The following is a 56,839-nucleotide window of genomic DNA, read 5'->3' on the forward strand; positions in this document are numbered from 1 at the left end:
CGGATAACTTCTGGGGAATTGCCGCTGCGGTACTCTTGGTGACCGGGGCAATGCGCGCATTTGGCGGCTTTGAAAAAGGAACTTTTTATTACCTGCATCAACCGCTGTTTCATTTGAAAATGGCCGCATTCGTGGCGATTTTGATACTTGAAGTCGCGCCGATGGTTGCACTGATCAAATGGCGCAACGCGTTTAAAGTGGGTGCACCGATCGATACCCATCGCGCGTTACTGTATTCGAGAATCAGCCATATTCAGGTCGGGTTGATTATCGTCATCCTTGTCGCGGCCTCCGGTATGGCCCGTGGAATTTTTATCAGTTAGCCTTCGGCCGCAAAAGAGACGAAAATAACCGCCACTCTTTTTGCGCGGTCTTCACATGAAAATTTGTGGCATCGAAATCAAGGGCAGCGAAGCAATCTTCGCTGTCGCTACCCTGCGTAACAACGCCCTCGAACACATGCCTGTGTCGACCAAAAAAATTGCCCTTGAGGACGATGACGAGTCAGGCAACGTTAAAGCGTTCGCAGCCCTGGTCATGGCGTTTGTCCGGGACAATGGCATCGAACAACTGGCCATCAAAAAGCGCAGTAAAAAAGGCGAGTTTGCCGGTGGGCCAACGACGTTCAAGATCGAAGGTATTCTGCAGTTACTCAATGATTGCAACGTGATTCTGGTCTCGCCGCAGACCGTCAGCGCTCAGCATAAAAAACACGACTTTGCGCTGGCTACATCCTTGAACAAATACCAGCATGAAGCCTACAAAACCGCCTGTTCGGCACTGATGAAAGCATCGTAACCCTCACCTCAGCCATGACTTTCATGGGCTTGGGAAAGCGGTCGGGCTACCGACTCCAATGATTGACGCTCGGCGGCCACGCCCCAAATTGCCTGAACAATGGTCGCCATCAGCATCAGCCCGGCGCCTAACAAGTAACCGATAAAGACGTTACTGCGACTGTGGGTTTCGATCAGGTGGCCAAACAACGTCGGCCCGACAATTCCACCCAGCCCTGTGCCGAAGGCGTAAAACACTGCGATGGCCAACGCGCGAATTTCCAGGGGAAATGTTTCGGCAATGGTCAGGTACGCAGAACTCGCCGCTGCCGAGGCGAAAAAGAAGATGACCATCCAGGCGATTGCTTGCTGCATCACGCTCAGCAGCCCCTGCTGAAAAAGATAACCGCTGATGGCCAGCAATACACCGGATACCCCATACGTCAGGCTGATCATCACTCGACGGCCGACCACGTCAAACAGCCGCCCCAGCAACAATGGACCGCAGAAATTACCCAGTGCCAGCGGCAGCACATACCAACCAATACGCTCATACGGCACGCCATAAAAATCGGTCAGCACCAAGGCGTAGGTGAAAAAAATCGCGTTGTAGAAAAACGCTTGGGCGGTGAGCAACGTCAGCCCCACCAGGGCGCGACGGCGATAGGTCACGAACAAGGTATCGAAGACCTCACGCAACGGCGTGTGATCCCGGGAAAGCAGGCGTAAAGGCGGCTCGGTTGTCGGTTGCAACGTATGCCCCTGCTGACGAAATTGACCTTCGATGTTCTCGACGATTCGTTTCGCTTCTTCCGGCTGATTGTGTATCAGCAACCAACGCGGGCTCTCGGGTACCCAAAGGCGCATAAACAGGATCACCAATCCCAGTACCGCGCCGATACCAAAACACAAGCGCCAGCCCAGATCGCCGCCGACAGTTTGCGGATTGAGCAGGATGATTGAACCGCCTGCCCCCAACGCAGCACCTAACCAGAACGTACCGTTGATGGTCAGGTCAACCCAGCCACGAAACCGCGCCGGGGTGAACTCTTGGATGGTCGAATTAATGGCAGTGTATTCGCCGCCGATGCCCATTCCGGTCAAAAAGCGGAACAGCACGAAGCTCCACATACTGAAAGAAAACGCCGTCGCGGCGGTCGCACTGACATAGATGAATAGCGTGATGAAAAACAGCTTACGCCGTCCCAAACGGTCGGTCAGCCAGCCGAAAAACAGCGCACCCAGCACAGCGCCGGTCAGATAAGCGCCGCCCGCCAAGCCAATGTCGCTGTTGGATAAATGCAGCACCGGGCTGTTTTTCAGTGCCCCCGACACCGAACCCGCCAGCGTCACTTCCAGCCCATCGAGTAGCCACGTAATGCCGAGCGCAATCACCAGCAGCGTATGAAACCGCCCCCACGGCAGCCGGTCCAGCCGCGCCGGCAAGTCGGTTTCAAATACTCTGGCTTTCTGAGTGTGCTCGCTCATCGTCATGCAATCACTCCAAACACCTAACCAAATGATAGATAACAGATTGAATATAATCCGTATGAGCCCAGTTGTTGGCGAAGAGGTATCTCAGACACACCGCATGAGCCCTTCGCCAACAAGTTGGTTCTTACAGAAGTGTGAGTACCAACGGTCTGACGGAGTTCATCCCTCTGCAAAAAGCGCCCTGCCCCACTAATCGGTATAAGCTCAGCCCTCAAGAAAACTACACGTCAATCGCAAAGGAAATCACCTGCATGAAGTCTATTTTCGGCACACGCCTGCGCAATGGAGTAATGGCCTCGACACTTGTCGCGGCGACGCTCATGACCGTTGTTTCCGTCCACGCTGAAGACACTGCGCCCGCGCCACGGATTGGCGTGCGTGGCGCCATCACTGCCCTCGACGGCGACGCTCTGAAAGTCCACACCAACCGTGGCGAAGATTTGCTTATTAACCTGACCAAAGACACCCAGGTACGCGGCGTGACCCTGGCCCAAATATCCGACATCAAGCCCGGCAGCTATGTCGGCACCGCCGCTGTTCCGTTGCCAGACGGCACGTTGAAAGCGCTGGAAGTGCATGTGTTCCCGCCCGCCATGGCTGGCACCGGCGATGGCCATCGCGCCTTCGACCTGGCCAAGGACAGCACTATGACCAACGGTAGCGTGGGAGATTTGGTGACCAGCAACGGCCGGACCATGACCGTCAAATACAAAGGCGGTGAAAAAACCGTGGTCGTACCGGACGATGTACCCATCGTCAACTTGGTGCCGGGTGATCGCAACCTGCTAAAACCAGGGGTTAAAATTGTGATGTTCGCGCAGAAAGCGGCTGATAACAGCCTGAATGCGCTGTCCATTTCCGCGGGCGAAAATGGTATTACGCCGCCGATGTAAAAGGCTTTGGGTAATTGACTGCCATGTAGACGGCGAGCGCTTTGAATTTCGTTTGTGACGTTTTCATGAAAAGCTCCGTGAACAAAAGCAAAAGAGCTGCGAGAATCCCGCCAATCTTTTTGTCGTCCACGGTGGGTTCATGCTCAAGCGCGTCAGTTCTACACGGCTAGTCATCCTGTTTTCATTGGCTTTGGTGGTGTTTTACAACCTCGCTACGTGGAAGGCGCTGGTCGGGCTCACGCAACTGCAGGGCATCAAGGCGTTGTTGTTTGAACTGTCATTCGGGTTTTTCCTCTGGGCGGCCTTTACCCTGCTGCTGCTGCCGTTCTCGTTCAGGCCGACCCTCAAGCCCATCCTCAGCCTGTTTGCCCTGTGTTCGGCGTCTGCTGCCTATTTCATGAACGAATATGGCATCTCCATCGACACGGTGATGATTCAGAACGTGGTAGAAACCAACCCGGCCGAAGCCACTGCGTTGGTCAGCGCCAAACTGTTCGTGTACCTGGCCGTGCTGGGTTTATTGCCGATCATTGTGATCTGGCGGACGCCGGTTATGTACCGAAAGGTGCTGCCGGGGCTGCTAAACAAGATCCTCGCCATGATCGCTTGCGTCATCGTGATTGCCGTGTCGGTGGGCGCTTTCTATTCGACCTACGCGCCGATCTTCCGTAAGCAGGACGAACTGACCCACTTTATCAACCCCACCAACTATGTGTACGCGGTGGGTAAATTGACCAAAGACCGCTTCTCGATCAAACAGAACGTAAAAATTCAGACCGTGGGTGACGACGCGACATTAAGCACCGCCAGCCAACTGCGCAGTAAAAAGAGCCTGATGATTTTTGTGGTGGGTGAAACCGCCCGTGCCGACCACTTCTCACTGAATGGCTACGCACGTGAGACCAACCCGGAACTGGCGAAGCTGGACGTCCTCAATTTCACCCAGGTGAGCTCCTGCGGCACTTCGACGGCCGTGTCTGTGCCTTGCATGTTCTCGATGTTTCCGCGCAAGGAGTACAGCGATAAAAAAGGCAAAACCTACGAAGGCCTGCTGGACATCTTGCAGCGCGCTGGCGTCCAGGTGCTGTGGCTGGAGAACAACAGTGACTGCAAAGGAACTTGCCTGCGGGTACCGAACAAAGACATTCCGAAAAACCAGCCAAGTCCATTTTGCGATGGCAGCACCTGCCTCGACGAGTCCCTGTTGGTGGGCCTTCAGGATTACATCGACAACCTCAAGGACAACGCCATCATCGTGCTCCACTCAGATGGCAGCCACGGCCCGGAATACTACGAACGCTACCCGAAGAATATGGAGCGTTTTACGCCGGTTTGCCATACCAACCAATTAGGCAGTTGCAGCTCGGATGAACTGCTCAACGTGTACGACAATACAATCCTGTACACCGACCATTTCCTGGCCAAAGTGGTGGAACTGCTGCGTAAAAATCAGGAAAAGTACGACACGTCGATGATCTATGTATCAGACCACGGCGAATCCCTTGGCGAAAACGGCGTTTACCTGCACGCCGCCCCATACGCCATCGCCCCGGTCGCGCAAACCCACGTGCCCATGGTCATGTGGTTCGGCAGCAGCACCCTCACTGACGCCGCCGTCGACCGCAAATGCCTGGAAGGCAAACGCGACAACACTGACCTGAGCCACGATTACATGTTCAGCTCAGTGTTGGGCATGTTCGGCGTACAGACCGGCGTTTATCAACCGACACTGGATATATTCCACAGCTGCCGGCAAGGCCAGTAACTAAGAGCGAAGCGTCCTTGCGGTGAGCCGGGACCGCTTCGCGATCCATCGCGACCAAGCCCGCCTTCAATTGAATTCATGGGAATCAGAGAGTTATGCGTTATCGAGGTTTTTTGGCGCTAAGTTCCTCAGACCACCGGTAGGGCATCCACCGCTCTGCCCCTTGAGTGCTGCCCAGCGACCTTGTACTGTATATAAAACCAGTGCGCGAGCGTCCCATGCAACTCATCGAAAAGCTGAGCATCCTCGCTGACGCGGCCAAGTACGACGCTTCCTGCGCCAGCAGCGGCGCGCCCAAGCGCAGTTCTCAAGGCAAGACCGGGCTCGGCGCCACCGATGGCATGGGCATCTGCCACAGCTATACGCCAGACGGCCGTTGCGTCTCGCTGCTGAAAATACTTCTGACCAACTTCTGTTTGTACGACTGCCAATATTGCGTCAATCGGCGCTCCAGCGATGTCCCTCGTGCGCGCTTCACGCCAGAAGAAGTGGTGACCTTGACGCTGGATTTCTATCGACGCAATTGCGTCAGCGGTCTGTTCCTCAGTTCCGGCATCATTCGATCAGCCGACTACACCATGGAGCAGATAATCCGGGTAGCGAAGCTGCTGCGCGAAGAACATGAGTTCCGCGGCTACATCCACCTGAAGACAATTCCCGATGCCGACCCATTATTGATCGAAGAGGCCGGGCGCTATGCCGATCGGTTAAGCGTCAATATTGAATTGCCCACCGACCTCGGCCTCAAGACCCTGGCCCCGGAAAAGGACGTCGGCTCGATCAAGCGCGCCATGCAGACCATATTTACCGGCGAGCAAACCGTGCGTAACGAACCGCGTGCGCCACGCTTCGCCCCTGCCGGGCAGAGCACGCAAATGATCGTGGGCGCCGATGACACGGACGACAGCACGATTTTGCACAGCGCAGAATCACTGTACGGCAATTTCCGCCTGCGGCGGGTGTACTACTCAGCGTTTAGCCCGATCCCCAACAGCCCCAAAAGCGTACCGTTAGCCGCCCCGCCATTGATGCGCGAACATCGCTTGTATCAGGCTGATTTCTTGTTGCGCGCTTACGGTTTTAAAGCCGGGGAGCTGTTTCAAGGGCCCGGCGATCTGGCGCTGGATATTGACCCAAAGCTGGCATGGGCATTAGAGAACCGTGACCTGTTTCCGCTGGACCTTAACCGTGCCGAGCCAGCGATGATTGCACGCATCCCCGGCATTGGCATCCGCACCACCAAACGCCTGGTGGAACTGCGACGTCAGCGGCGCATTCGCTACGAAGACCTGACGCGGTTACGCTGCGTATTAACTAAAGCCAAACCGTTTTTCATCACGTGCGATTACCATCCCCGGCAGGCGGAGAACAGCAGCCATTCCCTGCGCCAGCAGTTGCAGGACCGGCCGCAGCCCGTACAGATGGGATTATGGGGATGATCAGCCTCGATTGTGATGAGCTATTCAGCACTTGGCGACAACAGGCGCGCTGGCTGCTCAGCCATCAGATCGACCCGGCGCGCGTCAGTTGGTCGCTGCAACGGTCGGCGGACATGTTTGCTACTGACGAGGCGATTTCCGAGCATCAAGGGCCATTCCAGGCGCGTATTCCTCTGGCGTTAATCGCGCTGCTGGAAAATGCTTCGCGCTACCGTGGCGAGCAACGCTGGAGCCTGTTGTACGAAGTACTGTGGCGAGTCAGTCACGGTGATCGCACAGCAATGCTGGCGGGGGACAAGCTCGGCAGTGAGCTGCATCGTCGAATCAAGTCGGTCCAGCGTGAAGCGCACCACCTGCATGCGTTCGTGCGCTTTGTAGCAGTCCCGCAGCTTATTGCTCACGATGAAAAGTCCGAAAACCCGCAGCATGTGCAGTCAGCCGAGCTGCCGCAATACGTCGCCTGGCATGAACCGGCCCATGACATTTTGCACAGCGCCAGCGAGCATTTCATCGGCCGAATGGGCCAACAGCGCTGGATGATCGCGACGCCACAAGACGGTGTTTATTACGACGGTGAGCAGCTCATTCATCAGCGCATCTGCCCGGCAAGCTGGAAACATCTGGCACAAAATATCGATGACCCGTGCGGCGATTTGTGGCTGACCTATTACAGCCACATCTTCAATCCCGCTCGCTTGAACCCTAAAGTGATGCAAGGGCACCTACCGGCGCGCTTCTGGAAAAACCTGCCCGAAGGCATGCTGATTCCGGCATTGATCAGCCAAGCCCGCACCGGTAAGCAGCGGGACGGCCAAGCCAGCAAAATTGCCAACAAACCGGGCAAGCGAATTACCCTTGCGCTGGATAAACCCTGCCTTCAAGACCGATAACAACGTTAAGCGCCATCCAGCATCTTGCGCACTTTATTCAACAGTTCGCTGAGCTGGAACGGCTTGATAATCATGTCCATTTTTTCGCCTAGAAAGCTCTGTCGATTAACGGCATTCTCGGCGTAACCGGTCATGAACAACACCGGCAGACTGGCGCGCCAGCCACGGGCGATATCAGCCAGCTCTCGACCATTCATATGCGGCAGACCCACATCAGTTAACAGAAGCTCAATGGAACTGTCGTTTTCCAGCATCGACAGTGCAGTCCTTATGTCGGCTGCCTGAGTACAGCGGTAACCGATATCAACTAACACTTCGTTGACAAACATCCGCACCGAGGCAGTGTCTTCGACGATCAGAATATGTTCGCCAGCACCGCGCGCTCGCTCGGTAGTGACCTCCGCGGGCGCCACGGCCATGTTGGCTGACGCCGGGATCATCAGGGTCACTTCGGTGCCGCGCCCGGCGATGCTGCGAATATTCGCATCGCCACCGGACTGCCGGGCAAAGCCGTAAATGGTCGACAGGCCTAACCCGGTCCCCTCCCCAATCGGCTTGGTGGTGAAAAACGGATCGAACACCTTATCGATTACGCTGTGGTCGATACCCACTCCGTCATCCTTGACGGTTAACGCCACGTAGGACCCATCGGCCAACTTTGGATCACCCTGAAAATGCGCGGCGAACGTGGTGACGCTAATATTGCCGCCCATGGGTAGAGCATCCCGAGCATTAATGACCAGGTTCAGCAAGGCACTTTCCAACTGACTGGCATCGGCCAGGGCGACTGCGGATTTCGCCGTGAGCTCCAAGGTCAGAGTGATGCGCTTGCCGATAGTCCGTCGCAGCAAGTCCTCAAGTGAGCGCACATGCTCATTGATATCGATGGGGCGCGTGTCCAATGGCTGCTGTCGTGCGAACGCGAGCAGGCGATGGGTCAACGCTGCAGCGCTCATCGCCGAGGTCAAGGCGGCATCGGCATAGCGCAACACCTTGTCCGGCTTGCTTTGCTCGGTGCGACTCTTGATCAGTTCCAGGCCAGTAATGATGCCAGTGAGCAGGTTATTGAAGTCATGGGCAATCCCCCCGGTCAGCTTACCGATGGCGTCCATTTTCTGTACTTGCAGCAACTGCGCTTCGGTACGTGCGCGCTCGGCAACTTCGTGAGCCAACTGAGAGTTGACCGTATCCAATTGCGCGAGGTGCGACTGTTCGCGCTGACGATGCTCGGTAACGTCTTCGACAAACACCAGACTCAGGCCCGGGGTGCGGTACGGCGAAATCTGCCACTCCGTTTCACGCACCTCGCCCTTGACCCGCATAGCCAGCGTACCCTTCCAGCGTTCGCCAGCGGCAAGGCCTTCACGAAGCTCCTGAATGATCGCGATCTGATCATCAACGAAGCATTCTAAAATGTCTTTTTTGGTCACGCTCTGCTGGATAAGTTGTGCGAACGCATGGTTGCATTCGTACACTTTCAGCTGTGCATCCAGCACCGCAATAGGCGCTGAAACATTAATGAAAATCTCACGAAAACGCGCTTCGCTTTCACGTAACGCATATTCGGTGTCACGCACCCGCAGCAAGGTTCTAACCGTCGCCAACAAGACATCCGGATCGATCGGGTGAATCAGATAGGCATCGGCGCCCGCCTCGAGGCCGGTAATGATATCGCCGGTCTGAACCGATGCCGCCGACACATGCACCACCGGCAACAGCGCGGTACGAGGCTCGGAGCGCAACTGGCGGACTATATCGAAGCCGCTCATGTCCGGCAGATTGACGTCGAGAATCAATGCATCCGGCGCCTCTGAAGCGATCAGTGCCAGTCCTTCAGTACCCGTCCCCGCCTCAAGTACCAGATAATCATGACGCTCCATGCGCCTGCGCAAGGCGTAACGGGTGGCCGCGTTATCGTCGACAATCAGCAGCTTGACTTCACGCTTCATCGCTTGGCTCCAAGGCGATCGCCAACGGGATGATCACGAAAAATGTAGAGCCGATTCCCGGCTGGCTTTCTACGCCTACCCGACCGCCCAGCAGACCAGCGAAGCGTTTGCACAGTGACAGCCCAAGCCCAGTGCCGCGCAGACGCTTCTGTAACGGTGAATCAACCTGAGAAAAATCCTCGAACAATGCGCCATGTAGTTCAGCGGGAATACCGATACCGGTATCCGTCACGGAAAACCGGATCTCTGTTGCGTTCTCCATTCGCGCCAATATCCGGACCTCACCCCGTTTGGTGAATTTGAGCGCGTTGGAGATGAAATTGCGCAAGATTTGAGCGAGCTTTTTGTCGTCGGTGTACAGCTGCGGAATGCCGACCGGCGCTTCGAAAATCATATCTACCGAGGTCATGTCGACGATGGGCCGGAACATGCCCCGCAACGCGGCGAACAAGTCGAGCATGTCGAACCACGCAGGGGAAATAGTGATACGCCCCGCTTCGATTTTAGCCAAGTCCAGCAAATCGTCGACCATGTCGCTTAGTTCACGAGCCGCCGCGCTGATAAACGCCACTTGTTTGTGTTGCTCCGGGGCGAGTGGCCCGTCGAACTCATCTGCGAGCAAGCCGGTAATGCTGAGGATCGAGCCCAGCGGCGTCCTGAATTCATGGCTCATATAAGACAGGAAGCGACTTTTGAGGTCTGACGCCTGACGCAGGTCTTCGGCCTGCACGTCCAACTCCGCATACAGCGCAAGGACCCCCTGATTGGTTTCATTCAGCTCGGAACTGAGCGCCGCCATTTCATCGCGTAACCGCAGAACCTCAAGCTGTGCTTCATTGGCGTCGACCGGCGTCGTTTCAGGCATGAGAAGTCTCCAAAGCAACTACCAATACAGTGACGTCGTCGCGGCCTCGGCTGTAATCGCGGTGCAGTAACGCCGCAATGACTGCTGGGTGACGAAGCATCAGTCCGGGATAATCCCGGAGATTCCAGCGCGACTGCAAGCCATCGCTGTACATAATCAGCAATTGCCCCTTCACGTCAGGGTATTCAAATACCTGCGCCTTACGGTATTGCAGGCCTACGATACCGGGGTGCGAGGCGAGCCCGCGAGACTTTTCCGCATCGATTATGCAGGCACCGATGTTGCCGATGCCTACGAAGCGCAATACATCGTTACCACCATCGAAATGCGCCAGGGCTAGCGCGCCGCCGCGAGTGCCTTTCATGGCGTAGTGCATGTCTTCGAGCAATAGCGTCGGCGTAGCAAAGGGGTCGAGATAGAACGCTGAAGCACCAGCCAATCCGGCACGCTCGGCGTCTTCGCCGTGGCCGAGACCATCAATGATCAACGCACTGATCCGTTGATCCTTGACCGATAACCCCCACACATCACCGCACGCCGGATCGTTATGCAGTGAATGTTGGCTAACGCCAAAGCGCTGATCCCTGGCGGTATCTGAACGCTGAAAGAAACGCACCAGAATCACCGTTCCGCGTGAGTCTGAGTAAACGTCGAATACTTGCGCCTGGCGGTACACCGCGCCCAACCCGATACCCTGAGTGCCACGGGTAGAAAAACCATCGGGCAGGCACGCATGCAGGTCGAAACCTTTGCCACGGTCCACCGCCAGCACTTCTATAGCCTGGAACTCGCCCCTTGGCAGCGTTCGTAAATGCAGCTCGCCGCGACCGGCATGCTTGAGTAGATTGCTTGCCAACTCAGTGACTACCAACGCAACTCGCCCGGCATCCGTGGCATCGAAACCAATGCGTTCAGCGAGTTTTTGCGCGACGCGGCGAGCATATCCGATTTGACTTACGTCCTCGATTAACAGAACTTCGGTCAAACTACTGCGCAGGTTCAAGTCCATCGCGTGATCGTTACCCGAGTGCCAACACCCGGTGTGGTTTCCAGGTCAAACTCTTCAACAAGGCGTTTGGCGCCTGTCAAACCCAATCCCAGGCCGCTGCCCGAGGTCCAGCCATCGGTCATCGCCAGCTTGAGGTCGGGAATTCCCGGACCGTCGTCACGAAACGTCACCCGCAGGCCAGTACGCATTCCTTCCTCGATAATTTGCCAGTCCATGTGCCCGCCGCCTCCGTAAACCATGGTGTTTCGTGCTAACTCGCTCACTGCGGTGACCATTTTGGTCAAGTCGATCAAGCGCATGCCGCATTCCTGAGCCAACTTGCGTGCCAACTGCCGCGCAACCACTATGTCCTGCTCGATAGTGATTGGCTGAGTGCCACTGGTGCGTACGGTCATTAGGCGAGCACTCGTTCACGCAGCAGTTTCATGCCGCGCTCGACGTTAAGCGCGGTGCTCACGCCGGGCAGAGTCATGCCCAGTTCAACCAGGGTAATCGCCACTGCTGGTTGCATCCCCACCAACACGGTTTCGGCGTCCATAATCCGTGACAGCCCGGAGATCGTGCCGATCATTCGGCCGATAAACGAGTCGACCATGTCCAGCGCCGAAATATCGATCAACACGCCCCTGGCCGAGGTGCGGCTGATGCGTTCGGACAGGTCGTCTTGCAACGTCAGCGCGAGCTGGTCGTGCATGTCCACTTGAATGGTGACTAGCAGGAAGTCACCCATTTGAAGAATTGGAATCCGCTCCATGGCTTATACCGCCTTGGTGACGGTCACGCCCAAACGCCGTAGCGCAAGTGCCAGCGCGTCAGCCAGATTGGCTTTGGTCACCACTCCTTGAAGATCAAGGCCCAAATGAACAATGGTCTGGGCGATTTGCGGGCGCACGCCACTGATGATGCAGTCGGCACCCATCAAGCGGATCGCGGTCACGGTTTTCAAGAGGTGTTGAGCAACCAACGTATCAACGGTTGGCACGCCAGTGATGTCGATAATGGCGATTTCCGAGCCGGTATCAACGATCCGTTGCAGTAACGACTCCATTACCACTTGGGTGCGCTGCGAATCCAGCGTGCCGATCATTGGCAACGCCAGCACGCCGTCCCACAATTTGACTACAGGCGTTGAAAGCTCCAGCAATTCTTCTTGTTGCCGCTTGATGACTGCTTCGCGTGATTTCTGGAAGGTGCGGATGGTGTGCATGCCCAACGCGTCCAGCAACTCGGAGATTTGCCACAGCTGATCCGCCAACATGGCCGGGTCGTCTTTGAATTCGCTCTGCAATACCCCGAATAGGGCACCTTTCAAAGAAAAAATGAAACTGGCGGTTTGCTGGGAATCCTGCCCGAGCAATGCCCGGCTATGGGAAAGCTTTTCAAGAAACTGACGGGTTTCATCCCAGTCGCTGCCCGCAAGGCTCTGTGTGCTGCCTTTTTCCCAAACGGCCATGTTCAAGCGCAAAAATTCGGCGACTTGTTGTTTGAGGTCGTCCTCTTTCAAGTTGCGCGTGGCGCCGCTGGCTTCCAGACCTGCAAGCCACGTGGCGGATAATTGCGATTGAGATTTTTTCATCGCATCGACGGTGCGCTGTTGCAGTGCTGCCATGTGTTTTAACTCCTGATAGAAGGCCATTGGCCGTTCCAACGACATCGGTTACAGCCGCAGTCGCGCAGCCGTTTTTTGGACAACAGGTTACGCTGGCAATTCAGAATCAAATTAAACCGGGATTTTGACTTCAATCGATAGAGGCAATCAAGGGGAGTTCAATGCTCCCCTTGATGCCCAACAGCGTTAGAGAATAGGTTTACCGCCCGTCACGCCGACTCGCGAACCGGAGATATAGCTTGATTCGTCCGAGGCCAGTAACACGTACAGTGGCGCCAGTTCTGCGGGCTGACCAGGACGGCCCAACGGAGTTTGCGAGCCAAACGAGCTGATCTCGTCGGCGGTCATGGTCGAAACGATCAGCGGTGTCCAAACGGGTCCAGGCGCCACGCTGTTGGCGCGAATACCCTTCTCGCCAAGCAGCTCAGCCAATCCGGCGGTGAAGTTGGCGATAGCACCCTTAGTCGCGGCATACGCAAGTAATGTTGGCTTGGGCATGTCCGAGTTAACTGAGCTGGTGTTGATGATCGAACTGCCTTCAGGCATGTGCTTGAGCGCCGCCTGAGTGATCCTGAACATGGCAGTAATGTTCACATCGAACGTGCGCACCCACTCCTCGTCAGGAATGTCTTCCAGACTTTGGTAGGTCATCTGAAAAGCCGCGTTATTGACCAGGATGTCGATGCGGCCGAAGCGCTCGACGGTCTGCTCGACGATGCTCAGGCATTGCGACCGTTGCGCCAGATCGCCCGGCATCAATAAGCATTGACGACCGGCCTGCTCAACCCACTGCGCGGTGGCTTTGGCGTCTTCATGTTCATCAAGATAGGAAATCGCGACATCGGCACCTTCACGGGCAAACGCGATGGCCACCGCGCGCCCAATGCCACTATCGGCACCGGTAATCAGCGCGACCTTGTTGGCCAAACGCCCGGAACCCTTGTAGCTCTCTTCGCCACAATCAGGTACTGGATTCATGTGCTTCTGTTCACCGGGAACACTTTGCTTCTGCTCGGGGAATGGCGGACGTGGGTAATTCTTCATGTATGACTCTCCGGATCGATAAGAAATCGCGTCGAGCCGAAACGTCAATTCACTGCAGGACGCTTCCGGTCGGCGTACTTATTTTGCGACCGGGCCAGTTTGTGCAGGTTCAACGCAATCGCTTATCGGTCCTGTTCGCCCGCACCGGAATTCCGGATCTATCCAAATCCGACGTCGTCCGTGGCTTGTTACAGGCGATCCGGGGCCGGTTGGCGATCCCGCGGGACTGAATTCCTGTAGGGACCGACTTGTTGGCGGAATGTACCTGTAATACCGCGGTGCTTGCTTCGCGAACAAGTTCGCTCCCACCGGGACCTCTGGATTGCCCCAGGTTTGATGCCATCCCAAAATCCGGTGGGACCGAATTTAATCGGGAATGGGACCCAGCAGCTTGGTCTACCTGACTTCAGGTGCTAATGGAATCGAGCATCACAACGGCTCTTTACCTGGCATTAGGTACTTCCTTGGAACGACGTACTAAAAGCATTTATCTGCGCGTCATCAACCGATTCACGTCACCAAAGCTGACGGCGGTGTCGGCAAAACTAAAGGTGCCGTTGTTTTTTATCTCCTCAGCGGCGCGGATGAACTCTCCTAGGGCAGCGCGTGCGAGGGAACTGCCGAGACTTATCCTTTGCACGCCTGCCTGAACAAGTTGATCGACGGTAAATTTACAACCGCTCAAACCCATTACCACGTTGACCGGTTTGTCCAAGGCGTTACAAACAAGCTGAATGGTTTCCAGGTCAGGTAAGCCAGGGGCGAATAGAACATCGGCACCGGCGTTCTGAAAGGCGATGAGCCGGCGAAGCGTGTCGTCCAGGTCAGGTCGACCATTGATGAAGTTTTCAGCGCGTGCCACAAAGGTAAACGGAAACGCCAGGCTTCGCGCGGCCTCAACACCGGCTGCTATTCGTTCTACGGCGTGATTGAAATCATAGACAGGATGCGCCAGCTTGCCGGTGGCATCCTCAATCGAACCACCCACCAGCCCGACTTTCGCAGCGGCATGGATAGTTTTTGCAACGTCTTCGGGCGAATCTCCAAAGCCGTTTTCCAAATCTGCGCTCACCGGCAAATCTGTCGCCTCAGCGATCCTTCGGGCGTTTTCGAGCACCTCGTCACGTGATAGACCACCTTCTGCATCTCGCTTGCCTAAACTAAAGGCTAAACCTGCGCTGGTTGTAGCCAACGCCTCAAACCCCAGCGCCGCAAGTATCTTGGCGCTACCTGCATCCCAAGGGTTGGGAAGAATCAACGGCTGCTTTCGGCTGTGATAACGCTGGAATATGAGTGCTTTTTCAGTAGTAGACATAGGTCACCTGACTTTGTCAGTTCTGCAACGGTCGGCTGACCATGGGTTACGCGACAATGAAAAGCAAGGGAGATCAAAGATGTTGCCCGCAGCGCACGACGTTACCGTGACATTACCACCACTGACCGATGCGATCCTTGCCTCGGTCAACGGTCCAGGCGCGTGTACGTTAGTTATTGACGAGGTGACGGCTCTGGATGGAATTGACAGTTGTCACGCCCAATAGCCCCATGTCGCGGCTTACTTCGGTCGTAATCAATTTCAAAGCATGGGCCACGCCGGCTTTACCGGCCACGGCAGCGGCATAGTTAAACGGACGCCCTATAAACGCCGCTTTAGCACCTAACGCCAAGGCCTTGAGTACGTCAGTACCGCGCCGAATTCCGCTGTCTAGCATGACGACCATATCGCCTGCGGCATCGACTATTTCAGGCAGCACGATCAATGGCGCGACACTGCCGTCCAGTTGCCTTCCGCCATGGTTTGAGACGATCACGCCGTCAATCCCCAAGCCCTGGGCACGGAGCACATCGGCCACATTCAACACACCTTTGATGACCATAACGCCTTGCCATCTGCGCCTGATTGAAGCGATATGCTCCCATGTCAAATGACCGCGATCAGAATAGTTCCTGTCCGCGCTTGAGGACAGAATCGGGGCACCACGGTCGGCATAATTATTTTCAAAATGCGGCATACCGTGCTTCAACAGCGTTTTGAAGAAGGTGCCGAACAACCAGCGCGGGTGGATGATGCCCTGATAGGCCAACGACACGCTGGGCCGCAACGGTGTAGAAAAACCGGCCCGTACATTGTTCTCTCGATTACCGGCCACCGGCGTGTCGACGGTGATGACCAGAACCTGCACTTTTGCCCTTGCTACCCGATCAATCAATCCGTCGATTTGCTCTTGTTTGCCTGGCAGATACGCCTGAAACCAAGTACCCGGTGCAGCTTCAATTACTTCTTCAAGGCGGATCAATGAAGAGCCGCTCATAATGCACGGCACATTGGCTTCAGCGGCCGCCTGGGCCATTACCAAGTCACTGCGATAGCCCGTCATCGCCGCGATCCCCATGGGTGCAATACCCACCGGGGCGCTGTACTGATGGCCGAAAAGACGCTGGCCCGTGTCGCGTTTGGAGACATCGACCAGCACATCGGGTTTAAAACCGTAACGCGTAAAGGAAGTGCGGTTGGCCGCCGCCGAGTAACCCTCCTCAACCGCCCCGGAGACATAAGCGAACAACGGCCTGGGCAGGATTTTCCTGGCCTGGGCCTCGAAGTCATGGAGCGACAGGTAATGGCGCAAGGGATCAAACACGACGGTGCTCCTGATGGGGCTTGTTATTCAAACATGGTCGTACACTGGCGACCGCGTGCCCGCACTCTACGTGGGTTTACGCGTTAATTGCAGCGTTTTCATTGACCTGATCACAACATTCCCGACGCGAACAGCGGTCTGCGGTTGATGGTTTTTCCAGCCACAACAAACACACCGTCTCCCGTGTAGTGGAGGGCTTCCGGGTGCCTGGGAGTTGGCGCGACATGGGCTTTGAGCGCTTCTGAAAACCGACTTGCGGTCTCGATGAGTTAACCCTTTCCCGTTTCTCATCTACGCTGGAACTGGTGTTAACGGCACACGCGCATTGCCTTTCAGGAGAATACCCATGGCTGACAAACCCTTTATGGCACCCAAAGGGGGCAGTGAACTGCTGGAGGTATTGATACGCGCAGGCCTGATCGTCGTGTTGGCAACGACCTGCTATGAAATCTTTCACCCTTTCCTGAACTTGATGCTTTGGTCAGTAATCTTGGCAGTCACGCTGTACCCGCTAAACCAATTACTGGCTGCGAAGTTGGGTGGACGTCCGGGCTGGGCCGCTATTATCGTGGTCGTTCTAGGCCTGGCGTGTTTGATGGTGCCGTTGAGTCTGTTGGGTGCTTCGATAGTTGAGTCAGTCCACGGCAGCATGCAGTCTTTCGAATCAGGGCGATTCGAAATACCGGCACCGCCTGCGAGTGTCGAAGCGTGGCCATTGATAGGCCCTCCCATTTACCAAGTATGGTCACACGCGTCTGAAAACCTCAGCTGGGCGTTTCAGCAACTGATGCCGCACCTCAAAGTCTGGTCCAGGGTTGTTTTGCATCAAGCAGCAGGTATAGGCGCTGGAATTGTAGTCTTCGTCTTGGCGTTGCTTGTCGCGGGCGTAGTCATGACCCATGGTGCCAGCGGCCAACGCACTGCGGTGGCGATTGCTACGCGCCTCTTCAGTCCACGTCGGGGTCCGCAAATCGCGCACCTATGCACGACCACAATTCGCGCCGTGGCGCAGGGCGTGGTCGGTATAGCGTTTATCCAAATGCTCCTGATCGGCGTCGGCCTGGTGGTCATGGGTATTCCCGCTGCGGGGGTCATTGCGTTATTGGTGCTGCTGTTGGGCATCATGCAATTGCCCGTGCTATTGGTAGCGGTGCCCGTCGTTATCTACGCGTTCGCGCACTACGGCACCGGCCCCAGCACCATCATCTTCACGGTCTGGACCCTGCTCGCCGGCGTTGCCGAACACGTACTCAAACCGCTGCTTTTAGGCCGCGGAGTGGCCGTGCCGATGCCGGTAATACTAATAGGCGCCTTGGGTGGCATGGTCACCAGCGGCATTATCGGTCTCTTTATCGGCCCGGTAATATTAGCGGTCGGTTACGAATTGTTCATGGGTTGGGTTCGTCACCCAGTGCCCGAGCCTGAGGCGCCTGTGGTGGCTGAACTGCTTCCGGCTGATTGATGAGCGCGACCATGGGCCCATTGCGGGCTTGATCGACGCTCTAGATAAAATGTCGCTGTTCCCGCAGAAGCGTTTCCAACTCATCAAGCGGCAGCGGGCGACTGAATAGATAGCCTTGCCCTTGATCACAGCCATTGGCGATCAGGAATGCCAATTGTTCCGGGGTTTCTATGCCTTCGGCGATCACTTGCAAGCTCAGGCCCCGAGCGAGCTCGATGATCGTCCGGGCGATGGCTGCATCCTGTGGGTTGCTGGTGACTTCTCGGATAAAAGCGATGTCGATCTTCAGTTTATCGATAGGAAACCGACGCAAATACGCCAGGCTCGAGTACCCCGTGCCAAAGTCGTCGATGGAAATCTTGACCCCGATAGCGCGCAATTTTTGCAGACTGGCAATGGTCAGCGCGGTGTTTTCCATCAGCGAGCCTTCCGTCAGTTCAACCTCGAGCCAGAAGGGTTCGATTCCGCTGTCACGGATCGCCTGTTGAATATCAGCGATCAAATCGCCCTCCATGATTTGCCGACCCGACACATTCACCGCCACTTGCAATGGCGCAACACCCGAGCGCTGCCAGCGCGCAATCTGGGCGCATACGTTATCAATTACCCATTTGCCCACGTCGGAGATAAGTCCGAGGTTTTCCAGAATCGGAACAAAGATTGCCGGAGGAACATTGGCATACCCTGTCCGATGCCAACGTATCAGCGCCTCCAACCCACAGACACGGCCGTCACTGAGGCTGATTTTAGGCTGATAAAACAGCTCAAACGCCTGGGTTCGCACCGCTTCACGCAGAGCCGTTTCTATCTCGAGGCGCGCCAACGCCTCGATGTTCATTTGCGAGGTATAAAAACGAAAGGTGTCCCTGCCGACCTGTTTGGCGCGATTCATCGCTGTGTTGGCATGCTTGATCAAATCATGTGCTTGCTCGCCGTCACCCGGATAAAGAGCAATGCCCATACTGGCGCTCATCAGCACGTCATGACCGTCAAGCTGGCACGGCGCGCGCAATACTTGCCGAATGTTGTCGACCAGGCGCTGGATGTCTGCCTGCCCCTCACGGATCATCAAAATCAGGGCAAATTCGTCACCGTCCATACGCCCTAGCGTGTCAGTGACATTAAGGCAGCTGGATAAACGCTGGCCGAGCTCCACCAGCATTTGATCACTGATCAAATGGCCCCAGGTTTCGTTAACCAGTTTGAAATCGTCCAGACTGACAGTCACCACCGCCAGTTGCCAACCGCTGTACACCGCTTCGGTCAGGCCCACCTGCAACGAGGTGTAAAACAAATTGCGGTTGGGCAACCCTGTCAGTGTGTCGTAGCGGGCCATCTTCAGCAGACGCAACTCCGAGTCCTTGCTGTGGGTTATGTCCCGCGCGATGCAGACAATGATCCAGTCATCACCGGTTTTGTAAGCGCGACGATGGACTTCGACGGGAACATGGCTGCCGTTCTTGCACCGGACTCGGGCTTCGATAGGCTCACGGGGGCCATCGCCGGCAATAATCAGGTCGTAGAGCTCTTCCAATTGCTCAATCGAGGAATCGCCCAATTCGGCGAGGCCTACGTGAAGCAGTTCGTCAGGGGTGTAGCCCAGCACCATACAGGCGCTCAGGTTGAACTCGATCAAGCTCATGCTACTGCGACTGATCAAAAATACCGCATCGGCCGAGGCATCCATGGCCGAACGAAACCGCTCTAAATCTAGGGTGCGTTGCAGTAATAGCTTCTCAAGCATCATGTTGTGACTTTTCAGGTAATCGCCTGACGCCTTAAGCCTCAGAAGGTTACGCACCCGCAACCATAACTCGGCGCTTTCCACCGGTTTGCTGAGGTATTCTTCCGCGCCCGCTTCCAGGCCCGTAAGCCGCGCACTGCGTTCGTCGAGGGCCGAGAGCATGATGATTGGGATGTCTGAAGTCGCTTTGTCGGTCTTCAGCGTACTGGCTACTTCGTAGCCATCCATTCCTGGCATCATGATGTCGAGCAGGATCAGATCGGGCGATTGTTGCTCGACGATGGCCAGGGCTTCCTCGCCGGAACTGGCGGTCAGTGTCCGATACCCTTGATTTTGCAACAACACCTGCAGCAGTTTGCGGACCTGAGCTTCATCATCAACGATCAATAAAGTTGCGGGTACTGTGGGCATGACAACGCTCAAATAAGTGGCTGTTGCGGCGGGTTGTTTTCCAGCAGCGTGTCGATTACCCGATAGAGCTCTTTGTAGCGCAGGGGTTTTATGATGTACGCATTGCAGCCGGCCAGGCGAGTTTTTTCCTCGTCTTCTTTCATGGCCATGGCGGTCAGGGCGATCACTGGGATAGCGGCCGTTAGCGCGTCCTGCTTGAGCAGCGAAGTCGCTGCCAAGCCGTCCATTCCCGGTAACTGAATGTCCATCAAAATCAGTTCGGGCTGGCGTTCCCGGGCCATGGTCAGGCCAGTTTCTGCATCAGCCGCACACAGCACGCTGTGGCCGGCATTGATCAACAACAAGCACGCCAGGCGCATATTGGCGTCGTTGTCTTCGACGATCAGGATATTGGCCACAGCGCCTCCTCCGAATCAGATCGACGGATGGGCAACCAGGCCACGAAGCGCGCACCAGAGCCCTTGAGACTGGCCACTGCGACACTTCCACCGTGCAATTCGGTCAATTGTTTGACCATCGCCAGACCCAGCCCCGTGCCTTCAAACTTGCGCGCCAGACTGCTGTCGATCTGGCTGAAGGCTTTGAACAACTTGCTCATGTTGTCCTGGTCAATGCCAATGCCGGTATCGCTGACACTCAGCTCCAGAAACTGCCGGTAGTCGCTGGCTGGAATCGGAAACCCATAGACCGGCCAGTCGCCTTCAATGCGCCCGACCTGGTCATGGGATACCTGACGCACGGCCATGGTCACTGAGCCTTCCCGCTGACTGAACTTCACTGCATTGGACAGCAAGTTATAGACGATTTGCTTGGTCTTGCGCAGGTCGAGTTCGAGGCTGCCGAAGTCAGTTTCGGTTTCCAGTTTTAACTGGATACGCTGCAGCGCCGCTTTCTCCCGGACAATCAGCAAGCTGTTGCTCAACAAGCTCGCCAGTTCCACAGACTCCAGCTCCAGTTCCATCATCCCGGCTTCAACTTTGGACAGATCAAGAATGTCGTTGATCAGCGAGAGCAAGTGCTGGCCGCTGGTAAAAATATCGCTGATGTATTCGCGCTGCGTCTCAGTCATATCGCCCACCATCCCGTCCTTGAGGGCCTCGGAGAAGCCGATCACGGCGTTAAGCGGGGTGCGCAGTTCATGGGACATCGTGGCAAGAAATTCGGACTTCATGTGGCTGGCATGTTCCAGCTCTATGTTTTTCTCTTCCAGGGTGCGCTCGAAGCGTTTGCGCTCGGTGACATCCCGGGCAGCGGCAAACACCCCTTGCAACTTTCGGTCACGGTCGTGAAAGGTCGCAGCGTTGTAGGAAACAACGGTTTCGGTGCCGTTATAGGCCCGCACAGTGAGTTCATAGTCACTGACTTTGTTTTCACTGAGCACTCGTTTGATCGCCGCCTCGGCACGGGCCGGGTCGGTGAAAAAGTTTTTGCACGGCGCGCCGATCAGCTCGTCCCGGGTGCGGCCGGTGAGCGCCATCATCTGTTTGTTAACGTCGGAAATGATGCCTTGGGGGTCTGTCATCATCAGCGCATCGATGTTCGATTCGATCAACGAGCGCGTATAAAACTGTTGATCCCGCAGGCGCTGATCAAGCAAAGCCTGGGTCGCTTCCTCCTGCTTGCGGGCGGTGTTGTCGGTACCAATCAGCAAGTAACCGATAATGGTCTCGGCGCTGTCTCGCAGGGATGTAACCGACACCATGGCCGACAGGCGACTGCCATCCTTGCGGATATAGGTCAGTTCATAAATATCTTCGATGCCCCGGGAAGCCTTGAATACCAGCGCTTCGAAACCCGGCGTGATAGGCGTATTCAGCTCCAGGCTCAGGGCTGCGGCCCGGGTGATCAGCTCGGTAGGGTCGGAAATATCCGCTGGGGTAATCCGGTTGACCACGTCTGCGGACTGGTAACCGAGCATGCGCTCAGCACCGACGTTGAAGATCTGGATGACCCCTTTCTCATCGGTCGCAATACTGGAGAAGTAGGCGCTGTTAAAAATCGCGTCTTGCAGCGCGCCGGTCTTGAGCAACGTCTTCTGTCGGCGAAACTCGACGATCTTTTCCGCGCGAGACTGGGGTTCGGTGGATGGACTGTCTTCTAAATGCTTGTCCATCATATTCCCGTTAACTCGCGAACCTGTGATGAGGATGCCGTGACGCACTTTCAGGGACTGTTGTATCAAGAGAACTTGTGATGGCTAGACCCTAGCAGACTCTGGTGGACTACCTGCGAATAAACTAACCCGCCAACTCAATTAACTGTTGGCGTTGTGCATCATTTAGTATCGGACCGAATCCAGCACCGGCATTTTCCGCCATGTAACGTGGATTTCCCGTGCCGGGAATAACGCAGGTCACTGCCGGATGAGCCAGTAGAAACTTCAGCGCCAGTTGCGCCCAACTGCTGGCCTCTACGTCAGCGGCCCATGCAGGCAGCGGTTTATCTTTCAACCGGGCCAGAAGACCGCCACCGCCGAAGGGCCGGTTACAGATTACCGCCACGCCGCGCTCACGACACAATGGCAGGATGCGTCTCTCGACGTCTCGGTCATCCAATGCATAGTTGATCTGTAAGAAATCCATCGGCTCGGCCTTAAGCACCCCCTCTACCTCGGCATACGCCGACGGCGTGTAATGAGTGATGCCGATGTAACGGATGCGTCCTTGTTCTTTCCACTGTCGCAGTGTCGGCAGATGGGTTTTCCAGTCCAGCAAGTTATGAATCTGCATCAGATCGATGCGCTGGGTTTGCAGTAATTTGAAGGACGCCTCCATTTGCGCGATGCCTTCCTCGCGACCACGGGTCCAGACTTTGGTGGCGAGGAAGGCAGGCCATTGAGGCTGATGAGCAGACAATAATTCCCCGGTGGTTTGTTCTGCGCGACCGTACATGGGGGAGCTGTCAATTACGCTCCCACCCTTTTCGAACAATGCAGTGAGTACGCCGGGCAGTTCTTGATAAGCGGGGCTTGAAGGCGAGACATCAAAGCCGCGATAAGTGCCCAGCCCAACCATGGGCAACGGCTCGGAGCTGGAAGGAATGGCACGAGTGAGCATTTTTTTGCCTCCTGTTTTTAGCGTCGCGGGTGGCAGCAGTGTGGATCCTGCAATGGCTGAATCCAGGGTCAAGGCTGCCGCTACACCGGCTGCCAAGGTGAGAACTTTCCTTCGGGTGAAGCCATCAGATTGAGTCATGAAATGTCCCTCACAGGGTGTTCATGTCCGCTGGCATCTGTCGTCTGGGTCTGGGTCTGGGTCTGGCGTCTGGCCAGCCACAGGCATAACCAGGCCCACAGTCCGGCAAAGGGCACGATAACCACCGCCACAAGTCCGAAGCCCGCACCCAACGCCGTCAAACCTGCCGAAAGCCAGCCGCTGGCAGCGTCTCCGCCACGATAGACCAGGGTTTCGATCACGTTCTTGGCCTTATACTTTTCTTCGCGGCTCACCACCGTCCAAAGCACTTCTCGCGCCGGACGCACGATGGCAAACTCCACAGCACGCCGCAGCCCTTGAGCCAGGGCGACGGTGGTGGGAACGGGCGCCAGCACCATGGCGGCGAATGCCACCACCGTTGCCAGCGGCAGCGTCACAAGCGCGCCACCGACACCGATCATGCGGATCAGCGGCGCGGTCAGTATGAGCTGAAAAATCAAGGTCAGCGCTGACACGATCAGATCGACCACCGCAAAAAATTGCGTCCGACTGCCCACGTCAGCGTAGCTGTTGGCGACAACCCTGGCCTGCTCGAAATAGAGCAAGGTCGCGGCACTGGTGTGCAGCAGCATGATCGACGCCAATCCCAGTAGATACCTTGATCGGAAGATCAACGTTAGCCCTGCCAGTATGCTGCCGCCCATTTTCCGGTCTTCCTGTGCAGGGCCGCCAGAACGCAGCCGGGTTCGGGGTTGAGTGCGCGTCAGCAACGCTCGGTAGCAGCGAACCGCCCCCTCCAACAACACTGCGGCCGCGAGGGTCAGTGCTACCGGACCAAGGGTCTTAGCCATGGTTGCGGCCAACAAGGGGCCGATAAACGTGCCAAGGGTTCCCCCCGCCGCGATGAAGCCAAACAGCCGTTGGCCCTGCTCGCTGGAGAACCGATCCACCAGCACGCTCCAAAAGATCGAGACGATGAACAGGTTATAGATGCTGACCCAAACGAAAAAAACTCGCCCAACGGTCACTGGCGCAATGTGATTGGCGATCAACACACCAAATGCCAGCATCGACACCGAGATCAAGCGATAGATGAACGGCACAAAACGCCTGGCAGGCAACCGCGAAACCAGCGCACCGAACAGCGGAACCATCAACAGCATCACGACGAAGGTTGCCGTGAATAGCCACTGTAATTTATCGGCTCCGCCCTCCAGACCGAGACTGTCTCGCAGCGGCCTTACCAAGTAGTAACTGGCCAACACACAGAAATGAAACGCAAAACCCAGCAACAGCGCCGCTCGCTCCGACGGCAGAGCGTTGTGCATGAACACGCGGCGGACGATCGGCATGGGCGGCCTTCTCCGGAACTGAAATAACCCCAATAACTGAAGGAAGGCTGCGATAAATCGCCAGACTGCCGAAACACTGGACACGATTTTATCGCGAGAATTCAGCCGGCAGTTGGGGTGACGGCCCTGATCGCGAGCAAGCCCGCTCCTTCAGTTTCGGTGTGTGTGCCCCCCCGGCCGCTTCATATACAAAATCGCTCTAATCAAAAAACGCCCAACTCATTGAATCGGGGTTCGTTTAAATGTATTTCCAGACGGAGGCGTTAGCCGGTTAAGGTTGCTGGGCAAGCCGCTGGCGTGATGGCTAAGTCGTGAGTCATTGCGCCGCTGCATTAGGCCCAATCGAAACGGTGTCGACCATGAGATCAACGCGTCTGTTTGTGCTTGTCGCCTGCGCTATTGTCAGTACGGTCAACGCGGGTGATCTCAAAGTACTGACGGCCGGCGCGTTCAAGCCGATTCTGCTAGAGATGGCACCCTCGCTGAAAAAGTCAGCAGGGATCGATTTGATCATCTCTAACGGAACGGCAGGCGAACTGGATAAACGCATTGCCTCTGGGGAGCCGTTTGACGTCGCGGTCGTCACGGATACATTAGCGGCGAAGCTGGAAAGTTCCGGCAAGCTGGCGCAGGGTTCCATCAAGAACGTAGCCAAGGTCGGGATTGGTGTGGCGGTGCCGCTAGGCGCGCCGAAGCCGGATATATCGACCGTCAATAGGTTTAAGCAAACCCTGCTTTCGCAGCAAAGCGTCGCTTACATCAGCCCGTCTTCCGGGGGCTCGTCGGGTGTCTATCTTGATTCATTATTTAAAAGGCTTGGGATTGCCGATGATGTCGCAAAGAAAGCGGTATTGGTTAACGGCGGTCTGGTCGGCAGCAAGCTGGTGGATGGCGAAGCGAGCATTGCCATCCACCAAATCAGCGAACTGCTCGCCGTGAAGGACACCCAATATATAGGGCCATTGCCTGCGCAGATTCAGCGTTATACGACGTACTCGGCAGGGATCGCGAAAAACTCCGGCAGCACCAAGGATGCAGCGGCTTTATTGAAAGCCTTTGCTGATCAGAAGACGTTGAAACTGCTTCAAGACAAAGGGATGGAGTCAGCTACGCCACGGTAAATCGGTTGCCATAAAATCGCAGGAGCTGCCGAAGGCTGCGATAAGGGCCGTAACAGCGCATCGCCAGCGGTGCAGCCAGCCAGGCCAGCAATGCCTCCAAACCAAGCCGTTCAATCCACCCGTTGCAGCAATTCTTGAACCACCGCGTCCAGGCTCGTTACGCCTTTTTCCGGAGTGCCCTCAAATTCAATCCAGCCCTCGTTGAACCCGTCGAGCATCTGAATACGCGGGACCGGGTTGCTCATGCCTTGGGCTACGAATGACGACTCCCAGCCCTCACGCGCAATGGCCTGGGCTTGCACGGGACGTCCCAGCAGTCGAGTAAATGCCCCTGCGACCTGCACCGGGCTGTAGCGCAGCGGCCCCTCGAGTTCGACGACTCGACTGCCACTCCAGGATTGCTGTAACAGCTCGGCGGCCAGTCGGCCAATATCTGCCGTAGCAACCATGGGAATAGTTCGATCAAGCGGCTGCAGATGGCTGGCAATCACGCCGTCGTTCCGGGCGCTGGCAACGTCCCATAGGTAATTTTCCATGAACCAGGCGGCCCGTAAAAAAGCCGAAGGCACCGGCAGTTCGCTCAGGGTGCGCTCCATCAGGCCAAGGGCGCTGAGCAGGTTAGGCTTGGCAGATTGCGCACCGATGGTGGACAGACACACCACTTTGCGTGGGCGACTCGCTTCCAATGCTTGATGCAGGGCGTTGATCGAGGCACGTGCCTCGGCCATGTCGGGCGAAGGGTCGAACACCGGCGGCAACAACACGAACACGGCCTCGGCACCGGTGAAAGCTTCAGCCAGCGCTGCGGCATCGTTCATCTCGGCCACCGCGACTGCGCAGCCCTGACGCGCCCACACCTGACCTTTTTGCGCATCGCGAACTACCGCCCGCACGTTCAGTTGCCGGGCAAGCAACTGACGTGCAACCACCCCGCCGACTTGCCCGGTGATACCGGTGACTACATACATGGAGATTTTCCTTGATTGAAAGCGATGAGTTATCGCCATGAGCCCAGTATGTTGTCGGCGTATTGGTTAATCGATAACATCAAACACAATTCATAGATGACAAAATGGCACTAATATGGCGTTCGACGAAAAGATGCTTAACGGCATGGGCGTATTTACAACCATTGTCGATACCGGCACTTTCGCTGCGGCGGCCGAAGCGCTGGACATGTCACCGCCTGGCGTCAGCCGCTCAATCTCACGGCTGGAGCGTCGCCTGGGTATTCGCCTGTTTGATCGTACTACGCGCTCGGTGACATTGACCGATGAAGGCAGACGTTTTCATCATCAGGTGATGCCCTTGCTGGCAGCACTTGAAGAAGCGTCGACCTCCGCATCGCTGGGGGGAAAAGCGGTACGCGGCCGTTTGCGGGTCAATGTCGACCCACTGTTTTCCAGCATCTTGTTGGGTCCCAGGCTGGACAGTTTTTTAACCGAGCATCCGGAGCTTGAGCTGGATCTGGTCACCCGGGACCGCCTGGGAGACATGGTCGCCGACGGTTTCGACTTGGCGATACGCTTCGGTGAACCACGCCTGGGTAGCCTGGTGGCTCGGACACTTTTTGAGACACGCATCGTTACCGTGGCCTCCCCCACCTACCTCAAACGCCAGGGTTTCCCAACAACTCCCCAGGACCTGCAACACCACGCCTGCATTCAATTTCGCGACCCTGAAACCGGCAAACCGTTCGACTGGCTGTTCCATCAAGGCCAAACGGTGGTGAAGGTTCCTACACGCGGTCAATTGACGGTCAATGATGTACGCACGATGCATGAGGTGTGTCTGAGCGGCTACGGCATTGCCCAGATCATGGCGTTCGGCTCCGAAAGCCTGCTTGCCCACGGGCAACTGGTGGAACTCTTCCCCGACTGGCCGGACGAACGTTTTACGCTGCACGCGTTGTATCCATCGCGCATCCATCCCTCCGCCAAGACCCGGCGATTTCTGGAGTTTATCCAGTCGTTGAGCGAGGCCAGCCAAGAGCGCAGCTTCGGCGGCAACTGAACGACTACTTCGCTTTACCATCACGGGGTTTGTAGAACAGGAATGTGTCAGTTTCGGTGGTCTTGATGTATTCCTTCGCCCAACTCGGGTTGACCTTTTTGTCGTGGAAATACATTGCGCCCCCGGTTCGGTCTTTGATCTGCTGGTTAAGTGCTTTTCGCGCTATATCCTTGGCGATGGTATAGCGGTCGTCTTCCTGCACTTGATCAGAACGCCCATCACACCACCATGAGAACTGACAGGCCTTCTTCTCAGCCCCTTGTTTGACCACTTCGCAGATGGTGCCGGGGAAGCCTTCATGACCGATTCGGTTCAAGATGACGTTGGCAACATCCTCCATGTCTGCCGTGGTCCCGCCTTTGGCTTCCCAGTAAATCGTGCGCGAAAGACAGGTGATCGCATCGTCCACCGGCGCGGCACCGACGGGATCGACCGCCTGCACTTCAGCCTTGGTGATCGTCGCGCTCGGGGGTAAAGGCGCCACGCTTTCCTTGTCGGCCGCTTTTTGTTCCAACACCTGCGCCTTGTCGATGGCGACTTTGGGGGTATCAGCTGCGGTCGCGTGGCCCACGAGCAGCATGGTTGTGAAGCAGACGCTTATCCAAATCCTATTGAGGTGCATGATCGGCCCTGATGACTGAAGCAGAATGTGATTCTACGTCCGCACTGCTGAAGAACTTTTCTTTCCTTTTGTCCGTTTTTTCACTGGCAGCCATCCTCCAATGCACAGAGGACTTGATGCGCCAAGCGGACCCGGGCCTCGTTGGGATAGTTCTTGTTAGCCAATATCACAATGCCGAGCTTTTTCGAGGGAATGAAAGCTACATACGCTCCAAAGCCATTGGTTGTGCCGGTCTTGTTGACCCAAACCGCTTGTTGCGGCGACAGGGGCGGGGTGAGTGCCGCGGCGGCCGTGCTTTCAGAGGTCAGTTTTCCGGCATTACCCTCAATTAACGTATCCAGGCGCACCGGGTAGCTGTACTGCTCCCAAATCAGATCCTGAGTCATTGGCCCGAGCTTGAAGTAGCCGATGTGAGTGTCATTGATCGCTCGCGCAAGTGTGGCGTCGGTCTTGACCAGATTCATGTTCACCTCGATGAAGTGAATCAGGTCTGCTGCACTGGTTTTGACTCCGTAAGCCTCGGCGGCTAACACCCCAGGATTTACTCGGGCGGGAACGTCCTGTTTGGTATAGCCCTGTGCATAGAGCGCCATCTTGCTCGAAGGCACGGTTATATAGCTGTTGTGCATGCCAAGTTTTGCAAAGAGCTGCGCCTCCATGGCTTCATCGAAAGGAGCGTCCAGACTCTTGGCAGCGATCATCCCGAGCAGCCCGACGCTGGGGTTGGCGTAAGTCCTGTAAGTGCCGGGTGCAAATTGCGGCTGCCAGGCCTTGAAATAGCCCATCAATTGCGGGGTGTTCTGCACATTGTCTGGCACCTGAAGAGGGAAGCCCCCTGCGGTGTGGGTTCCCAGGTTGATCAGCGTCACCTCATCGAGCTTGCTGCCCTGAAGCTCAGGGAAGTACTTGCCGGGATGATCAGTCAGTAAAAGTCGACCGCTGGCCTGGGCATAGGTGGCTAGCGTTGCAGTGAACGTCTTGCTGATCGAGCCGATCTCGAACAGGGTATCGCTACGCACCTTTTGTTGGGTGTCCTTCGAGGCCACGCCGTAGCTGTAGAATTTTCGCTGCCCATTCTTGGTAACGGCGATAGCCAGACCGGGAATATTGTATTGCTGCATCAGCGACTGAGCGGCGGCGGGCAGCATTCTGTCGACATCTGGCTGTGCATTGGCCATTGCGAGCGTGCCAACCAGTGTCGTACAGGTCAACAACATCCACTGGATCCAGCGGGTTTGGTTTGAACGCATAGAGACAGTCCATTGACGGTAGAATCGACACGTCAGATCCGAATCACCCAACCTCCGCCCACGGTTGAGCGTCAGATCGGCTTGACGGAAATCACCTCGAAATAGCGGAATTTTTTCTTTTTGGCCTCATTCTTTGCCTCTTGCTCGGCGACGAACGTGCTCAAGGTGTTCGCATCATAAATGAACACCTCTTCCTTGCCTTCGAACTCGGCAGTCACGTGCAACGTCACCCGAAGCTTCGGCGAAAGCGGTTTCGACACAGAGCGGGCTTTGGGCTTGGCTTTAGGCACGGGCAGTTCTATGACGATCTCTGGCTCGGGTATTTCCGCTGGTGGCTCTGGATCGGGCTGGCTCGAAGGGCCGAATAGCGCTTCGCGCATCTCTTCCTCACTCAGTTCTGCGCTCATATACGTTTCGTTCCTCAAATAAGACGCGAATCTTCAACACGTCGGGGCGAGATTACAAGCCCTCATGGTTAGGAAATGTGAAGCTGACACCATGAATTCTAGCTAATCCTTCGCTACCCGGTTGTGGCATAGTCGCCTGAAATGCCTGCAAATGAGCGCAGCGTTGCGACCTGTTGCCAATTGCTCCGGTGAACCTTATCGCCAGATACCCGGTCGATAAATGCAACTAGCTGGTTTTGCCGGTAACCGCTTAGACGGTGGTAACTTGCACGCTTCACTTCTGGAGAACGTCCCCGTGATATCCACTGTACACATCGCCAGGCTCAAAGCCTGGGGCGCCCACGGCTTTACGGCGACGGGCGTGGTCACTGCCTTTTTAGCGACTATCGCGCTATTCGACGGGCAACCACAGGCCTGTCTGTTGTGGTTGGGCGTCGCCCTGATAGTCGATGGGCTGGACGGGGCATTGGCGCGCAAGGTCAATGTTCAATCGGTTCTGCCCAATTTCGATGGGTCTACGTTGGATCTGGTTATTGATTATCTAACCTATGTATTTATTCCGGCGTTGTTCATGTACCGCTACGTGCCGTTGCCCGAGTACACGATGCTGTTAACTGTCTCGCTGATTCTGGTGTCGTCACTGTTTTGTTTCTGCAACGTGAACATGAAGAGCAAGGACAATTATTTCCAAGGATTTCCTGCTGCGTGGAATATCGTCGCGCTGTGCATTTATATCATTTCGCCACCACCTTGGTTGACCTTAGTCACGGTGATCGGATTCGCACTATTGACCGTGAGCCGGATGAAATTCCTGCACCCTTTCCGGGTGCGTCAGTTTATGCCGATCAACATCGCGGTGACATCCGTTTGGCTGCTGTGCAGCCTGTCCCTGGTGGTCAACCATCCGCACATCAACCCGATGGTGATGGGGTTGTGGCTGTTGATGTCAGCATACTTTTTGGGCATCTGCGTGTGGCGCACGCTGGCAGATTGGCTTGATCGCTCGCGGGTGTGATGGACGATGGCAAATACAAAACCTGTCGATGCCAACGTGTTGGCCAAGCGGCTTCATGCGTTGTGTCAGGTTTATTGCCTCGCCAACGCGTTGATATCTACAGATGCGGCATACGTTGGGGCTGTCCCTGTTGATATTCCCGAGGGGTACAGCCGAATTCGCGTTTGAACACCGTATGCAGGTATTGGGCGGACTTGAAGCCGCAGTCATGAGCGATGTCGGCTATGCCGCTCGTGCTTTTATCCAGGCTGGTTGCAGCGGCCGTCAGCTTGAATCGTAGAATTTCATCATGGACGCTGCGGCCCAGTTCACTGCGAAAGTGCGCTTCAAGGGACGAACGCGACACGCCAACATAATTGGCGACCTGGGCGGTCTTGATGCCTTGGCAGGCGTACTGGCGAATAAAATGCAGGGCTTGCATGACATATGGGTGCCCCAACGGCTGATGCAGGCTCGAGGTCTGTACGTTGATCGCTTCTGGCGGCACCAAAATCTGACTACCCGCCGAGGGCATGCCGTGCAGCATCTGATGCAGCAAGCGTGCGGCGGTGCGGCCCATGCTTTCGGTGCCCTGAATCACCGAACTGAGCGGCACCCTAGTCAACGTGCGGGTCAGTGGGTCATTGTCGATACCGATCAACGCAACCTGTTCCGGTACCGGAATACCGGCGGTCAGGCAGGCTTGCAGCAATTGCCGGGCGCGGGCATCGCTGACGGCGATGATGCCGACTGGCTTGGGCAAACTGTGCAGCCAGGCAATCTGCTGCTCGACAGCCGTGTCCCACAGCGGAGCACTGGTCTCCAGGCCACGATATATCTCAACCGGCACGTCATCTCGCTGCAGCAGTCGGCGAAACGCTTTTTCGCGCTCCTGAGCCCAACGATTGGTCTGGGCCTCGGGCAAGCTGAAACAGGCAAAACGAGTCAGTCCGGCTTCGATGAGGTGCTCATACGCCAGTTTGATCAGGGCGAAATTGTCGGTGGCCACGTACGGAATGCGCTTCGGATAAGCCTGCTGGTCTTCATATGAGCCGCCAACCGCCACCACCGGAACATCAATTGCGGACAACGCCTCGCCCATGGTCGGGTCGTCGAAGTCAGCGATGATGCCATCGCCATGCCAGCGTTCAATGCCTTTCAAACGGCAAAGAAAATCCTCTTCAAGGAACAAGTCCCAGGACGCCCTGGTACTGCTCAAGTAATTGCCGATCCCGCTGATAATGCCGCGGTCGTAAATTTTGCTGCCATTGAACAGCAACGCAATGCGGTGTACGGGCGGGACGGTTTTCAAAGTGTTTGCTCCGAGCCAATCGCTACAGACTATGCGCGCATACGCTCGGCCTCAATAGCTAAAATCGAACTCGGGTTTGGTGATTTTCATAATCATCAGGCACAGGGGCATTGCTACTATGAAAACAAGGCTTCTTCCTCTAAAAACAACAAGGAAATCGCAATGCCTTATTTTCCCGCTGTCGAAAAAATTCTTTATGAAGGTCCAAATAGCGACGCGCCCCTAGCCTTTCGTCATTACGATGCCAACAAAATCGTCCTCGGCAAACCCATGCGCGAACACCTGAGAATGGCCGCGTGCTACTGGCACAGCTTCGTCTGGCCGGGCAGCGACATGTTCGGCGTCGGCACCTTCAAACGGCCATGGCAGAAGCCTGCGGACCCGATGGAGATGGCCCGCAGCAAATCCGAAGCGGCGTTCGAGTTTTTCTCCAAGTTGGGCATCGACTACTACAGCTTCCACGACACCGATGTCGCCCCTGAAGGTGCGAGCCTTAAAGAGTACCGCGAGAACTTCGCGCAAATGGTCGATCAGCTCGAACGCCATCAGGAAGAGACCGGTATCCAGCTGTTGTGGGGCACCGCCAATTGCTTCAGCAACCCACGCTTTGCGGCCGGCGCAGCGAGTAACCCGAACCCGGAGGTGTTTGCCTACGCGGCGGCGCAAGTGTTCAGTGCCATGAACGCCACGCTACGCCTCAAAGGTGCCAATTACGTGTTATGGGGCGGTCGCGAAGGCTACGAGACGCTGCTTAACACTGACCTTAAACGGGAGCGCGAACAACTGGGCCGGTTTATGCGGATGGTGGTCGAACATAAATACAAAATCGGCTTCACCGGCGACTTGCTGATTGAACCCAAACCTCAAGAGCCGACCAAGCACCAATACGATTACGACAGTGCCACGGTCTTTGGCTTCCTTCATGAGTTCGGTCTGGAAAAGGAAATAAAGGTCAACATCGAGGCCAACCACGCGACCTTGGCCGGCCACAGCTTTCAGCATGAAATCGCCACCGCGGCGTCTCTTGGTATCTTTGGCAGCATCGACGCCAACCGCGGCGACCCGCAGAACGGCTGGGACACGGACCAATTTCCGAATAGCGTTGAAGAGATGACCCTGGCCACCTATGAAATTCTCAAGGCGGGCGGTTTCACTAACGGCGGCTTCAACTTCGACTCAAAGCTGCGCCGACAGAGTCTGGAGGAAATTGACCTGTTTCATGGTCACGTGGCAGCAATGGATGTACTGGCACTAGCGTTAGAGCGCGCAGCGTCTATGATCCAGAACGACTTGATCGGGCAATTCAAAACACAACGCTACGCTGGCTGGAGTCAGTCCTTCGGGCGCGCTGTACTGGCAGGTGATTTCAGTCTGGAGTCGCTGGCTCAACATGCCTTTAGCAATGGACTCGATCCGCAGCCGGTTAGCGGCCGCCAAGAGATGCTTGAAGGCCTGGTGAATCGATTTACTTATCCATGAATCAGCAGCAATAAAAGGACACCGTTTCCGATCTCGAAGTGCGTCTAAACAACAATAAGAGGACACACCATGAAAAATTTCAAAACTGTCGTGCTCGCCAGTGTTCTGGCATTGCTAGCCAACTCGGCCATGGCCGACGCGGCGCATCCCAAAATCGGTTTCTCCATCGACGACCTGCGCCTTGAGCGATGGGCTCGGGACCGTGATTACTTCACTGCGGCGGCCAAGGATTTGGGGGCAACCGTCTACGTCCAGTCGGCGGATGCCAACGAGCAACGGCAAATTTCGCAGATTGAAAACCTGATTTCCCGTGGCGTTGATGTGATCGTTATCGTGCCGTTCAACGCGACGGTACTCAATAACGTGGTCGCCGAAGCCAAGAAAGCCGGGGTCAAAGTGTTGTCCTACGACCGATTGATCCTGAATGCCGATATCGACGCCTATATTTCCTTCGATAATGAGAAAGTTGGAGAAATGCAGGCCAGTGGCGTGCTGAATGCCCAACCCAAGGGCAACTATTTCCTTCTGGGCGGCGCACCTACCGATAACAACGCGAAAATCCTCCGGGAAGGTCAGATGAAAATTCTGCAACCGGCCATCGACAAAGGCGACATCAAGATTGTCGGGCAGCAATGGGTGAAAGAATGGAACCCTACTGAAGCGCTGAGCATCATCGAAAACGCCTTGACTGCTAACAACAACAAAATCGACGGTATTGTTGCGTCCAACGACGCCACCGCCGGCGGCGCAATCCAGGCCCTGGCCGCGCAAAAACTGGACGGCAAGGTGCCAATCTCCGGCCAGGACGCCGACTTGGCTGCAATCAAACGGGTAGTCGCGGGCACCCAGACCATGACCGTCTACAAGCCGCTAAAACTACTCGCCTCGGAAGCTGCCAAGCTTTCGGTGCAATTGGTGCGCAACGAAAAACCCCAATACAACTCGCAATACGATAACGGCAGCAAAAAGGTCGACAGCATCCTGCTCAAGCCGACCCCGCTGACCAAAGACAACATCAACGTACTGATAGACGACGGGTTCTATACCAAAGCGCAGATCGCCGGAAGTTAAGCAATTCCCTCCGATCAGATCGCATTTTTTCTGTAGGAGCCAACTTGTCGGCGAAAGGTCTGACGTGGGGTTCAGATAATCCCGCTCGCCAACAAGTCGGCTCCTACAGGTTTTGTGTGGATTCACGCTTAGGAACGAACTTCCGTATGTCCAACTATCTGCTGGAAATGAATGGCATCGTTAAAGCCTTCGGTGGCGTCCGGGCGTTGAACGGGATCGACATCAAGGTCAAACCCGGCGAATGTGTGGGGCTGTGCGGCGAAAACGGGGCGGGTAAATCGACCCTGATGAAAGTGCTTTCAGCGGTCTATCCCTATGGCACGTGGGAAGGCGAAATCATTTGGGATGGCAAGCCGCTCACGGCCCACTCTATCGCTGAAACCGAAGCCGCCGGGATCGTCATTATCCACCAGGAGCTGACCCTGGTTCCTGACCTGTCTGTCGCCGAAAACATCTTTATGGGCCACGAATTGACCCTACCGGGCGGGCGCATGAACTACCCGGCGATGATGCACCGCGCCGAAGCCTTGATGCGCGAACTAAAAGTTCCGGACATAAACGTCGCCCTACCCGTCTCGCAATACGGCGGCGGCTATCAGCAACTGATAGAGATCGCCAAGGCGCTGAACAAAAAGGCCCGTTTGCTGATCCTCGACGAACCCTCTTCCTCGTTGACCCGCTCGGAAATCGATGTGCTGTTGGAGATCATCCGCGGGCTCAAAGCCAAGGGCGTCGCCTGCGTCTACATTTCCCACAAGCTTGATGAAGTGTCGGCGATTTGCGACACGGTTTCGGTGATCCGTGATGGCAAACACATCGCCACTACCGCCATGGCCGATATGGATGTCACGCGGATCATCACGCAAATGGTCGGCCGCGAAATCAGCAACCTGTACCCCACCGAAACCCATAGTGTCGGCGAGGTAGTGTTTGAAGCGCGACACTTCACCTGCTATGACGTCGATAACCCCAGACGCAAACGGGTTGACGACATTTCGTTTACCTTGCGGCGCGGCGAAATCCTCGGGATTGCCGGGCTGGTGGGCGCAGGCCGTACCGAACTGGTCTCCGCGTTATTCGGTTCCTATCCCGGTCCATTTGCCGGGGAGGTCTGGCTGGACGGCAAGCAGATCGACACCCGCACCCCGCAAAAATCCATCAAGGCGGGCCTGTGCATGGTCCCGGAAGATCGCAAACGACAGGGCATCGTGCCGGACTTGGCTGTCGGGCAAAACATTACGTTGGCGGTGCTGAATACGTTTTCCCGTCTGACCCGCATCGACGCCGAAGCCGAGTTGGGCAGCGTCCATCGGGAAATCACACGCATGCACTTGAAAACCGCAAATCCATTTCTGCCGATTACCAGCCTGTCCGGGGGCAACCAGCAGAAAGCGGTGTTGGCCAAAATGCTCCTGACCAAGCCCCGGGTGTTAATCCTCGACGAGCCTACGCGCGGGGTCGACGTGGGCGCCAAATATGAAATCTACAAATTGATGGGGGTGCTGGCCGCGCAAGGCGTGTCGATCATCATGGTCTCGTCGGAACTGGCCGAAGTGCTGGGCGTCTCTGACCGCGTGCTGGTGATCGGCGACGGTCAATTGCGCGGCGACTTCATCAATCAGCAATTGACCCAGGAACGGGTGCTCGCCGCCGCGCTCAGCCAGCCGATCGGGCATGACACTATTGATCGGAAATCCGTCTAAATGAACCAGCTCAAACAGCTGTTTACTCGCTACAAAATGCTCGCCCTGTTGATCGCCGTAGTAATTATCTGGCTATTCTTCAGTTGGCAAACCGAAGGCGGTTTCATTACGCCACGCAACCTGTCTAACCTGCTCCGGCAGATGTCCATCACCGGAATTCTCGCCTGCGGCATGGTGCTGGTGATCATCAGTGGCGAAATCGATTTGTCGGTTGGCTCGTTGCTGGGGCTGCTCGGCGGCATAGCGGCGATTCTCGACGTCGTCTACCACCTGCCGCTACCGCTCAACCTCGCCATCGTCGCGCTCTGCGGGCTGCTGATCGGCCTCTGTAATGGCTACATGACCGCGTACTTGCGCATTCCCTCGTTCATCGTCGGCCTCGGCGGCATGCTGGCGTTTCGCGGCGTACTGCTGGGCATTACAGGCGGCACTACGATTGCGCCGGTCTCGGCCGATCTGGTGTACGTCGGCCAAGGTTATTTGCCGCCGCTGGTGGGGGTGATTCTCGGCGTGTTGCTGTTCGGCCTGACCTTGTTCCTGACCTGGCGCCAACGCCACAACCGCGCCCTGCACGGGTTGTCCGTGCCCTCAATGCTGCGCGATACCCTGCGCGTGGTGCTGATCGGCGCGGTGCTGGCAGGCTTCGTCTATACCCTCAATAGCTACGATGGCATTCCCGTCCCCGTATTGCTTCTGCTGACCCTGTTGGGGGTGTTCAGCTACGTCACTAGCCAAACCGTGTTCGGTCGGCGGATTTACTCCGTCGGCAGCAACATGGAAGCCACGCGGCTGTCGGGTATCAATGTACAAGCCATCAAACTGTGGATCTTCGGAATCATGGGCGTGATGTGCGCCCTCGCCGGCCTGGTAAACACCGCCCGACTGGCCGCAGGCTCACCGTCGGCGGGTAACATGGGGGAACTGGACGCCATCGCTGCCTGCTTCATCGGTGGCACCTCCATGCGCGGCGGCTCGGGCACGGTCTACGGCGCCCTCCTCGGCGCCCTGGTGATCACCAGCCTCGATAACGGCATGTCGATGCTCGACGTCGACAGCTACTGGCAAATGATCGTCAAAGGCAGCATTTTGGTGCTGGCGGTATGGGTCGATGTGAGTACGCGGGGTAGCCGACGGTGAGGTGATACCCATCTGTAGGAGCCAACTTGTGGCGAGGGTCCCGCGCGGTGCGTTTGATACACTGCCTCGCCAACACGTTGTCTCCTACAGTGAACTATTCAACCCCTCGGTAAAACCCATTACACCCGGCAAAGCAAAATCGCGCATCATGACGGCAGTCAGCTAGAGGGAAACTTTCATGCGCGTCGTACCGTCCGTTGTCCATGTTGCCGTGTTGTCGCTGGGGTTGTTGTTTGCCGCCGCTGCTGTGGCGAGTGAAGAAACACAGTTGGTCGAGTCGATCAACGCTTACCGGAGTCAGTTGCAGCGCTGTGCCGGTGGGGTCTCCCATGAGCTACCACCGCTGGCGTCTGATCCGCGCCTGATCCTTCCCGCCACCGGGACAGGGGACTTGCAGCAAGCGATGGCGCGTGCGGCCTATCCAATGGTCAATGTGCAGGCCATCAGTTTGAACGGGCCGCGGGATGCGCAGTCGGCCATGCAGACGGTGCAGGAGAGCTTCTGCAAGGTCGTGCTGGACCCGCAATTTGTAGATATCGGCGTAAGCCGCGAAGGACGCGATTGGCGCATCGTGCTGGCGCGTCCGCTGCTAGCGGCAAAACTGGGCACGTCCCAGGCCGAAGGGCAAAAGCTGCTCGAATGGGTAAACGCTGCCCGCGCCCAACCACGCCAATGCGGCCCGCAGTCGTTTGCAGCCACCACGCCGCTGACCTGGAACGCCATACTGGCAACGGCGTCTGACGCTCACAGCCGAGACATGGCCAACAACAACTATTTTGATCACAAAGATCGCGACGACCACACGCCGGGTGACCGGGCTGAACTGGCGGGTTACATCGGTCGCGATATCGGTGAAAACATCGCCGCAGGGCAAGACACTGGACGCAAAGTCGTGGACGGATGGCTCGCCAGTCCAGGGCACTGCGCTAACCTGATGAACCCGCAGTTTCGAGAACTTGGCGCGGCGTACGCAGCCGATCCAAAAAGCGATGCGGGAATTTATTGGACCGCGATGTTTGGCACACCGTGAGGGGCAACTAGCGTGAGTACAACCGACCTTTCCACACTCTACAGAGGCTATATCGCTTGCCTGAATGAACAGAATTGGCCAACGCTGGGGACTTTTGTTCATGAAGATGTGCATTACAACGACAAGAGAATCGGGCTGTCCGGTTACCGCGAGATGCTGGAAAGAGACTTCCGTCAGATCCCGGACCTGCACTTCAACATTCAGCTTCTGGTGGCTGGCTCGCACCTTATAGCCAGCCGTTTGAACTTTGATTGCACACCTCAGGGTACGTTCCTGGACCTTCCTGTGAACGGCAAGAAGGTTCGTTTCACCGAGAATGTGTTTTATCAATGGCGAGACGGCAAGATAGAACAGGTATGGTCGGTGATAGATAAGGCGGCTGTCGAGGCTCAGCTATAGCCGCTCCATCGGACACAAAATTTCGCGCACCGGATCGCCCATTCGCCGTTGTTCATTCCGTGAATTTACGCGAGCTATGGCTTTGTTGGCTCCGTACCGCGAAAAGCATCCAACCCTTTGACCGGCGCCAGTTCTACAGCCCTGCCGGTGCGTGCCGACTCATAAATTGCCTCCATAATGCGCTGGTCCTGCAGCCCCTCCTCGCCTGGCGTCCAAGGTTGTTTGCCCCCCGCGACGCATTCGGCAAAGTGGTCCATTTCCAGTGCGAACTGATTTTTCTCTTGAGGCGTGATTTGTTCGATGCCGGGAGCCATAAACTCATCGGTGTCCTCGGCCATACGACTGCGCTTGAGTTGCAGGCCGTTGTAGCCGAACGCCGGGTCCATGTTTGCCCAGCCCTTTTCACCCAACACGCGGTACTGCCTGGAAGTGAATCCGGCGTAGCTGGCCGTACACTGCGCGCGGACACCGCCGGGAAAGCGCATCTGCCACAGTATCGCCTCCTCGACTTCAGCAAAGCGCGCGTCGCCTTCAGTGCTGTACTGAGTGGCCAACACCTCGATCGGTTCCTCGCCGAGTAAAAAGCGAGCGGTGTTCAGGCAATAAAGGCCGATGTCCGGCAGCGCCCCGCCGCCAGCCAGCGCTTTGATGTGGCGCCACTGGCGGATATTTTCCTTCGATTGGTTTTGACAGTTGGCCATGGTAATGAGCTTGATTTTGCCCAACACCGAACCCCCGCGAGCCCAGTCTTTGACCTGACGGTTTAGCGGCTCGTACTGGATGCGGTAGGCGATCATCAACAATCGCCCAGCCGCCTTGCAGGCATCAATCATCACCTGGCAATCAGCCACCGACGTGGCCATGGGTTTCTCACACAGCACATGCTTGCCGGCTTTGGCCGCCCGTTCGGTGAACGCCTTGTGCAATGCGTTGGGCAATACGATGTATACCGCCTGTACGTCAGGGTTATTGCGTATCTGGTCAAAGGTTTGGTAGTCATAGAGGCTGGTTTCGGGCACGTCATACATCGCTGCCACTTGCCGCGCTTTGGCTGGATCACCGCTGACCAACGCGGTAACCCGGCAGCGCTTGCTGTTCGCCAGCGCGGGCAGAATTTCCTCAAGACTCAACCGGCCAAGGCCAACGATGGCCAGCCCAAGGCGGCTATCCTTGCCCAGCTGCACCGGCATCCGTGACTTTTCGCTCTTGTCCTCCTGCATGGGCGGCAGGCTAATCGCCGCGGGCAAGTCCTTGGCAGGCGCAACATGGCTGTCACCCGCCGCTGGCGTCGCCCCCGCCTGAGCCCACGCCGACTGGCCGCCTAATCCGAGAATCCCGGCGGTGGCCACGGCCGAACCCGTCAGGCGCAAAAAGCGGCGGCGGTCTGGGGAGGAAGCGTCGGTGTGCATGTCCATCTAAAGCCCTCCGGGGCGAGAAGTACTTCTTAGGAAGCGCTGCGCACGGGGGGGTTCAGTGTAATTTACTAGGCGGAAGGTTCTTTAACGGGTAGGCAGGTTATTGCGCAGCTTTAAATCCATTACAGCCGCTGACCACGCCAATGCGCTCACCGTCCATTGCTGAACGGCGGCATGCACTTTTGCACTCAGCTTAGGTCCGCTGCCTGATGCCGCTCCGGCACTTGGCTCGCCTCATCGCCCCAGGTCCGGTTGACTCGCTGCCCACGGGCCACCGCAGGCCGGTTGGCAACCTCCTCTGCCCAGCGCTGTACGTGGGCATATCCTTGCACGGCGAGGAACTCCGCGGCCGAGTACAGGTTGCCCCGCACCAGTTGGCCGTACCATGGCCAGACTGCGATGTCGGCGATGGTGTAGCTGTCGCCCGCCAAATAGCGGCTCTCCCCCAGGCGACGGTCAAGGACATCCAACTGACGTTTAGCTTCCATGGTGAAGCGGTTGATCGGGTACTCGAGCTTGTCAGGCGCATAGGCGTAGAAATGCCCAAAGCCACCGCCCAGATACGGCGCCGCCCCCATTTGCCAGAACAGCCAGTTCAGGGTTTCCGTACGCCCAGCCGGATCGGTCGGCAGGAAGCGACCGAACTTCTCGGCCAGGTAAAGCAGGATCGAGCCCGACTCAAACACCCGGATAGCCGGCACCACGCTGCGGTCTAGCAGAGCGGGGATTTTCGAGTTGGGGTTGACCTCGACAAAGCCGCTGGAGAACTGATCGCCTTCGTTAATGCGGATCAGCCATGCATCGTACTCGGCGTCGGTGTGCCCCAGCGCCAGCAACTCCTCAAGCAAGATAGTGACCTTCACACCATTGGGCGTCGCCAATGAGTAGAGTTGCAGCGGGTGTTTGCCTACCGGAAGGACCTTGTCGTGGGTCGGTCCGGCGGTGGGCCGGTTGATGCTGGCGAATTGGCCACCAGACGGCGCTTCGTACTGCCAGACCGTGGGGGGAACGTAGGATGCTTCGCTCATTGGACAAGCCTCTTAATTGATCGCTGCGATCACGCGGACCGCTAAAGGACAATGCTTTCGGGTCACCATGATGAGACTGACCATCTGGGAAGGCAGTTTAGGCAACTCGCTATTCGAACTCAACGACGCAAATTGGATAGATTCTGATGCCGGCATCGCCTGGGTTGAAAGGCTGCTGCGGCTTCAATGACGCCTCTCGCGATTGAAGAAGCGCTGGACGGTGTAAACGTGGTGCGGACGGAAAAGGCGACCCTATGAACCCCCGCCCGAACTGCCCGAGCCTTTGCTTTTGTTGCCATTGGCGGTGCCATTGCTCATGGAGCCGCTGCTCGCTGCGCTGTCGGGATTCGTCGCCGTGCCGCTGACGCTAGAGTCATCGGGCACGCCCTGGCGGCCGGGATCGCTGCCTTGGGTTCTGGGGTCCGCACCATTCTGCGGTTGGGCGCTGTTTAAACTCGGACCAGCACTGGGTGTTGCAGGGTTGCTGTCTGGAGCTGTCGCCCCGGCAAAGGTCGCGAGCGACGCACCCCATAGCATTCCGGCGAGAACGAACCTGATTAATGTCGTTTTCATCGAGGATATCTCCATGATAAAAAAAGCTGCACGTCAACTTGGTCTGCTGAAGCGGCCCTGAGGTGCCCAGCGGACGACAAGCGGCGCGAAGCATTCGTATAGCTCAGGGCCACAACCTGTAACACCACCGAACCGCTCTGGTTTCAGCGAACCTGTCTCGTAACCATTGGCGTTGAACTTCCCGATTAAAGAGCCGGAATAAACCCCTTGTCTCCAAGCCCCTTCAACGCGTCAATCATCATCTTTTCGTTGTTAACGACCTCGGTGAACCCGGCCCGCCGGATCTTGTTCATGTCAGAAATCATGTCGAATTCTGTGTTGAAGATAAAATCGCCGAACGGCCAGCCAACCAGTTGTTCAAAGGGCAACGTATTCAAGTAGTGTGCAGCGGCCAGTTTTTCCCAATCTTTAGCTTTTCCGGGCATATGCCTGGCCAGTGAAAACGGCTGTGGGGAGGCGACCTGCATATCCAGCGCTTCGGCGACCTTGCTCCAGATACGCTCCCAACGGAAAGGCTCGCCTACCAGATTAAACGCCTCGTTTCGCGCATTAGGGGCCAGTGCCGCCCACAGGCTTGCCCGTGCGAGCCAATGGGCATCCGTCAGTTGAGCGACCACTTCGCGATAGGTACACATGGAACCCGGGAACCGAAGAGGTACACCCGCCTGTTTGCTCAAAGCGGCGAAAACACCAATGACCATCGCGATGTTCATGGGATTACCGGCAATGTCACCAACCACTACGTCAGGCCGCAGGATGCTCCAATCGAGGCCGTCGCTGGCTTGGCGTTCCCGGAGCAAATCCTCCTGGGCATAGTAAAAGTTTGGCGCCACGTGACGAGGGTCATTCTCGTAAAACGGCGCTACGCCAGCACCCAGATGGACGCCATACACCTTGGCGCCCTGGTAATGGACAACCCGTTGCAGGGGTGCGCCGGCGGCCTTCAAACCGTCCAGAACGTTGCGCAACATGTCGGTGTTGATCTCTGACTCACGCGCCAGATCAGGGTCAGTTTTCAGCGCGGCGTAGAAGACATGGGTGGTATCCCTGGCAGCCATGAGGCCGGCCTTGGTTGCCTCAGCGTCAAGCAAATCGCAGTCGATGGTCTCAACGCCCACCACTGATGCTTTGCGTAAAGCCCGAACTGTCCAGTCCGGCGCTGCGAACAGTGTCTCTACCAATGCGCTGCCGATAATCCCGCTGGACCCGACGACGAGTGCTACATAGTTGTGGCTCACGAATAAATCCTCGAATTAGTTGAATGAACCAAGCTCAGGCAATGCCACCGCCACCCTCTACATGAAGGACCGTATAAGAAGGAGCCTATATGAGGGACCGTAGCGTTGATGAACCCGTTCCCCATCAACGACAGCGCCGTACCAGCCAGTGGGTCGTACGCAAGGCGCCACGCTGATGGAAAGTTACGATGCGGTAATGATCCGGGCCCAAAATCAAAGCCACTTGTCGACCGGAAAGACTTTTTGCAGCTAGCTCCTGTCACTGCTCAATGTTGAGTTGGAGGGAAAGAGGCATGTCTTTAGATGCTCATGAATACGCCGATCTGTTTGATCAGCCTGAATCAGCCTCCGTTGAGGCGGGACATGTCGATCTCGATTGCCTCGTTATCGGCGCTGGCCCGGCCGGGCTGACCTCCGCTATTTATCTAAGCCGCTTCCATCGCAAGGTGCTGGTGGCGGACGGCGGACGGAGCCGCGCCAGCTTGATTCCGCTCTCCCATAATTATCCAGGCTTTCCCCCCGGCGTATCCGGTAATGACTTGCTCGCCCGGTTGCGTGAGCAAGCCCGGCGTTACGGCGCGTTGATCGAATCCGGGCGCGTCGAGGAGCTGACGACCGATCACATGGGCTTCGTAGCGCAACTCAACGGCCGGGCAGTGCGTGCCCGTCGTGTGGTTCTGGCCACCGGCATCATAGACATCCTCCCCCGGATGAACGGCGCTTACGATGCGGTTGCGCAAACCATGGTCCGCTTATGCGCGATATGCGATGGCTACGAGGTTAACGGCGATAACGTTGCGGTATACGGGGAAGCGCACTGTGCTATCAATCACGCGTTGTTTTTGCGCAGTTTCACTGATCGGGTAACCGTGCTGGTGCATGGAGACGGCCAAGCCTGTGAGGAGGCGGTTACGGTGGCACGGCATGCGGGGATAACCCTCATCAGTGACCGAGTCGAGCATATTGAAATCAGCAACGGCCAAGTGAAGTTAACAACGTGCGAAAGTGAGACTCATTGCTTCGACATTGTTTACCCTTCGTTGGGCTCGCAAGTTTGTTCTGAGATGGCGGTGGCCCTAGGCGCCGAAACGACTGAGCAAGGCGCCCTTATCGTCGACGCCCACCAAAGCACGTCTATTCCAGGCTTGTATGCGGTAGGTGATGTTGTGGATTCGCTCAAGCAAATCAGCGTTGCCACGGGGCAAGCCGCAATCTGCGCGACGGCCGTGCACAACAGCCTTGAAGTGCGGCTTTGGGAGCGTGAGCGGGATGAGGTAGCGACCTGAAAGGTGGCGCTTGCTGCCATGATTTCGTGGAACAATCAGGTCGTCCCTGGTAGCTTTTCGGCTTTAAAGATGGGTGCGATTGGCTTGAAAGATAAGACTTGGCGGTTGTCCCGCGACGTCATCCAAGGTGTCGATACGCTGCATGCCGATCTTTTCCAAAACGCGGATGGAAGCTAAATGGTTTGGCCTGACCACGGCGAAGATCTCTGGAATTTCCAGCTCTACGAAACCGAAATCCAGCGCGGCCTCGCTTAACTCAGTCGCATAACCGCGCCCCCAAGCCGGGGCAGCAAACCGGTAACCAAGGTTAAGGCGATCAACGTCGAGATACTTACGAGTATCTATTCCGCCAAAGCCGATCACGATCTCGGGGGCATCACGGGTCCTGATCGTCCATTGCCCATAACCCTTTGTAATCCAGTGTTTCATCCACGCCTCAAGTAGAGACTGGGCTTGGTTGATATCCGTCAGCGGGCCGGAAGGATTGAATTGATTTGTTGCGGGATCGCCGTAGATGGAAAAAAGGCTGACCAAGTCCTCCGATGTCGGCCGCCTTAGAATCAATCGAGTGGTCGTTCGATGCATAATTTTCTAACTTCCTGGCTGGAGACTACATGCGCATTTGGCCCAAACTATAGCGGTTTGGTGGTAATACGCTTTACGACTTCGACGCGATACGCGACAGGTCCGCCGCCAGAGTATCCAGAGTCGGCCTTGTGACCAAGGCGGCCGGGGCACCTTCTGGGGCAGCCAAGCCAATCCGGTTATGCCAGATCGTTGGCAGGCCCACCTTCTGCGTCCCGAACAGGTCGTAGGCAGAACCCGCCACAAACACCGCATTTGCCGGTGCAACGCCCAGGGTTTCCAAGGCGAGACGATAAGGCGCAGGGTCCGGCTTGTAGAACCCGGCCTTCTCTGACGTGATAACCACATCGAATGGTACCCCCATCAGGTCTGCAGCACGGCGGCCAAGCTTCTCCGAGCAGTTAGTGACAATGCCCAATTTATAGTGCGGTTTCAGTGCGGCTAGCACCGCCTTGGCTTCAACCCAAGGTTGCAGTTCGTCCCAGCGTCGTTCCAGTTCGGCAGCGGCCTGACTGCCCAGCCCTACCTCGATGGCCGCTTCTTCGACCAAGGTTTCATAAGGCCGATACGTGCCACAGCCATAGGTCGCCTTGAGGTACGCCATGCGCCATGTACGCCCCATCCGCTCAGAACCGGCCACTGAATTCCACAGCGTCCAGGAGTCCAGCAAGGCCGTCAGCAGATCGAATAGCACAAGCTCCACAGGGGCCGAAGGTTGAGTATGGAGCGGGCTTGCAGGGTTAGTTGAAGTCATTGCTGTTGGTCCTGTTCAGGGTTGTGGAATTTCAGCTACGGCCGTGATTTCCACCAATGCTCCATGGTGGAGTTCACCACAGGGAATGATCGCCCGCGACGGTCTATGCCCGCCCATCAACGCCGCGTACAGGGCGTTGACGGTCGGCCAGTGCTGAACGTCATTAATGAATATCTGCACGTTAACCACGTTTGCCAAGGACGTATGGGCGGCCTGAAGAACTGCCTCGACATTGGCCATGGCCTGAATGAACTGGGCCTCTATGCCTTCGGGAAAAGTGCTCGAAGTCAGGCTGAACGGCAACTGGCCAGACACGAACAACAAGGGCCCCGAGGCCATGCCATGGGAATAATGACCGCCCGGCGCAGGCAGTTTGTTTGAAGTGATGATTTCCATTGATGCCTTCCATTTAACGATTGGAATAGAGTTGGCCCCACATGCTTCATGACTGCGCAACAGTCTCTACAGCGTGAACGGCGTCAACATCGGTATGACCTTCCCACTGCGAGACCGAGGCCGTCGCACTGTGCGATAGATAGGCGGCAGTCATAAAAGCAATGATGTTTACCAGCCCGCAATGCGTGACCAGTAACCGAGGTGGCGTCCCTCGGTCAGGACGTGATAACCGGCATGTTGTGCCGAAGTGGCGCAAGCATGGTTGGGCAGGATGCGCAATTGAGTGCCCACGGGCAGTTCGCTGGCCGGCTCAAGATTTCCGGAGCGCGAGGAAATGATCCCGTGTTCCTGGTTGGCCGCCGTGACGATCAGGTCGCCAATAGGTTGCCCGGCCAGATCACAGACGATGCCATAGCCCTGGTCCTCGCTCTGCTTTGCGGTGCCCCGGTCCCGGGAAAGGGCCATCCAGCCGGCGTCGACAATGGTCCAGCCTTTTTCCCGCTGGTGGCCGATAACGGTAGTCAGCACCGAGACGGCAATGTCCTGCACCTGGCAAACGCCCAACCCCGCCATCACCAGATCGAAGAAGGCGAACACCCCGGCCCGGACTTCCGTAATACCAGACAAGTCCTGGGTAAACAGCGCCGTGGGCGTCGAGCCGATACTGATGATTGCCAGTTCGAACCCTGCCCCTTCAAGCAACTGCGCGGCATCGACCACGGCGGCACGTTCCTGCCGGGCATAGGCTTCGATTTCAGCGATGGAGCGGCTGTCGTAGGAGTTGCCGGCGTGGGTCATGACGCCGCTGACCGTCACACCGCTGGCACGCAGCAACCGAGCAATGTCTAGCAGCAGCGGCGACCGGGCAGGGATACCTGAACGATGACCATCACAATCGACCTCCAGCAATACCTCGAAGGTCTGCTCATGGGTGCGAGCGAAGTCGGCCAGCAACCGGGCACTTTCCAGGTTGTCCAGTACCAGCTTCAAGGCCGCGCCCTGTTCGATCAGTAGTGCGGCGTGGGCAAACTTGTTGGGGGCGATGCTGACGCCATACAGAATGTCAGTGAAGCCGGCGGCCAAAAAGAAGTCCGCTTCACGCAAAGTCGACACTGTGATCGGACCGCGCCCACCTACAAACAAGCGTTCGGTCACTTCCAGAGATTTGTTGGTTTTGACGTGGGGCCGCAATACCACATCAAACGGTGCCAGCTTGTTACGCATGCGCAGGATGTTCGCGTCCAGACGATCAATGTCCAGTAACAGCGTGGGGGTTTCGACTAGTTCTGCCATTTGTGCTCTCCAGTAATGACGCTATTCTAAGGCATCAAAACCGGCGTGAACTTTAATCTCCCTAACTCATAGATTCAGTAAAAATTAATGAACGATGCATTCGATATTCGCTTTCTACTGGTCATTCGTGAGAGCACCAGCCTGTTGGAGGCGTCGCGCAAGCTCGGCCTCACACCCTCGGCGGTCACTCAGCGATTGCAGCAGATGGAAAAGAAACTGGGCATCCGCCTGCTGGATCGATCCGCTCGGCAATTGCGCTTTACCGACGAAGGCGAGTTGCTGTGCCTGCGCGGAAGCGAGCTGGTCCAGCAATTCGACGCGCTACTGGAGGACCTCCATGAGCGGCGTAGCGGCTTCGTCGGCAAGCTGAAAATTAACGCGCCCTTCGGTTTCGGTAGGCGGTATGTGGCGCCAGCGGCCGCCGCCTTTCAACGCCAGCATCCAGAGGTCGAGATTGCCCTGACCCTGTCCGATCAACCCATGGTCGAGGTCAGCGACCGCTTTGATGTAGTGGTCCATATCGGCGAGCTGCGCGCCTCCAATCTGGTGTGCCATGCCATTGCACCCAATCGTCGTTTTATCTGCGCCTCACCGGCTTTTATCGAACGGCACGGCCTGCCCGACAGCCCCGAACACCTGGCTGCGCTGCCTTGTATCGCACTGCGCGAGAACAATGAAGACGTGACGCTGTGGCACTTCACCCGCGCGCGTAAAACCCATAGTGTGCGCATTCACCCGAGCCTGAGTTGCAATGACGGCAGCGTGATCCGGCACTGGGGCTGCGAGGGGCAAGGCATCATCCTGCGCTCCGAATGGGACGTCGCCGACGCCTTGGGCGACGGGACCCTGGTGCGGCTGCTGCCTGCCTGGAAGCTGCCAGATGCCGATGTCGTAGCCTTGACCCACCACCGTGAAGGGCTGCCTGCACGGACTCGCAATTTCATGGGATTTTTGCAGGAATCATTCCGGCCTGTGCCGCCCTGGCGCGTTTGAACCGACGGCTGTTCAGCACCTGACGGCCCCTGCTGGCCGGCGCTTGCCAACTATCTGTAACAGACGCCGGATAAAAGGGCACAGCATTTTCAGCCTACACACGCAGAAACAGCCCTGCCTGCCGCCACCCCCCTCGCGAGTGGCTATCGAAGACCGCTTTCGTGCCAACTCGTATCGGCTCAGCCGATTCAAACCCGCGATTTATCGATTTGAGCTACGGTCGATGGACAGTGAATATGGGGACACTTCCAACAATAAGAACAAGAGGCCCATCATGACTGTCCGATTTCATAACCCAGTTGATACCCGATTTGGCTGGGGCAGCCTTCAAGAGCTTGCTGCTATTACCGACAACCAGAAGGTTGCCTTGGTGACCTTTCCCGAAGCTCGTGGGCTCGGACTGGTTGATCGAATTAAGGATTTGCTGGGCGATCGTCTGGTTTATTTGATAGAGGATGTCCAACCCAATCCTGACGTGGCTCAATTGCGCAATACCTATGAGCGCTTTTGGCAAGAGGCCGGAGATTGCCACACGGTAATCGCTGTGGGCGGTGGCAGTGCGATTGATACGGCCAAGGCGCTGATCGTGGGCACCGAGTCTGGCAGCTTCGATGAGCTGCTGGCCTTACTGGCAACCGGTAAACCTTTCGTCCCGGCGCGCAGCAAATTACTGATTGCTGCGCCGACCACTGCAGGAACGGGGAGCGAAGTTACCCCTTGGGCTACCATTTGGGACACTGCGAACCATAAGAAATACTCCCTGCATCTGGACTGCACCTGGCCAACGGTCGCCATCGTCGATCCGGAGTTGATGCTGACGGTTCCGGCCGGTGTCACCGTCTCAACGGGTCTGGATGCCTTGTCTCATGCCCTGGAATCGATCTGGAACATCAATGCCAACCCGATTTCGGACACCTTCGCTATCTCAGCCATAGAGGACATTCTGGAATGCCTGCCGTTGCTGCGACGCGATTTGTCCAACAAAGAACTGCGTTCCCGGATGGCCTTGGCCGCACTCAAAGCTGGACTGGCTTTCTCCAATACCAAAACGGCGCTCGCCCACTCCATTTCCTACGAGATGACCCTGCGCCACGGCCTACCCCATGGCATCGCTTGCTCCTTTACCCTGCCACTGGTCCTGGGCCTGGCCTGGGGTCATGACGAAACGCGCGACCGGACACTGCAACGAATTTTCGGCAATGACGTGCACAAGGCCCAGGCTCAGTTGCGCGAATTCCTGCATAGCCTGGAAGTGAAGACCGAGTTTGCTGACTATGGCGTGACGGCAATAGAGGCCGAGGCGATGATCAGTTTCGCCATGCAAGGCGCCCGAGGTAAGAACTTCATTGGCTCGCAAGCCGCCTAGGGCGCCCCTGCCCTGCTAACCCGCCGTGCCAGTTTCCTGCTGCACCCTCAAAGAGTGCACCTCTACGACCCCGGTCGGAGGGGAACGAACAATAATAAGGAAAACATCATGAATCGTGCCGAAACGCTGTCCGGTCTTGCAGCCCACACTTCATCGTTCCGAGTGGCCCAGTGGCGTATGCTTCTGGCCGCCATGTTCTGTTATTTGTTCTTCTATACCGGTCGGCAGACGTTCGGATTCGCGATTCCGGGCATCCAGGCTGAGTTTGGCTTGAGCAAGGAAACCCTCGGCTGGGCATCAGCAGCCATGCTCTGGTCCTATGCCATTGGCCAAGCCATCAACGGTAACCTGGCCGACAAATTCGGTGGCCGCCGCATCATGACCCTTGGCGCCGTTCTGTCCTGTGCCGCCAACTGGGTGACGAGTTTCTCCGGCGGCTTTACCAGCCTGATCCTGCCATGGGGTATCAACGGTTACTTCCAGGCGTTGGGATGGGCACCCGGTAGCCGATTAATTTCCAATTGGTGGAGCGCTGGCGAGCGCGGCAAGGTCTACGGCTTTTACGTGTTCGCCGCAGGTTGCGCGTCTGTACTTTCTTACGTCACCTCAATCGTTGTGCTTGAAGTACTGCACCTGGAGTGGCGCTGGATCTTCCGGTTGCCAGTGTTACTGATGTTGGCGGGGGGCATTATTTTCTATCTGGTAGCCCGTGACCGCCCGCAAGACCTCGGCTTTGAGCCCCTGGGGGACACCGGCGTGGCCCACGTCGATGACAAAGACAAGGAAGTGGCACACGGTCAGATCGAAACGTCGGCGCAACGCTACAAAGCGGTACTGAAGAACGTTCGCCTGATCATCGCAGCCGTGTCACTGGGTTTTCAGAACGCCGCGCGCTACGGCCTGATTGTCTGGGTACCGGTGCACTTTCTGGGAGCCAATTGGACGAAAGGTGACAGCATGGTCGATCCGAAATGGATCACCGTTGCCCTCCCGGTTGGCATGGCAATCGGCGCCCTCAGCAACGGTTGGGTATCGGACAAACTGTTCGGCTCCAAACGCTACCTGGCCATCATGCTCTACATGGTCCTCGGCGCAGCAACCAGCCTGTGGATGTGGAGCCTTCCTCCTCACAGCACCATCGGCCTTCTGGCGTTGTTCCTCTGCGGCTTCTTTGTTTACGGCCCTGCCACCAGCTTCTGGGCACTGTGTCCCGACCTGGTCGGCTCCAAGCGTGCCGGCACGGCAACCGGTGTGATGAACTTCTCGTCCTACCTGTTCGCAGGCCTGGCCGAACCCCTGATCGGCAACTTGCTTGACACCACCGGGAATACGTCTCTCATCTTTATTGTGGTGACAACGGCTTGTCTGTCCAGCGCTGTGGTTGCGCTGTTCATCAAGCGTTGAGTGCCAGGAGCAGAGGCTTGCATTGAACGCGACGACTCAGCAATAGGATCTTTATGTACCAGTACCACAAATGGCTACGTTCCTTTCACGCGGTGGCGAAAACCGGAAGCTTCACCCTTGCCGCCGATTACCTGAGTGTCGGCCAGCCCACTGTCAGCGAGCAGGTCAGCGCGCTAGAGAAAAAGTTTTCCGTAGAACTTTTTCATCGTCGAGGCCGCTTCATCGAAATGAGTTCTGCTGGACAAAAGCTCTATGCGATCACCCAGGGTTTATTCGGCCAAGAGGACGAAGCCTTGCAACTTCTTCACAGTTTCAAACAGCGCAAAACGGGCATGTTGCGATTAGGCGCGGTCTCTCCTCCCGTGGCGATGAACCTGACGTATCAGCTGATGCAGCGCCATCCCGACATCGAACTGGAAACGTCGTTCTCCTCTGAAAGAGAAACCCTGGAGCGACTGTTCAACTTCGATATTGATGTGGCCATTCTTGCCCTCTCCGAATTCGACCAGCGTTTCGAGACTCAACTTTACCAACGCTACCCCATTATTGGCGTCGTCCGCGAAGACCACCCTTGGGCACGGCAGAAAGAGGTACAGGTTGAGGAAATCAGTGCAGAGAAATGGGTGCTTCGTGAACAAAGCTCACGAACCCGTCAGTTGGTGGAAGAAAGCTGTAAGCGCCTCGACGTCGCTCTGAACTGCGTGATGCAGTTGAACAGTCGTGAAGCCATCGTCCATGCCATTACCAAAGGCATAGGACTCGGTTTCGTGTCTGGCGTCGAATACGCTGAGACGCCAGGGACCACACCCATCACGTTTGTCGATCACCCGTTCTTTATCGACTATCACCTGTGCTGCCTCGGTATTCGCAGAAACCGGCCGATGATTGCGGAGTTGTTCGACGTAAGTCCAATCCCGACAACCTGATTACGCTACGCCTGAAAACAACAGACTGGCTTGCTTCTTCCTTACGAGGAGGACGGCCTGCCGACAACTTGAAAATGGAGATTTAGCTATGTACTACAAACAACCCACTCAACTGCAAGCTGTGATTCTGGACTGGGCAGGCACCGTCGTCGATTTCGGCTCCTTCGCGCCGACCCAGATTTTTGTCGAGGCGTTCGCCGAGTTCGACGTGCAAGTCTCCATTGAGGAAGCGCGGGGGCCAATGGGCATGGGCAAGTGGGATCACATCCGAACCTTATGCAACCTCCCCGCCGTCAGCGAGCGTTATAAAAAAGCCTTCGGCCGCACCCCCACCGACGATGACGTCACCGCTATCTACAACCGCTTCATGCCCCTGCAGATCGAAAAAATCGCCGCCCACTCGGCCCTCATTCCGGGAGCGTTATCCACCATCAATGGGTTGCGCGACAACGGTTTGAAGATTGGCTCCTGCTCCGGCTACCCGGCAGTGGTCATGGCAAAGGTCGTCGAGCTGGCCGAACAAAATGGCTACGTCGCCGACCACGTAGTGGCTACTGACGAGGTGCCGAATGGTCGCCCATACCCGGCCCAGGCGTTAGCCAATGTGATCGCCCTAGGGATCAGCGATGTGGCGAGTTGCGTCAAGGTCGACGATACGGTGCCGGGCATTCTCGAAGGTCGCAGCGCCGGTATGTGGACCGTTGCACTGGTGTGTTCTGGCAATGCGCTCGGCCTTACCTACGAAGAGTATCAAGCCTTGAGCCAGGAAAATCTGGCCAGTGAGCGCACACGCATCCATGCCTTGTTTGCAGGGTCCCGCCCCCACTACCTGATCGACACCATCAACGACTTGCCGTCCGTCATCGCCGACATTGACCGCCGCCTGGCAGCTGGAGAAGTACCTCAGGCGTCATGATCCAACCGGTAATGCGTCGGAACATAGAAGCGCCTGATGAGTGATCATCAGGTGCTTGATTGCGTAAATTGCCCAGTCTCCCTCGAACGGGTTGGGCTTCCATGGGAATTCGACTTCAGACTTATCGCTCCGATTTTCCAATGCCCGGCAAGGTTGCATAGGAAGTCGTGGGTATGCCACCATCCGGTATAGGTAAGGGGGGTATACCATGGGTCATATTGCTTTAAACAAAGACAACCTGATCAAGCGCGTGAAGCGTATCGCTGGGCTGATTCAGGCCATTGAAAAAGCGTTGGAGTCAGACCACGACTGCGACAAGACCCTGCATTTGGTTGCTGGAGCGCGTGGGGCCATCAACGGGTTGATGGAGGAGATAATCGAGGACCATGCCAGGGAGCACGTGGCGAATCCCGCACTTACCGAGCAAGAGCGCAACAAGGGCGTCGAAGAGCTTTTAGAAGCCATCCGCCGCTACTCCAAATGACCACGCAGGCATCCGCTCATGAATATCAGTAACAGCCAGCCACACGATCACGTGTTCCTTGGATCGGCCCATGAAGAAAACGCGAAACGCACCCTGTGGGTAGTAATGCTCACGGTCGTGATGATGATTGGGGAAATTGCGGCTGGTTATATTACAGGCTCCATGGCCCTGCTCGCCGACGGTTTTCATATGGCGACCCATGCGGGCGCGCTAAGCATCGCAGCCGCCGCCTATTCATATGCCAGGCGCAACGCTACCAATCCCCGTTATAGCTTCGGTACCGGCAAAGTTGGAGATCTGGGCGGGTTTGCCTCGGCTCTTATCCTGGGGCTGGTTTCGCTGGGCATCGGCGTAGAGTCGGTAATACGCTTACTTCAGCCTGCCCAGGTGCAATTTGGTACGGCCACACTTATCGCCTGTGTCGGATTGTTGGTTAACATCGTGAGCGCGCTGTTGCTTGGGCACGGGCATAGCCACGAGCACGACCACGACCATGGTCATGACCACAGCCATCATGGAAACGATAACAACCTGAGATCCGCTTATGTTCACGTCATCGCCGATGCCCTGACGTCTGTTCTTGCCATAGCAGCACTGCTAGCGGGACGGTATCTGGGTTGGGTCTGGCTGGATCCGGCCATGGGTATTGTAGGAGCCATCGTTATCGCTCGTTGGTCCTGGAGTTTGATGAGAGCGACCGCAAGCGTCCTGCTGGATCAGACTGATGAGCACGTCGCTGAGGAAATACGTGATCTGGTTGAACAACCCGGCGATGCCACTATCACAGACCTGCACGTTTGGCGGGTAGGCCCTGAGGCGCATGCGGCCATTGTCAGTGTCTTAGGCAACTCAACCTTGGATGGAGATACCATTCGTGAGCGCCTGAAACCTGTCCATGAAGTGAGCCATCTCACCGTAGAGTTTCGTCGTGTCACGTCGGCTATCGCCCTCCAGTAAGTAGGTCACTCGCTTATTGACGGCGTTTCGGTCCTTCTCAGAATCTTCCGATAAAGGAGCTAACATGACCAACGAGTACGCAACCGAAGATAAGCCTGGCGGCGAATTCTTGAGGTCAATCTTTGGGGTGTAATTAATGGCGTCCACGCCTTTGCTCAGGCCATGTTGGAGCAAGGCTCACCGGGCGCGATTATCAACACCGGTTCGAAACAAGGAATCACCAACCCGCCAGGCGTTCCCGCCTACGGGACAGCCAAGGCGGCTGTAAAGACGATGACCGAACAGCTTGCCCACGGCTTGCGCGAAGAAAAAGCCCAAGTCACGGCGCATCTTTTGGTCCCCGGTTGGACCTTTACGGGGATGTCCAATGCTCCGGATGGGCAGCAGCCCAAAGGCGGTTGGCTTCCTGAGCAGGTAGTTGAGCGGATGATCAACAGCGTGGATGACGGCGACTTCTATATCATTTGTCCTGATGATGCGGTTTCGCCGGAGTTGGATGCTGCCCGCATCCAATGGAGTGCAGGTGACATCATAGAGAATAGGCCAGCCTTGTCGCGGTGGGATGCGGCGTGGACGGAACGCTTCGAAGCATTCATTAAAGGTAACAATTCATAATTTCGCTTCGCCTTTATCGGCAATGGAAGTTTGGATGCGCCCGCTGTTCACTCGCGTAGCAAGCCTGCAAAACGCTTGGACTGCTACGCGGTAGTAACGACCAGGAGCGGCGTACCTTTCAATCCATCACTGACAAGCTGCTATCGGGCCAGAGCCGCCGCTACCCAATGACTGCCTATGTATGCACGATTTATCCAGTATTCCTCACTAAACTTTCCCTTGCCAAGTGCCTCAACGACCAATGCAATTGCTGCCTTCGCAGCTCCCAAGGTATCAGCCCATCTCGGGTTGGCAGGCGAAGAAACCTGAGTCTCAGATGGCTCGCAATGGCTACCTTAGTTTCCGTGCCGTCATGTTTGCATTCCTAAAGTGACAACGAACCAAGCCGGTGGCTTTGGTAACGTGAGTCATCGAAATAAAGTTTATAAAAACGGAAGGCAGGCATATGCAAATCAGTAATTCTTTTCGCCTCGGAAGCCCGGAAGTATTTCCGCCAGCAGAGCGTCATATCTACCTTGATGCGGCGTCGGTCGGGCTTAGTCATAAGGGCGGAGCCGAAGCGATTTCGAAATGGCAAAACGCACTCGCCGAAGAGGGCACGATTGCGTTTGACGAACAGGCGGAAGTCGATTGCCTCGATAATCTCAATGAGGCGTCTGCCCGACTCTTCAACGCAACCGTAAATGATATTGCGATTGCATCCAGCGAAACAGTTCTGATGCAATCATTAGCTTGGGCGGTGATGCCAGCCAAAGGCAGCAAGATAGTCGCAACTGGAATTACACACCCGTCCACGATTTATCCCTGGATGCGGGTGTGTGAGCATACCGGCGCTCAGATGCATTGGGTGCGAGCCGATGAACGTCAGGTGATCGATCCCGATGAGCTCGAGGCCAGCATCGATGACAACACGTCTGTCGTCTGCTTAAGCCACGTCGAGTACGGCACGGGACAGCGATATGATCTGCGGCGACTTGCTGACAAGGCTCACAAGCACGGGGCAATTCTGGTCGTCGACGCCACTCAATCAGCCGGTCAGATTGAAATCGACGTGAGCTGCGGCGTCGATGCGGTCGCTACTTCTACCTACAAATGGCTGTGTGGGCCATTTGGTACGGGCGTAATGTATGTCTCGCCGAAGCTACAGACGCTTAACCCCGGTATCGTCGGTTGGCGCAGTCATATAAACATGTGGGATTTCCAGGCTGATCGAATGGAGCTAGCGCCTAACGCGAAACGTTACGAATTTGGGACCATGGCGTACGGCACAGCCTACGGTGCCACAGAGGCGGTCCGCCACATTCTTGATACCGGTATTGACCAAATAGAAGCGCATAACCGCCGCATATCGAAGCGTTTGATTGCTGGTCTCCAAGACCTCGGGGCTGAGGTGCTGGGCCCGCAGGCGGATAATCATCGCTCCGCCACCGTAGCAGCGCGCTTCCCTGGCAAAGACAGCGGAGACTTTGCCAAAACGCTTAAATCAGCCAATGTCATCGCCTCCCTGCGTCGAGATTTCATCCGCTTTTCACCCCACTATTACAACAACATCGACGATATCGATCAGGGACTAAAT

General features: G+C 56.5%; 55 protein-coding genes. 27 read left to right on the top strand and 28 right to left on the bottom strand.

Translation table 11 applies throughout. The annotated features are described in order from the left end of the window. On the top strand, window positions 1–323 hold a 323-nt coding region (locus tag JWR17_RS07730), incomplete at its 5' end, for a DUF2214 family protein (RefSeq protein ID WP_299829948.1). A 55-nt stretch (window positions 324–378) separates the two neighbouring features. Next, window positions 379–798 carry a DUF3010 family protein gene (locus tag JWR17_RS07735; protein WP_299829950.1) on the top strand — a complete coding sequence of 140 codons (420 nt, stop codon included), beginning with the start codon at window positions 379–381 and terminating at the stop codon, window positions 796–798. 8 nt (window positions 799–806) lie between these two features. Here the strand turns inward: JWR17_RS07735 and JWR17_RS07740 are convergent, their stop codons facing one another. Continuing rightward, on the bottom strand, window positions 807–2,264 hold the full coding sequence (locus tag JWR17_RS07740) for an MFS transporter (protein WP_299830043.1): 1,458 nt from the start codon (window positions 2,262–2,264) through the stop codon (window positions 807–809). A 326-nt stretch (window positions 2,265–2,590) separates the two neighbouring features. Here JWR17_RS07740 and JWR17_RS07745 point away from each other — a divergent pair, with 326 nt between their 5' ends. From JWR17_RS07745 to JWR17_RS07760, 4 genes are all read left to right on the top strand, one after another. Next, window positions 2,591–3,163: a DUF5666 domain-containing protein gene (locus tag JWR17_RS07745; protein ID WP_299830045.1), complete on the top strand. Its 573-nt coding sequence runs from the start codon at window positions 2,591–2,593 to the stop codon at window positions 3,161–3,163. Between the two features lie 139 nt (window positions 3,164–3,302). Next, entirely contained in the window at window positions 3,303–4,928 is a 1,626-nt protein-coding gene (locus tag JWR17_RS07750; RefSeq protein WP_299829952.1) for a phosphoethanolamine transferase, read from the top strand. Window positions 4,929–5,146: 218 nt separating this feature from the next. After that, complete coding sequence (locus tag JWR17_RS07755; RefSeq protein ID WP_299829954.1) at window positions 5,147–6,367, top strand: putative DNA modification/repair radical SAM protein; 1,221 nt, start codon at window positions 5,147–5,149, stop codon at window positions 6,365–6,367. Beyond that, window positions 6,364–7,257, top strand: a complete 894-nt coding sequence (locus JWR17_RS07760; protein ID WP_299829956.1) for a TIGR03915 family putative DNA repair protein — start codon at window positions 6,364–6,366, stop codon at window positions 7,255–7,257. Before JWR17_RS07755 ends, JWR17_RS07760 begins: the two co-directional genes overlap by 4 nt. A gap of 5 nt (window positions 7,258–7,262) precedes the next feature. Here JWR17_RS07760 and JWR17_RS07765 read toward each other — a convergent pair whose 3' ends face one another. From JWR17_RS07765 to JWR17_RS07805, 9 genes are all read right to left on the bottom strand, one after another. Further along, on the bottom strand, window positions 7,263–9,206 hold the full coding sequence (locus JWR17_RS07765) for a response regulator (protein ID WP_299829958.1): 1,944 nt from the start codon (window positions 9,204–9,206) through the stop codon (window positions 7,263–7,265). After that, the gene (locus tag JWR17_RS07770) at window positions 9,196–10,071 is read right to left on the bottom strand and encodes an ATP-binding protein (protein WP_299829960.1); all 876 of its coding nucleotides are present in this window, start codon (window positions 10,069–10,071) and stop codon (window positions 9,196–9,198) included. Before JWR17_RS07770 ends, JWR17_RS07765 begins: the two co-directional genes overlap by 11 nt. After that, window positions 10,064–11,080, bottom strand: a complete 1,017-nt coding sequence (locus tag JWR17_RS07775) for an ATP-binding protein (protein ID WP_299829961.1) — start codon at window positions 11,078–11,080, stop codon at window positions 10,064–10,066. The genes JWR17_RS07770 and JWR17_RS07775 overlap by 8 nt, the downstream gene beginning before the upstream one ends. Then, window positions 11,071–11,475 (bottom strand): anti-sigma regulatory factor, encoded by a 405-nt coding sequence (locus JWR17_RS07780; protein ID WP_299829963.1) that lies wholly within the window; start codon window positions 11,473–11,475, stop codon window positions 11,071–11,073. The genes JWR17_RS07775 and JWR17_RS07780 overlap by 10 nt, the downstream gene beginning before the upstream one ends. After that, window positions 11,475–11,834, bottom strand: a complete 360-nt coding sequence (locus JWR17_RS07785; RefSeq protein ID WP_299829965.1) for an STAS domain-containing protein — start codon at window positions 11,832–11,834, stop codon at window positions 11,475–11,477. Before JWR17_RS07785 ends, JWR17_RS07780 begins: the two co-directional genes overlap by 1 nt. A gap of 3 nt (window positions 11,835–11,837) precedes the next feature. Continuing rightward, window positions 11,838–12,689 carry an STAS domain-containing protein gene (locus JWR17_RS07790; protein WP_299829967.1) on the bottom strand — a complete coding sequence of 284 codons (852 nt, stop codon included), beginning with the start codon at window positions 12,687–12,689 and terminating at the stop codon, window positions 11,838–11,840. 186 nt (window positions 12,690–12,875) lie between these two features. Further along, window positions 12,876–13,733: an SDR family oxidoreductase gene (locus JWR17_RS07795; protein WP_299829969.1), complete on the bottom strand. Its 858-nt coding sequence runs from the start codon at window positions 13,731–13,733 to the stop codon at window positions 12,876–12,878. Between the two features lie 487 nt (window positions 13,734–14,220). Then, window positions 14,221–15,048: an isocitrate lyase/phosphoenolpyruvate mutase family protein gene (locus tag JWR17_RS07800; RefSeq protein ID WP_299829971.1), complete on the bottom strand. Its 828-nt coding sequence runs from the start codon at window positions 15,046–15,048 to the stop codon at window positions 14,221–14,223. 169 nt (window positions 15,049–15,217) lie between these two features. Beyond that, window positions 15,218–16,372: an alpha-hydroxy acid oxidase gene (locus tag JWR17_RS07805; protein ID WP_299829973.1), complete on the bottom strand. Its 1,155-nt coding sequence runs from the start codon at window positions 16,370–16,372 to the stop codon at window positions 15,218–15,220. A 346-nt stretch (window positions 16,373–16,718) separates the two neighbouring features. On the opposite strand from JWR17_RS07805, the gene JWR17_RS07810 reads away from it, so the two are divergent. After that, window positions 16,719–17,834 (top strand): AI-2E family transporter, encoded by a 1,116-nt coding sequence (locus JWR17_RS07810; RefSeq protein ID WP_299829974.1) that lies wholly within the window; start codon window positions 16,719–16,721, stop codon window positions 17,832–17,834. A gap of 40 nt (window positions 17,835–17,874) precedes the next feature. Here the strand turns inward: JWR17_RS07810 and JWR17_RS07815 are convergent, their stop codons facing one another. From JWR17_RS07815 to JWR17_RS07835, 5 genes are all read right to left on the bottom strand, one after another. Beyond that, entirely contained in the window at window positions 17,875–19,989 is a 2,115-nt protein-coding gene (locus JWR17_RS07815) for an EAL domain-containing protein (protein ID WP_299829976.1), read from the bottom strand. Window positions 19,990–19,997: 8 nt separating this feature from the next. Beyond that, the gene (locus JWR17_RS07820; RefSeq protein ID WP_299829978.1) at window positions 19,998–20,387 is read right to left on the bottom strand and encodes a response regulator; all 390 of its coding nucleotides are present in this window, start codon (window positions 20,385–20,387) and stop codon (window positions 19,998–20,000) included. Beyond that, window positions 20,372–22,105, bottom strand: coding sequence for a PAS domain-containing sensor histidine kinase (locus tag JWR17_RS07825; RefSeq protein ID WP_299829979.1), 1,734 nt, complete (start codon window positions 22,103–22,105; stop codon window positions 20,372–20,374). Before JWR17_RS07825 ends, JWR17_RS07820 begins: the two co-directional genes overlap by 16 nt. Window positions 22,106–22,226: 121 nt before the next feature. Next, a complete protein-coding gene (locus tag JWR17_RS07830; protein WP_299829981.1) occupies window positions 22,227–23,183 on the bottom strand; it encodes an aldo/keto reductase in 957 nt (318 codons plus the stop codon). Beyond that, complete coding sequence (locus tag JWR17_RS07835; RefSeq protein ID WP_299829983.1) at window positions 23,180–24,496, bottom strand: NTP/NDP exchange transporter; 1,317 nt, start codon at window positions 24,494–24,496, stop codon at window positions 23,180–23,182. Before JWR17_RS07835 ends, JWR17_RS07830 begins: the two co-directional genes overlap by 4 nt. Window positions 24,497–24,722: 226 nt before the next feature. On the opposite strand from JWR17_RS07835, the gene JWR17_RS26320 reads away from it, so the two are divergent. Together JWR17_RS26320 and JWR17_RS07840 are read left to right on the top strand one after the other, a co-directional pair. Further along, the gene (locus tag JWR17_RS26320; protein WP_366944134.1) at window positions 24,723–24,797 is read left to right on the top strand and encodes a hypothetical protein; all 75 of its coding nucleotides are present in this window, start codon (window positions 24,723–24,725) and stop codon (window positions 24,795–24,797) included. A 79-nt stretch (window positions 24,798–24,876) separates the two neighbouring features. Continuing rightward, complete coding sequence (locus JWR17_RS07840) at window positions 24,877–25,617, top strand: substrate-binding domain-containing protein (protein WP_299829985.1); 741 nt, start codon at window positions 24,877–24,879, stop codon at window positions 25,615–25,617. Window positions 25,618–25,727: 110 nt separating this feature from the next. On the opposite strand, the gene JWR17_RS07845 is transcribed toward JWR17_RS07840, so the two are convergent. Then, window positions 25,728–26,585, bottom strand: a complete 858-nt coding sequence (locus JWR17_RS07845) for an NmrA family NAD(P)-binding protein (RefSeq protein WP_299829987.1) — start codon at window positions 26,583–26,585, stop codon at window positions 25,728–25,730. 115 nt (window positions 26,586–26,700) lie between these two features. Here JWR17_RS07845 and JWR17_RS07850 point away from each other — a divergent pair, with 115 nt between their 5' ends. Continuing rightward, window positions 26,701–27,630 (top strand): LysR family transcriptional regulator, encoded by a 930-nt coding sequence (locus JWR17_RS07850; protein WP_299829990.1) that lies wholly within the window; start codon window positions 26,701–26,703, stop codon window positions 27,628–27,630. A 4-nt stretch (window positions 27,631–27,634) separates the two neighbouring features. Here the strand turns inward: JWR17_RS07850 and JWR17_RS07855 are convergent, their stop codons facing one another. The 3 genes from JWR17_RS07855 to JWR17_RS07865 all read right to left on the bottom strand — a co-directional run bounded on the left by JWR17_RS07855 (window position 27,635) and on the right by JWR17_RS07865 (window position 29,909). After that, window positions 27,635–28,210 carry a cell wall hydrolase gene (locus JWR17_RS07855; protein ID WP_299829992.1) on the bottom strand — a complete coding sequence of 192 codons (576 nt, stop codon included), beginning with the start codon at window positions 28,208–28,210 and terminating at the stop codon, window positions 27,635–27,637. A 122-nt stretch (window positions 28,211–28,332) separates the two neighbouring features. Further along, window positions 28,333–29,469, bottom strand: a complete 1,137-nt coding sequence (gene ampC, locus JWR17_RS07860) for a class C beta-lactamase (protein WP_299830047.1) — start codon at window positions 29,467–29,469, stop codon at window positions 28,333–28,335. Between the two features lie 104 nt (window positions 29,470–29,573). After that, window positions 29,574–29,909, bottom strand: a complete 336-nt coding sequence (locus JWR17_RS07865) for a hypothetical protein (protein ID WP_299829994.1) — start codon at window positions 29,907–29,909, stop codon at window positions 29,574–29,576. A gap of 295 nt (window positions 29,910–30,204) precedes the next feature. On the opposite strand from JWR17_RS07865, the gene pcsA reads away from it, so the two are divergent. Continuing rightward, a complete protein-coding gene (gene pcsA / locus JWR17_RS07870) occupies window positions 30,205–30,924 on the top strand; it encodes a phosphatidylcholine synthase (RefSeq protein ID WP_299829995.1) in 720 nt (239 codons plus the stop codon). Window positions 30,925–31,021: 97 nt separating this feature from the next. On the opposite strand, the gene JWR17_RS07875 is transcribed toward pcsA, so the two are convergent. Beyond that, entirely contained in the window at window positions 31,022–32,215 is a 1,194-nt protein-coding gene (locus JWR17_RS07875) for a XylR family transcriptional regulator (protein ID WP_299829997.1), read from the bottom strand. Window positions 32,216–32,377: 162 nt separating this feature from the next. Between JWR17_RS07875 and xylA the strand changes: the two genes are divergently transcribed. From xylA to JWR17_RS07905, 6 genes are all read left to right on the top strand, one after another. After that, window positions 32,378–33,694 (top strand): xylose isomerase, encoded by a 1,317-nt coding sequence (xylA, locus tag JWR17_RS07880; RefSeq protein ID WP_299829999.1) that lies wholly within the window; start codon window positions 32,378–32,380, stop codon window positions 33,692–33,694. A gap of 69 nt (window positions 33,695–33,763) precedes the next feature. After that, window positions 33,764–34,765 (top strand): D-xylose ABC transporter substrate-binding protein, encoded by a 1,002-nt coding sequence (xylF, locus tag JWR17_RS07885; RefSeq protein ID WP_299830001.1) that lies wholly within the window; start codon window positions 33,764–33,766, stop codon window positions 34,763–34,765. A gap of 146 nt (window positions 34,766–34,911) precedes the next feature. Then, complete coding sequence (gene xylG / locus JWR17_RS07890; RefSeq protein WP_299830003.1) at window positions 34,912–36,468, top strand: D-xylose ABC transporter ATP-binding protein; 1,557 nt, start codon at window positions 34,912–34,914, stop codon at window positions 36,466–36,468. Next, on the top strand, window positions 36,469–37,605 hold the full coding sequence (locus tag JWR17_RS07895) for a sugar ABC transporter permease (protein ID WP_299830005.1): 1,137 nt from the start codon (window positions 36,469–36,471) through the stop codon (window positions 37,603–37,605). A 178-nt stretch (window positions 37,606–37,783) separates the two neighbouring features. Beyond that, a complete protein-coding gene (locus tag JWR17_RS07900; protein WP_299830007.1) occupies window positions 37,784–38,635 on the top strand; it encodes a CAP domain-containing protein in 852 nt (283 codons plus the stop codon). A gap of 12 nt (window positions 38,636–38,647) precedes the next feature. Next, the gene (locus tag JWR17_RS07905; protein WP_299830009.1) at window positions 38,648–39,034 is read left to right on the top strand and encodes an ester cyclase; all 387 of its coding nucleotides are present in this window, start codon (window positions 38,648–38,650) and stop codon (window positions 39,032–39,034) included. 74 nt (window positions 39,035–39,108) lie between these two features. Here the strand turns inward: JWR17_RS07905 and JWR17_RS07910 are convergent, their stop codons facing one another. The 4 genes from JWR17_RS07910 to JWR17_RS07925 form a co-directional block, all read right to left on the bottom strand. After that, complete coding sequence (locus JWR17_RS07910; protein ID WP_299830011.1) at window positions 39,109–40,449, bottom strand: Gfo/Idh/MocA family oxidoreductase; 1,341 nt, start codon at window positions 40,447–40,449, stop codon at window positions 39,109–39,111. Window positions 40,450–40,637: 188 nt separating this feature from the next. Further along, window positions 40,638–41,477 carry a glutathione-dependent disulfide-bond oxidoreductase gene (gene yghU, locus JWR17_RS07915; protein ID WP_299830013.1) on the bottom strand — a complete coding sequence of 280 codons (840 nt, stop codon included), beginning with the start codon at window positions 41,475–41,477 and terminating at the stop codon, window positions 40,638–40,640. A gap of 252 nt (window positions 41,478–41,729) precedes the next feature. Further along, complete coding sequence (locus tag JWR17_RS07920; RefSeq protein WP_299830015.1) at window positions 41,730–42,050, bottom strand: hypothetical protein; 321 nt, start codon at window positions 42,048–42,050, stop codon at window positions 41,730–41,732. 185 nt (window positions 42,051–42,235) lie between these two features. Beyond that, window positions 42,236–43,288, bottom strand: coding sequence for an SDR family oxidoreductase (locus JWR17_RS07925; RefSeq protein ID WP_299830016.1), 1,053 nt, complete (start codon window positions 43,286–43,288; stop codon window positions 42,236–42,238). A 293-nt stretch (window positions 43,289–43,581) separates the two neighbouring features. Here JWR17_RS07925 and JWR17_RS07930 point away from each other — a divergent pair, with 293 nt between their 5' ends. Next, the gene (locus tag JWR17_RS07930; protein WP_299830018.1) at window positions 43,582–44,574 is read left to right on the top strand and encodes an NAD(P)/FAD-dependent oxidoreductase; all 993 of its coding nucleotides are present in this window, start codon (window positions 43,582–43,584) and stop codon (window positions 44,572–44,574) included. A gap of 63 nt (window positions 44,575–44,637) precedes the next feature. On the opposite strand, the gene JWR17_RS07935 is transcribed toward JWR17_RS07930, so the two are convergent. The 4 genes from JWR17_RS07935 to JWR17_RS07950 form a co-directional block, all read right to left on the bottom strand. Next, window positions 44,638–45,159: a GNAT family N-acetyltransferase gene (locus tag JWR17_RS07935; protein ID WP_299830020.1), complete on the bottom strand. Its 522-nt coding sequence runs from the start codon at window positions 45,157–45,159 to the stop codon at window positions 44,638–44,640. A gap of 73 nt (window positions 45,160–45,232) precedes the next feature. Beyond that, on the bottom strand, window positions 45,233–45,913 hold the full coding sequence (locus JWR17_RS07940) for an HAD-IA family hydrolase (protein ID WP_299830022.1): 681 nt from the start codon (window positions 45,911–45,913) through the stop codon (window positions 45,233–45,235). 15 nt (window positions 45,914–45,928) lie between these two features. Continuing rightward, entirely contained in the window at window positions 45,929–46,309 is a 381-nt protein-coding gene (locus tag JWR17_RS07945; RefSeq protein ID WP_299830024.1) for a RidA family protein, read from the bottom strand. A 168-nt stretch (window positions 46,310–46,477) separates the two neighbouring features. Then, window positions 46,478–47,602: an alanine racemase gene (locus JWR17_RS07950; RefSeq protein WP_299830026.1), complete on the bottom strand. Its 1,125-nt coding sequence runs from the start codon at window positions 47,600–47,602 to the stop codon at window positions 46,478–46,480. A gap of 87 nt (window positions 47,603–47,689) precedes the next feature. Here JWR17_RS07950 and JWR17_RS07955 point away from each other — a divergent pair, with 87 nt between their 5' ends. From JWR17_RS07955 to JWR17_RS07995, 9 genes are all read left to right on the top strand, one after another. Next, window positions 47,690–48,595 carry a LysR family transcriptional regulator gene (locus tag JWR17_RS07955; RefSeq protein ID WP_299830028.1) on the top strand — a complete coding sequence of 302 codons (906 nt, stop codon included), beginning with the start codon at window positions 47,690–47,692 and terminating at the stop codon, window positions 48,593–48,595. Window positions 48,596–48,869: 274 nt separating this feature from the next. Continuing rightward, window positions 48,870–49,961 carry an iron-containing alcohol dehydrogenase PsrA gene (psrA, locus tag JWR17_RS07960; protein ID WP_299830030.1) on the top strand — a complete coding sequence of 364 codons (1,092 nt, stop codon included), beginning with the start codon at window positions 48,870–48,872 and terminating at the stop codon, window positions 49,959–49,961. A gap of 108 nt (window positions 49,962–50,069) precedes the next feature. Continuing rightward, on the top strand, window positions 50,070–51,365 hold the full coding sequence (locus JWR17_RS07965) for an MFS transporter (protein WP_299830032.1): 1,296 nt from the start codon (window positions 50,070–50,072) through the stop codon (window positions 51,363–51,365). A gap of 53 nt (window positions 51,366–51,418) precedes the next feature. After that, a complete protein-coding gene (locus JWR17_RS07970; RefSeq protein WP_299830034.1) occupies window positions 51,419–52,291 on the top strand; it encodes a LysR substrate-binding domain-containing protein in 873 nt (290 codons plus the stop codon). An 88-nt stretch (window positions 52,292–52,379) separates the two neighbouring features. Then, window positions 52,380–53,207 (top strand): phosphonoacetaldehyde hydrolase, encoded by an 828-nt coding sequence (phnX, locus tag JWR17_RS07975; protein WP_299830037.1) that lies wholly within the window; start codon window positions 52,380–52,382, stop codon window positions 53,205–53,207. 208 nt (window positions 53,208–53,415) lie between these two features. After that, window positions 53,416–53,691, top strand: a complete 276-nt coding sequence (locus JWR17_RS07980; protein WP_299830038.1) for a metal/formaldehyde-sensitive transcriptional repressor — start codon at window positions 53,416–53,418, stop codon at window positions 53,689–53,691. 18 nt (window positions 53,692–53,709) lie between these two features. Continuing rightward, window positions 53,710–54,648 carry a CDF family Co(II)/Ni(II) efflux transporter DmeF gene (dmeF, locus tag JWR17_RS07985; RefSeq protein ID WP_299830040.1) on the top strand — a complete coding sequence of 313 codons (939 nt, stop codon included), beginning with the start codon at window positions 53,710–53,712 and terminating at the stop codon, window positions 54,646–54,648. A gap of 105 nt (window positions 54,649–54,753) precedes the next feature. Further along, window positions 54,754–55,263, top strand: a complete 510-nt coding sequence (locus JWR17_RS07990; protein WP_299830049.1) for an SDR family NAD(P)-dependent oxidoreductase — start codon at window positions 54,754–54,756, stop codon at window positions 55,261–55,263. A 445-nt stretch (window positions 55,264–55,708) separates the two neighbouring features. Then, window positions 55,709–56,839: aminotransferase class V-fold PLP-dependent enzyme (locus tag JWR17_RS07995; protein ID WP_299830042.1), on the top strand; the 1,131-nt coding region annotated here is incomplete at its 3' end.

The sequence above is a fragment of the Pseudomonas sp. genome (assembly GCF_028293835.1).
Taxonomy (GTDB): Bacteria; Pseudomonadota; Gammaproteobacteria; order Pseudomonadales; family Pseudomonadaceae; genus Aquipseudomonas.

Bases quoted from the DNA above. Each gene is read 5' to 3' on its own strand.
- JWR17_RS07735 (WP_299829950.1), top strand. From the start codon at position 379: ATGAAAATTTGTGGCATCGAAATCAAGGGCAGCGAAGCAATCTTCGCT.
- JWR17_RS07740 (WP_299830043.1), bottom strand. From the start codon at position 2,264: ATGAGCGAGCACACTCAGAAAGCCAGAGTATTTGAAACCGACTTGCCG.
- JWR17_RS07745 (WP_299830045.1), top strand. From the start codon at position 2,591: ATGACCGTTGTTTCCGTCCACGCTGAAGACACTGCGCCCGCGCCACGG.
- JWR17_RS07750 (WP_299829952.1), top strand. From the start codon at position 3,303: ATGCTCAAGCGCGTCAGTTCTACACGGCTAGTCATCCTGTTTTCATTG.
- JWR17_RS07755 (WP_299829954.1), top strand. From the start codon at position 5,147: ATGCAACTCATCGAAAAGCTGAGCATCCTCGCTGACGCGGCCAAGTAC.
- JWR17_RS07760 (WP_299829956.1), top strand. From the start codon at position 6,364: ATGATCAGCCTCGATTGTGATGAGCTATTCAGCACTTGGCGACAACAG.
- JWR17_RS07765 (WP_299829958.1), bottom strand. From the start codon at position 9,206: ATGAAGCGTGAAGTCAAGCTGCTGATTGTCGACGATAACGCGGCCACC.
- JWR17_RS07770 (WP_299829960.1), bottom strand. From the start codon at position 10,071: ATGCCTGAAACGACGCCGGTCGACGCCAATGAAGCACAGCTTGAGGTT.
- JWR17_RS07775 (WP_299829961.1), bottom strand. From the start codon at position 11,080: ATGGACTTGAACCTGCGCAGTAGTTTGACCGAAGTTCTGTTAATCGAG.
- JWR17_RS07780 (WP_299829963.1), bottom strand. From the start codon at position 11,475: ATGACCGTACGCACCAGTGGCACTCAGCCAATCACTATCGAGCAGGAC.
- JWR17_RS07785 (WP_299829965.1), bottom strand. From the start codon at position 11,834: ATGGAGCGGATTCCAATTCTTCAAATGGGTGACTTCCTGCTAGTCACC.
- JWR17_RS07790 (WP_299829967.1), bottom strand. From the start codon at position 12,689: ATGGCAGCACTGCAACAGCGCACCGTCGATGCGATGAAAAAATCTCAA.
- JWR17_RS07795 (WP_299829969.1), bottom strand. From the start codon at position 13,733: ATGAAGAATTACCCACGTCCGCCATTCCCCGAGCAGAAGCAAAGTGTT.
- JWR17_RS07800 (WP_299829971.1), bottom strand. From the start codon at position 15,048: ATGTCTACTACTGAAAAAGCACTCATATTCCAGCGTTATCACAGCCGA.
- JWR17_RS07810 (WP_299829974.1), top strand. From the start codon at position 16,719: ATGGCTGACAAACCCTTTATGGCACCCAAAGGGGGCAGTGAACTGCTG.
- JWR17_RS07815 (WP_299829976.1), bottom strand. From the start codon at position 19,989: ATGCCCACAGTACCCGCAACTTTATTGATCGTTGATGATGAAGCTCAG.
- JWR17_RS07825 (WP_299829979.1), bottom strand. From the start codon at position 22,105: ATGATGGACAAGCATTTAGAAGACAGTCCATCCACCGAACCCCAGTCT.
- JWR17_RS07830 (WP_299829981.1), bottom strand. From the start codon at position 23,183: ATGACTCAATCTGATGGCTTCACCCGAAGGAAAGTTCTCACCTTGGCA.
- JWR17_RS07835 (WP_299829983.1), bottom strand. From the start codon at position 24,496: ATGCCGATCGTCCGCCGCGTGTTCATGCACAACGCTCTGCCGTCGGAG.
- JWR17_RS07845 (WP_299829987.1), bottom strand. From the start codon at position 26,585: ATGTATGTAGTCACCGGTATCACCGGGCAAGTCGGCGGGGTGGTTGCA.
- JWR17_RS07850 (WP_299829990.1), top strand. From the start codon at position 26,701: ATGGCGTTCGACGAAAAGATGCTTAACGGCATGGGCGTATTTACAACC.
- JWR17_RS07855 (WP_299829992.1), bottom strand. From the start codon at position 28,210: ATGCTGCTCGTGGGCCACGCGACCGCAGCTGATACCCCCAAAGTCGCC.
- ampC (WP_299830047.1), bottom strand. From the start codon at position 29,469: ATGTTGTTGACCTGTACGACACTGGTTGGCACGCTCGCAATGGCCAAT.
- JWR17_RS07865 (WP_299829994.1), bottom strand. From the start codon at position 29,909: ATGAGCGCAGAACTGAGTGAGGAAGAGATGCGCGAAGCGCTATTCGGC.
- xylA (WP_299829999.1), top strand. From the start codon at position 32,378: ATGCCTTATTTTCCCGCTGTCGAAAAAATTCTTTATGAAGGTCCAAAT.
- xylF (WP_299830001.1), top strand. From the start codon at position 33,764: ATGAAAAATTTCAAAACTGTCGTGCTCGCCAGTGTTCTGGCATTGCTA.
- xylG (WP_299830003.1), top strand. From the start codon at position 34,912: ATGTCCAACTATCTGCTGGAAATGAATGGCATCGTTAAAGCCTTCGGT.
- JWR17_RS07895 (WP_299830005.1), top strand. From the start codon at position 36,469: ATGAACCAGCTCAAACAGCTGTTTACTCGCTACAAAATGCTCGCCCTG.
- JWR17_RS07900 (WP_299830007.1), top strand. From the start codon at position 37,784: ATGCGCGTCGTACCGTCCGTTGTCCATGTTGCCGTGTTGTCGCTGGGG.
- JWR17_RS07910 (WP_299830011.1), bottom strand. From the start codon at position 40,449: ATGGACATGCACACCGACGCTTCCTCCCCAGACCGCCGCCGCTTTTTG.
- yghU (WP_299830013.1), bottom strand. From the start codon at position 41,477: ATGAGCGAAGCATCCTACGTTCCCCCCACGGTCTGGCAGTACGAAGCG.
- JWR17_RS07920 (WP_299830015.1), bottom strand. From the start codon at position 42,050: ATGAAAACGACATTAATCAGGTTCGTTCTCGCCGGAATGCTATGGGGT.
- JWR17_RS07930 (WP_299830018.1), top strand. From the start codon at position 43,582: ATGTCTTTAGATGCTCATGAATACGCCGATCTGTTTGATCAGCCTGAA.
- JWR17_RS07935 (WP_299830020.1), bottom strand. From the start codon at position 45,159: ATGCATCGAACGACCACTCGATTGATTCTAAGGCGGCCGACATCGGAG.
- JWR17_RS07940 (WP_299830022.1), bottom strand. From the start codon at position 45,913: ATGACTTCAACTAACCCTGCAAGCCCGCTCCATACTCAACCTTCGGCC.
- JWR17_RS07945 (WP_299830024.1), bottom strand. From the start codon at position 46,309: ATGGAAATCATCACTTCAAACAAACTGCCTGCGCCGGGCGGTCATTAT.
- JWR17_RS07950 (WP_299830026.1), bottom strand. From the start codon at position 47,602: ATGGCAGAACTAGTCGAAACCCCCACGCTGTTACTGGACATTGATCGT.
- JWR17_RS07955 (WP_299830028.1), top strand. From the start codon at position 47,690: ATGAACGATGCATTCGATATTCGCTTTCTACTGGTCATTCGTGAGAGC.
- psrA (WP_299830030.1), top strand. From the start codon at position 48,870: ATGACTGTCCGATTTCATAACCCAGTTGATACCCGATTTGGCTGGGGC.
- JWR17_RS07965 (WP_299830032.1), top strand. From the start codon at position 50,070: ATGAATCGTGCCGAAACGCTGTCCGGTCTTGCAGCCCACACTTCATCG.
- JWR17_RS07970 (WP_299830034.1), top strand. From the start codon at position 51,419: ATGTACCAGTACCACAAATGGCTACGTTCCTTTCACGCGGTGGCGAAA.
- phnX (WP_299830037.1), top strand. From the start codon at position 52,380: ATGTACTACAAACAACCCACTCAACTGCAAGCTGTGATTCTGGACTGG.
- JWR17_RS07980 (WP_299830038.1), top strand. From the start codon at position 53,416: ATGGGTCATATTGCTTTAAACAAAGACAACCTGATCAAGCGCGTGAAG.
- dmeF (WP_299830040.1), top strand. From the start codon at position 53,710: ATGAATATCAGTAACAGCCAGCCACACGATCACGTGTTCCTTGGATCG.